Source organism: Synechocystis sp. FACHB-908 (assembly GCF_014698595.1).
GTDB lineage: Bacteria > Cyanobacteriota > Cyanobacteriia > Cyanobacteriales > Microcystaceae > Synechocystis.
Window position 1 is genome coordinate 1 of sequence record NZ_JACJTH010000045.1, and the last position, 41,271, is coordinate 41,271.

The window sequence follows — 41,271 nt, forward strand, 5'->3', positions numbered from 1 at the left end:
CTTTTTTTGCCGAAATATTCTCCTGATTTAAATGATATTGAGCATGACTTTAGTGCCTTGAAACGAGCTAGAATGTACGCTCCTATTGACACGTCTCTTGATGAAATTATCCGTTCTTACTGTGGCGTTTAGCGTCTCAGCTTTATTTGAAACTACTATAATCGTCGTCGATCAGGCTCGCCAGCCCCTCATAGATGGCTACGGTGCCTTGGAGTTTGTCTTCGGTGGTTTTGCCGTTGCCGATGTCACTCATTATTGTGGTTGCAATGCTGTCAGGCGCTTTATTCATAAACAACGCTTCTAGCGCTAACCTTGCTTGATTTCTGTCTGTAATGGTGTTATCTCTGTCCCGGGTCCTTAAGCTTGAGTCTCGACTAGACTAAAAATAAATTTTTCCGGTTAAGCGTGTTTTTTTTGAGAGCGTAACTATACTTGCTTTGGATGAGATTTTCCAATGTTTGCCATGGTTAGTTTTGCCCTGATAGCCAGATATAAATTGCAGGTATGCAAAGGCTCATCAATCATACTGACAATGCAAGCTAAATACTACAGATTCTACTTAAAGAGTTACCCCCCCCTACCCTTTTGTTCAACTTTATGGGGAGCTTCTTTAACTCTTTACTGCTGCCTTCTAACTCTATAAACATTGCCATGGAAATACTTACACGGTACAACTCCACTCCCCACACCGAACCACAACATATCAATAGTGACGAAACAAAGAATAAACGAAGTCTTCCTCCAGTGTTCAAAGCACAGAAATCAAAGAAGAAACAACTTCGTCATTGCAAACATGGCTCCATCAGTGCTTTGTCAAAAGTTATTAATCACGCAACGGTGTTTACCAAGATTAACTTTTTCACATGGAAGCAGACCAAGGACGGCTACTTATACTTAGAGCGTGACGATGCTCGAAGTCTATTCAATCTTCTAGATGAGACTGGAATATTCGACTTTCATGTGACCAATATTCAAAAAAAGATTATCTATCAACATCAAGTTAGTAAATTTTTGTCCAACGGGTGGAGGCTATATGCTAACGGTTACTTTGCTCGTAAAGGAGAAGTAGAGATTCATCATCTTGATGCAAATAAGCAAAATAATGATCCTCGTAACTTAAGGTATGTAAGTCCGGGCTTAAATTATCTTTGTGCTAGGGCGATCAAGCATGAATATACGGGAGAGGATATACCGGATAGCGTGATAGAAAGCTATGAAGAAGCGGAGTATCTGGTAAAACTGACTTTCAAACGCTACCTAAAACGCCTGGGTTATTCTATGAGTAAGTCAGAAAGAGATTTTCTACTGAGCTTGAAGTGGAATATAGCAAGGGAAATTTTGCAAAGTTGGCAACCACCAGCTCAAGTTACTGAACTAATTGAAAAGTTGGTCCAGAAGTGAGGCTACGGCGGACTTGCTGGGTAACCCAAAGCGGATAACTTTGGTCTTCATTAGTATCTGATGAACATAGTAGAGCTTCTTCAAAGCTACATTAGGTGGATTATTTACAAATGTTGCGGCATTCAACCATCTTTGCTGCTTCTACTTTGAAGACCCTATGGAAGGTTTACAAGAAGAATCTATGAGTTTCCCGTTGGTAACTGTAGGTAGCAGTGGGTACGAGTCCAGTTTAAGTAGCTTGATTAATGGTACCGCTGCAGCCCAACAGCCTCGACTAATTAATTGTCCAGCACTGTTAGAAGTCCAAGAAGCCATTAGATATGCCTCAGAGTGCATCCTGCTCTTTTATCCTCGGCTATACCCCCGATACCCAAAAGCCCGTTGTGATGGTCTATGCAGTAGTGCCGGTGGAAGAAACTTCGGCGATCGCCAGTCTTAGTCAGCTACCTAGTAGTTGGAGAGCTGAGGTAGAAGGGTTGGAAGCGTTACCTCCCTTTGCACTACCTTTCCGAGATGGTAGCCATCCGATAGCACCGGTTACGTTAGCTCCCCGACAACATCGTCTCCGAACCTGGGTCTACTCGCTTTCACTACCTTCTGGTTTCTGGTCATGGTCATAGCTTAGTCGAGATACTAGGGGTCACGCCACTGGCATAGTGAGCAACCACCCCTTCAAGGGTGGCAATCCTGCCATCGTGCATGTACCCCTTTCTGTTGTCACCCCTTTTAAAGCTCCAAAAGCGGATTTTTCAAGCATCCAGATGTTCCTATGATAAGGGTCAAATTATTGAGGAGCCGGATGAAGCTAACGTTTCATGTCTGGTTTTGAAGACAAGCGGCTCCTGTGAAGGCGTCGCTTAGTCTAACTTTTCTGTTGTGACCACAGGTTAGAGCTTTCTCCCCTGTTCAGTTTTTCGGAGCCACCTCACAAGGTCACCTGGAGGTTGACTCCCTTCCGTAGCTCCCAGTGCTCTCAATGCTGCTTTCCGAACTTCGGTCAACCCTCGGACTTCGGAAATATTCATTCCTTCATAGGGGCGATCAAGGCGATCGCTGGCGAGGCAGGTACCCGTTTGCCAGTCCCAGGTTTTCCAGGTTTCGTCTTGACTGCTGCTGTAGAGTCGCTTGCCATCGGGGGAAAATTTAAGGGTCAGAATTTCTCCTTGATGACCGCTGATGCGAGTGACACACTGCCCGGTTTGCCAGTGCCAAAGTCGAATATTGCCGTCGTGGCAGGAGGTGGCCAGCAACTCACCATCGGGATGCCAGGCGATCGCACTCAGGATAGTGGGATGCTCCAGGGTGCGAAGGCTAGTAACCTCCTTCTCGACCTTCCAGATAAAGACAGTGTTGTCATAGCCTCCGCTGGCGAGGTATTGCCCATTGGGGCTCCAGGCAAGACACCAGATCCAGTGGGTGTGGCCTGTCAGCAGATGGGTACATTCCCAGGTTTTGGAATTCCATAGCCCGATGGTGAAGTCGCCAGCGGCACTGGCAAGCCAGCGTCCAGTAGGGTGCCAGCGCACCGACAGAATCCAGCTAGTTTGGGCCATCAGGGTTTTTACAGGGGTGGACTGGGTCGGATACCAGAGACGAATGGTGCTATCAACACTGCCGCTGGCTAGGAGATCCTGAGTGGGATGCCAATCCACGGACCATACCCAGTTGGTATGCCCTTTGAGAACCTGGGTACAGCGCAGGGGTGATCGTTGCCAGACCCGAAGGTTGCAATCATGGGAGGCACTGGCCAGGTTCTCGCCGGTGGGGTTCCAGCACAGATCACTGATCAGATGGCTGTGTCCAAAGGCATGGATAAAACTTGGCGGTGAGTCAGCTCCACAGAGCCGTACAATTGTGTCGTCGCAGCCGAGGGCCAGGGTTTGACCATCGGGGGCGGGGGCAATGGCGCGAATGTTGGCCATGTGCCCGGTAAGGCTTTTTAGGCACTGGCCGGTGCCGGTGTCCCACAGTTTGAGAGTACCATCGTGGCCACCACTGATGATCCGTGGTTGGTGTGGGTGCCAGCGAGCATACCAGACCCAGTTCTGGTGACTGCGTAGAATTCGCCGACAGCGTCCCGTCACCACATCCCACAATCGCACCGTGGCATCATGGGAACTGCTAGCCAGCCAGGCACCATCGGGGTTCCAGTCTAAACTCCAAACAGTTTCCGGATGACCGTTGAGGTAACGCGGGGCTTGATCGCTGTGGGGATTCCAGAGGACAATGCCGCCATCTTCTCGGCTGATGGCCAGAGTATGCCCGTCAGGACTCCAGGTAGCCCACCGAACGGGCACCGCCTCGCGCCAGATTCGATGACAGATGCCCGTCTCTACATCCCAGAGTTTGACGGTGCTGTCGCTACTGGAGCTAGCCAGGAGGTTCGAGTTGGCATCCCAACTGAGGCTATTGACAATATCGGTGTGGGCCGTTACGAGGACTGGTGCCTGCTCGGTGAAGGGATACCACAACCGAATGTGGCCATCAATGCCGCCGATCGCCAGGCAGTCTGGCCCTATCCAGACAATGGCGCGGGCAATAGTGGGAGCCACTACTAGGGTAGCCTGAAGTTGTCCCGTTGCTAGGTTCGTAATTTTGACGGTTTGATCTTCGCTACAGGTCGCTAGCCAGCGGCCATCGGCGCTAGGGCGCAAGTCCCACACGTAGCTACGATGCAGGGGATAGCTCTGCATCGGTTGCATTTCAGCACTTTTCCACAGGCGCACGACCCCAACATCGTCGCCCGTGATCAAGTAATCCCCCGCCGGACTGTAGCTGAGGGAGAAAATACTACCGAAGGTTTGCTTAAAGGCCGAGTCCCGAAAATTGGCCTGGGCAAAGTTTAGGTGTTGAAACAATCGATGGCGCAGATCCGCCTGCCGAATGGTTAACTGTGAGAAGTCAAAGCCCGCCAGATCGAGGTCTAGGGCGTTGCTCAAGTTGATCAGGTTACCTACCCCGTAACCCGCGATCACCGATTCCCGAATTGCCGTCAAAACTGTTTGCAACTGCTGCCGCTGGAGCTCCGGGGAGGGGAAGCAATCACCAAATTGGGCTGCAGTGGAGTGCACAATCAGCCGCCGCTGGGTTTCGGTAATGTGGTCTCGCACTGTGAGTTTGAGCAGTGCAAACTGCTGCCAGTACTGAGGCTGCCCCATCTCCAGTTCCTGGTTGATTTGCTCAATAAACCGTTCGGTGACATATTCCATGACCACGGGCTGGAGGGTGTAGCGCTTGTCCTGGGTTTCGATCAGTCCTCGCCAGCGCAGCGACTCCAAGGCTTCCAGCAATTTCACCTTGGGCACGGGGGGTACCAGATCAGCGGCTAATTCCGCGATCGCCGTCCAGTCGCGGTTGATGGCCAGCCAGATTATGATGGCTTGCTCCAGCTCCGTCAGGCGCTGAAACTGCGCGTCGAGCAGGCGGCGAATGCTGTTGAAGATGACCGCATCTTCGGTCAGAAATGCGCTAATGTCACCATCAAATAAATCTTGAATGGTGGTGGAGACGATTTTCAGCGCTAGGGGATTATAGCTATAGCGATCGCACAACACCTGTTGTTGCTCCTCTGTCCCCTGCAAGCCCTTTTGCTGAATGATAGCGATCGCTGTCGCCACGGAACCACTCAGTTGCAGCGTGCGGGTATTACCGTCCAGTCCTTCCAGGACAGCAATTTCGGCAGGCTTTTCTCGACTGGTGAGTAGCACGCAACTTTGATGAGGCGTCTCCCCCAATAGCTGGATCAGTTCGCCATAATCCCCATAACCATCGCGGTAGTAACCTGCGTGATCTCCCGCTTGCAGAATGGTTTCCAGGTTGTCCAGCACAATCAAGCACCGGGTTTTTCGCAGCCAGTGCAGCAGTCGGGCGCGATCACCCACTGTTTCTTGATGCTCCGAGAGCAGATCGATCAGTTCCGCCAGCAGCGCTTCCAAAGGTGGGGCATTGCGGAGCGATCGCCAGATGATGTGGGTGAAGGGTGTGGCTGGGGAGCTGGGTAGATGTTGAATTTTAAATTTTGTAGGGCTTTGCCCTTCCTGCAGGGGATTTTGAATTTTTTTAATGTTAATGTTGTCGCCCTCCCACTCTTCTACCCCGTCACCCTGAACGAAGCCTTGCACCACCTTTGTTGTCAAGGTACTCTTGTCAATGCCGCCCATGCCCAGTACGGCAATCAGCCGACAGCGTTCGGCCTCAATCCAGCGTTGTAGTAGAGCTTGTTCCTCTTCCCGTCCGTAAAACTGGCTGACATCCGGTGCTTCGCCCCAGGAGAGGATAGATGGGTAGCTGGGTAACTGGGTCTGAAAACCCTCACTCTCCCACTCGCCCCCCGATTGGACTACACAATACCTTCGAATTGCGGCCTTGAAGTTTTTCTTGTTGACAGGTTCTCCCAAAGCTTGGCTGAGGACTTTCCAGAATTTGGGGCCGACGTCGGTGGTCAGGTAGTTGATGGAGTAGCCGGCCCCATCGGCGATTTGAGGATAGGTTTTGCTCTGCCAGGAACCTTCAAAAATGAGAGTTTCGATGTCGCTGAGTTGCCGCCCCAGTAATGTCTGCATGGCGGCATTAACGATCGCAAGGGCATCTTCAAACGGCATGGTTAGTACTACCCAAAAACAGCCTGAACTATATGACTTTAACGGAAGGTGTCGATTATTTCGGTAGCTTACAGAGTCATATTTGATGTGAAGCCTAGGCTAGTAACAATACAAACCGATGGTTGTTGCGGTATTCGGGGTCATATCCGGCAGGTGGTGCAGCAGGGCATCCCAAGTAGCGTGAGTTTGCAATGCTGTCACCACGATCGCCAACGGTTCTGCCAAAATCGCGGAAAAGTCCGCTTCTTCATCAAGCTTAGGCTGATAGGCCAAGTGCTCGATAGGGGGGCTAAATTTGGTATCAATACCAGGTTTATTGCCCCGTGGGTCAACCCGATGCCAACCTGTTATGGGTAAATAGACGGCATTGAAGCCATGCAGGCTGTAGGGTGTGCCCCGATCATCAATGCTCAGCCGCTGGTAACAAAACCCTGCTGGAATCTGATTAGCCCGCAGCAAGGCCGCCAGCAGGTGACTTTTTGCAAAGCAGTAGCCGGTTTTATGCTGAAGGACGTCAGAGGCTCGCCAGGTAACTGGATTCATCTGGTAGTCAACGCTGTGGCGAATCGCGTCGCGCACCCATTCAAAGCAGGCTTGAGCGATCACAACTGGTGTTTCATGGCCAGCGGCAAGTTGCTGGGCTAATGCTTGAATGTCTGGATGCTGCCAATTAATTACCTCCGTCTTGCATAGGTAGGCATTCAGCGAGTTTAAGGGATCATAGGATTCAAATTCAGCCCGTCGTGTCAATAGAATCAGACAACGGCGATAAACGTGGGCAATGTGATGCCGTTGCCCAAAGGAACGCGAGGGCGTTTGGCGAATTTCCTCAAAGCCCATACGCTGCCAGAAGGCACGACCAGAAGTGTTAGAGGCGATCGCGCATAGCTCAATCCCTGTTACTCCCTGCGCCGCCAACCATCGCTCAAACGCTTGATAAAAGGCTGATCCGACTCCCTGGCTGCGATATACCGGATCGATTAGCATCGTGCCTATCCACCAAGTCGCAGCTTCCGGATAATCTTGCACGGCAATGATCGTACCGATGAGTCCTTTCTGGGGATGGTGGAGCCCAAAAACGTGGAGATCCTCAGGAGTTTTACCTGCTGGAACATCAACAAATTCGGCTTCAGCAGCGGTGGATGCAGGCGGTTGCCCTGTGGTTAAGTTGAAAAAATCGGTGCAGCGTTCAAACAAGGCTTGCAGGCAATTACTGTCCTGCTTTGTCAGTTGAACAACAGTGTAATCAAGATGTTGCCAAGGGAATGGCGCAAAGTTAGAGGTCAATAGGTGCATGACAGGGACGGGTAGATAAACATCCTCAATCGCAGCGATAAACCATCGAAACACGCAAATCAGTCCGCAGCCCCAGCCGTTGCTCGGCTTTTTCTAGCTCCCCATGCTGCGGTGACAACTGGGCTGAGTCCACAATGCGAAAGCCGCAACGCTGATAGAAAGGCGCGTTCCAGGGCACTTCACGAAAGGTTCTCAAGGTAACGCCAGGATGGCCTGCCCCTTGCGCCCAATCGTATACTGCCGCCACTAAAGCGCGGCCGATGCCTCGCTTGCCGTGATCGGGCAACACATCCAGTTCTTCCAGATGGGCATAGCCGTCAAGCATCCGCACAAACGCAAAGCCCACCAGTTGCCTGGTCGGACTCACCGCGACCCATAAATGTTCGCTCCGACAGGCCTGCTCAAAATCGGCGATCGCCTTTGTCTGCTCTAAGATCGCGGCAGTCAAGCCGGTCTGGTCTAAACAAGTGAGAAACCGTTGAGCGGCCTGCCGCTCAATGGGAAGTAACCAGGGCAGATCAGCGGCAGTCGCGAGTCGAATTGTATCCCCCGTTGGCAGTATGGGCATTATCCTGACATGGTCTGACCAGCGGTGAAAAGCCAGCTTAAACGGCGACCTGATCACCACAATGTTAGGGCATAACACTTGTATTGAGAATGGTGCGGGCAAATGCCATAGCTTCCCATAGACGGATATTCCATAGATTTGCCCTAGAGACAGCACCCTAGAAAACCCCTACCGTTGAAGTCGAGCACCCAAGAAAGCAATCAGGTTTTCCTTACCCGCAATGGTTCTGTTTTAGAGGTATTTCTGATGTTTGCCAACGTGATCGCCACCCTATTTCGCATGGATGATCAGACTTGGCGGGGCCACGCTAATCCCTGGTGTGTCTGGACTCGTTTAACTGTTGCTCCCTTACTACTTCTATCAGTCTGGAGCAGAGTCTGGTTGGGCTGGTGGTCACTGATTCCCATTGCAATAGCCCTACTCTGGAACTGGTACAACGCCCGTCTATTTTCGCCTCCCCAATCTACCGACAACTGGGCATCTAAAGGCGTCCTGGGTGAGCGGGTATGGATCAACCGCCATCAAGTTTCTATTCCAACCCATCACTATACCTTTCCCCATTTCCTGGCAGGACTTGCCGCCGTCGGCTCCGTCATAGCCATTTGCGGACTTTGGGCATTGAACCTGCCTTTGACGCTACTGGGGCTGTTGCTACTCTACATGGGCAAACTTTGGTTTTTTGATCGCATGGTATGGCTTTACGAAGACATGAAAACTGCCACTCCTGAATACACAAGCTGGCTCTACTAAACCCTATTTGCTCTTTTACCCCGTCTATTCATCCTTTCCTGTCATGCTAACCACCCAAATCACCCAAACCTACCATCTCACAACGCCGATCATCTCTGCTGGTATGGCCTTTGTCGCTACTCCTAAACTCGCCGCTGCTGTCAGCAATGCCGGTGGCATGGGCACCTTTAGTGCCTTTATGTCTCCCCCGGAGGAACTGCGCGCATTGATTCGGCAAACGCGGAGCCTCAGCGATCGCCCCTTTGGCATCGACTTCATTACCGCAGCCGCCAACGACGACCACATCGCCATCTGCATGGCCGAACGGGTGCCGGTGGTTATCTTCTTCTGGTCATTTCCGCCACTGGACTGGGTGACCCAGCTCCAGAATGCTGGTGTCAAGGTCTGGATGCAGGTGGGGTCTCTGGCAGAAGCGACCCAGGCCAAAGCCCAGGGCTTTGATGCGATCATCGCCCAAGGGCAGGAAGGGGGCGGCCACAACCGCTCGGAAGCCAGCATCTTTAGCCTGCTGCCCGCCATCTGTCGCGAAGTAGCCCCAATTCCCGTAATTGCCGCCGGGGGCATTATCGACGGCCGGGGGCTGGTGGCGGCCCTAGCCCTGGGAGCTGAGGCGGTGTGGTGCGGCACCCGATTTCTCGCCAGTGAAGAAGCTTACGCCCACCCGGAGTACAAGGCGCGGGTGGTGACGGCAACCGTCGGCGATACCACTCGAACCACCCTGTTTGGTCCGGAAATGCCGGGGCAGTTAATGCGGGTACTACGCAACCTTGCCGTCAACCAGTGGGGCGATCGCGTGGCAGACGCAACTAAGCATGGCCCCACTCAACCGGCGATCGGCTCCACCATCCTGGGCGGTCAGGCCCTGCCCATGCCTAAGTTCTCAGCCATTCTGCCCACCCCCGACACCTCCGGTGATTTTGAGGAAATGTGCCTGACGGCAGGGGAAAGCAGCGGCAATATCACCGCTATCAAATCCGCCAGAGACATCCTGTGGGAAATGGAGAATGAAGCGCTCGATTTACTCACCTACCGCTTGCAGGCGATCACGAAGGAACAAAATCTCATGGCTGCTGGCTAAATTCTCACTTCTGGATCTGTTCCTGATGGCGCTGTAGGTTGCCCTTTGCCAGCGCTGAGTCTGATAGCAATGACGTCAATACATGCATGCGAGCCTTACCTTCTTTCCCCACCACGACCTCGATAGCGTTGGCGATAAGACCGCTTCAACCACCCCGACTTTTGAATTTTCAGGAGAATTCTATGAACAACTTTACCCACAATGCCCAAACCCTGCTGGAACAACAGCGTCCGAACCTAGAAATAACACTACAAGAAAATACCCGTCCAACTGTTGATCAGCCTGCGCGACTGCGTCATTTCTTTGGGCGGCTCGGTAATACCTTGGTGCAATGGCTCACCCAGAAAAGTACGCTCCGTATCCATCGATCTACCCAGGGTGAGACCGAAGTTTGGGAAGTATATGACCCCAGAGACCACCGCACCCACTTTTTTACCCACGAAAATGAAGTGCGCATTTGGTTAGAGGAGTGCTATTACCGATAGCTCACAAAGGAACTGATCTCAGCTATCTCCCAAAATAGTTCATCACTGACGAGAAAATTATGAGTAACCTTATTCTGCAAATCAATGTGACCTATGATTGCTCCCAAGCGGAGCTAGAAAACGTATTTTCTCACGCAGTAGGGGCGATCGCAGCCTTCCCCGGCCTCACCTGGAAAATCTGGATTATTAATGATGGGACAAAAGAAGCCGGCGGCCTTTACTGTTTTGACAGTGAAACAGCGCTGACAGCTTACGTCAACAGTCCTATCATTACCGCTCTGAAAGCGAATCCCCTGTTGCCGACGGTGCAGATCAAGGCATTTGAAGCGATCACCGCCCTCACCACCCAAACTCGTGGGCCGGTTCCTGCCCTTGCCCTGCAGTCTTCTGTAGGAGCTTGAGCCATGGTCATACCCGTGATCGCTACGGCATTCCTGCTTTAACAGGGCCGTCAATCGCGACGGTCTAACTTACTCATAGACCATAGACCGCTTTAAGAGGTTTAACCATGTCCACCAGCACCCATGCCCTCACCCTTCAAAATCCCATCCAGGCACCCCAGGTGACAAAAGAATTGTCTGAGAACGTTATTCTCACCTGCCTCGACGACATCTACAATTGGGCCCGGCTCTCGACCCTGTACCCAATGATGTTTGGCACCGCCTGCTGCTTTATGGAGTTCATGGCGGCTTTTGGTCCCCGCTTTGACCTAGAGCGGTTTGGTTCCATCCCCAGGGCAACCCCCCGCCAGGCCGATCTGATGATTACCGCTGGCACCATCACCATGAAATACGCTCCGGCTTTGGTGCAACTCTACGAACAAATTCCGGAGCCGAAATATGTCATCGCTATGGGGGCTTGTACGATTACAGCTGGTATGTTTAGTGCCGATTCCCCCACCGCAGTTCGGGGGGTCGATAAGCTGATTCCGGTAGATGTCTACATTCCGGGCTGCCCGCCGCGACCGGAAGCAGTCATCGACGGCATCATCAAACTCCGCAAGAAAGTTGCAGGCGAAAGCCGGCAAGACTACACCGAAGATCTGCAAACTCACAGATTCCATGCCGTGCGGCACCGGATGAAGCCGGTATCCCCGATTTTGACGGGCCAATATCTTCGGCATCATGAAGATCTCACTCCGCACCATGACCCTTTACTCATCAAATAATCATGATCTAAGACGAATGAAACGGCTGACGAGTCCGCCGCTGAATGGTTACTACTGCTGGACGGGATAGCATATCTCCACTATTCGGCCAATGGGACTGTAACGGGACAGTACGAGTTTGCAGAAACGGTTCGCCATTCGTGGTGGTTAAAGGCATAGTGACTATCTCTGTTTGCCGCAGACCATTGAGTTCCCCTGGATGTTGAACCGCCAAAAAGAGGGTTTTTTGATCCTGACTGAAGACCGGCCCTGTCAACTCGCTATCCATCGGGCCAATGGCAAAGGGAAATATCTGGCCGGCATTAGGACCGTGTAAAGGCAAATACCAGAGGGAATTATTACCAAACACTCCCACGGAATCTAAGCTCGTTGTATCGGCTTCCCGCTCAAACTTACGATTGTGTTTACTGGTGGACATATCGGTAACCATCCAAAGATTGCCCCGACCATCGATCGCCAAATTATCGGGATTGGCAAAGCCTAAACCACCCTGACTGGGCTCACCGCCGGCGGCAATCATTGCCCAACCAAAAGTTAGTGCATCACATCGATCGCCGGTTTCTTGTAGGCGCATTATCCAACCAGAGTTGCAGGGAACTTCCCCCTGTGGCCCCTGAAAAATATGGCGATCGCAACCGCCATCCCCCTGACTGGGCCAACCGGAAGTAAATGCGATTAATACAGACCCATCGGGCAAAATTTCCGTATCTTCCGGGCGAGCAGTGGGGGTAACGCCGGCAGCATTGGCGGCTAAATGAGCATCCACCAAAATTGCCCCTTGTTGGCGGTCTGACTCAATGGGATAAAGATCCGCTAAGGTGGCGAATTGAGTCTGATACTCGGCAACGGCATGATCCGTATCTATGGCGATCGCCCCGGCCTGGTTCCGGTCTGGATGGGGCAAATAGACAATTCCGGTAGTAGAACTATCAACAGCAATATCGCTAGGACGAACAGGATTTACTACGGTATCAGGGGTTAAGGCAATCCATTCCCCGGTACCATCGGCGTTAAATTTCGCCCCATAGAGCGTTCCGGCAGTAAATAAACGGGAATTGCCTTTATCGGTGGGGGATTTGACAGTATCTGCTGACACAAATTTGTAGAGATGCCCACTAGTGCGATCACAGCCCGAATACACCGCCAAGGGTTGATTCGCTGTTGCCCGCACCGCCACAGCTTCATGGCGAAAGCGTCCAAGGGCCGTATGTTTGACGCCGTAATCGTTGGCATTGGCCGGGTCAATTTCTACCATCCAGCCATATTTATTGCCCGCCAAGCCAAACACATTGCCTTGGCCACTCAACCCGTTGGTACTTATTTTAAGCGGACATTGGGCCGGATCTACGGCGGAGCCATCGGCATAGACTGCTTCTGGAACCTGGCTTTGGAAATTTTCCTCTGCGCTTAACACTGTCCCCCAGGGGGTTGTTCCCCCAGCACAGTTGCCAAACGTGCCAATGATTTTTTCGCCCAGTCCGTCGTCATAGCCTTGTTTGGTCGGGTTGGTAAATATGGCGATCGCCGGCCCGGTTGCTGTTAAATAATGGGAATCAGTTAACCCAGAAAGTCCGGTAATGCGCCGATCCGTCGCATTTGGCGATCGTTGCCAGTCCCCTTGACCGTTGCGTTCTAAGCGAATTACTCCCATACCTTGATCTACCAAAGCCGCTTCACAGAGAGCTTCTATGTCAATTTTCACCGGATTATCTGCCGCCAGGGCAAACGCATTGATTTTTCCTCCTTGCGCCTCCGCAGCGGTTAGCACCGTTTCTATCGGTAGAGATTTGCCAATTGCCATTTCATAGCCCTGTCGCCAGGGGATAAAGCTAATATATTCAAAATTGATTAACAAATAAGCCGTATTTTCGTCGGTTTCCACCAGCCCTAAATAATCATTATTAAACCCAAACCAGTGATCTCCCACCGGATCTCCCCATTGCCCCAGGACGGTGTAAAAAAAGTCCGACGGTAAAACCAACTCATCTTGAACCGCAAAGGTGGCAAAGGCGGTTTTTTGTTGAGCAGGGGTTAATCCATCCGTTGCCAGAGGAATAGGATAGTCAATCGGTTGAAAACTCAAATCCCCGTGGCGATCGCCGATTTTGGGAATAGCGGCTGTTAAAGGATACTGCCGGGGGTTGAACAGGGCCGCTCCCGCTCCTAAGCCCATCACTGCAAGAAAATTTCGACGTGACCAGACCATAATGCAGGTAGGGTGAATTAGGTTAACATTCTTTTTTTAGAGTGAAGTAGATCCCAAAAGCTGGGCCAGGAAGGCAGTCTAAAATCTTGGACTCTCACAACCTTTTTTACCAGATTTTTAGCTAAAGAGGGGATCAGGACAAAGAAGTTAAACTAGACAATCCCATCACAGAAGCGACTCGTCTTCAGACTCGGACAAGAAACTTTAGCCTCATCCGTCTCTTCGATAACTTGACCATAGTACAGAAAGCATTTTCGGTTAGATAATATTTTTGAAAGCGACATTTTAATGTGCTAATTCTACGACTTTTGTACCATTCAGATAACGATATATGCTAGCTTTCGACAGCTTGTAATCCTTCATAAGGATTTTGATCAAAGTCCCCTGCTCTCGTCTCTGCCGTAATTCCAAGACCTGTTGCTCGGTTAACTGTTTTTCTCGACCTAAGCGAACCCCACGGGCTTTAGCGTTTTGAATACCATCCATTTGGCGCTCGGCACGGATTTCCGTTTCAAACTGGGCGATCGCCCCCAGCATATTGAACAAGAGCCGCCCCGTGGCATCACCAGTGTGAATATTTTGGTCAAGCACCTGGAGGACAACCTGTTTTCCCTCTAACTCCGCCGCAATCTGACAGAGATGAAGAGTAGAACGTGCCAACCGATCCAACCGTGTCACCACCAGAGTATCCCCTTCCCGGAGGTAGCGAAGGCACTCCTGTAGGACAGGACGTTGATGAGAAGAACCACTTTGCTTCTCCTTGAAAACCTTGTCGCAATGACTTAACTTCTCAAGTTGCACATCAAGATTTTGACCCACGGAACTGACCCGTGCATAACCGACGATCGCCATGATTGCTGCCCATAAAGTCTCATTATATCTAAGACTTTGTGAGAATAAGCTTCTGAGACATAAAAAGAGACATATTTTTGGGTTGTCTCGGAAAGTGTACTTTTTGAGGCTATGTAGCCTCGTGTTCTTACCTAAAGTGGCAACTTCTGGTGATGGGGGTAGTTATACTAAGTAAGGAATCCTTGTTTTCTTTTTTTCGTCTTGGAGTTGCAATGTCATGCTGGCTAAGTTGACATCTAAGAATCAGCTCACTTTGCCTAAGTCCGTTACCCAACAGATTGGCTCGGCAGAGTACTTTGAAGTCACGGTGCAGGGTGGACAAATTATTCTTACCCCTGTCCGAATCCAACGAGCTGATGCTGTCAGAGCTAAGTTAGCGGCTCTGAACATAACAGAAGAAGATATTACCAATGCCGTGGACTGGGCACGTCAGTCATGAAGGCTTCTCCACGGGTTGTTATCGACACTAATCTGTTGGTGTCAGCCTTAATCTTTGGTGGTGTGACGGGTAAGCTACGTGGAATATGGCAGTCTGGGGGCTGTATCCCTTTGGTGTCGAAGGTAACAGTTACAGAGTTAATGCGGGTGCTTGCTTACCCCAAATTTAGGCTAAGTCCAACAGAAAGAGAGGACTTATTGGCTGATTACTTACCGTTTTGTGAAACAGTTAGGATACCTAATCCTCCGCCGGCAACTCCCCCATGCCGAGATCCCTTTGATGTACCTTTTTTGGTGCTGGCGCTGGTAGGACAGGCTGATTATCTAATCACAGGCGACAAAGACTTATTGGAGTTAGAAGTGGAAGATTCCTTCCCGTGTTCGATTGTTTTGTTAGAGCAGTTTTTGTTGGACGTAGCTTAGTATTAGCAACGGAAAAATTTTGGTCGTTAAGGCTGAAAGCTTTATCTACCAATGCTTCCAGGCATCAAATTTTATAACTTATCTGAATTCTCAATGTCCCATTTATGACTATAAATGAGACAATTTCACCGCCTAATTACCCGAAAACCTTGATTTCTCGTTAGGCAGACTCGTAAAGTCAAACATCGCAAATGGGACAGTTTAGATAAGCGAGCAAAATTTTTCCACTTCTAAAACCAAGCCCAGGAAGACTTGCGACGACTGGTGTTTATCGAAGCGCCCGCTATCCTAGCGGCAGACACCTTGGTGGAAATTGATCAGGGTGGGTTTGGCTTGCTGCACGAGTCGATTTAGATTGCGGTAGCGGCGGGAGAGCTCAAGGTGATTGACGCCCAAGGCTTTGCCCGTTTAGTGAATGGAGCGCTGAATCAACGAACTCTTGCTGTTCTTAACTTGTTAGGTTGTTGTGATCCCAACTTGGATCTGACAACGCTGGGATACCCGATCTCAACTTATCAAGTAATTTAATGAATGTCTTCTTTTCTGTAGACGTGAGGTTTGTCATTAATCCCTTAGTACGGCAAAAATGCTCGGGCAGAACTCTCTCAACCAACTTTTTTCCCTGCTCCGTGAGGGTGATAGTTAGCATTCGTCGGTCATTGGAGTGGGCTTTACGCTCAACCAACCCTTCTCGTTCCAATCTATCCAGCAAGCCTGTAATTGTGGCACGAGTTACATTGGCACGATTGGCAAACTCAGAGGGTGACAAGCCTCGCTTTGCAGTGTAGAGCTGCATCAAGATCGTAAACTTTCCCGCTGACAGCCCAAAACGCTCGAAGTGCTTATCAAAAGCAGCATAAACCTCACCTGTGGTATCCAGAAACGCAAGACAAGTTCCGACCGCTTCTAGGTCAAAGCTAGAAAAATCACACTCGAGCTCGTGGAATGCCTCTCGCCTTGGAAAAATTTGCATGGTGAGGTAATTTAGTTAGCCCGCTTATTGTAAGCCAACAAATGAATCTTGACAATCGTCTTGACAAAGTCCTGGGCTTAAAATTATAGTTAGCTCGCTAACTAACTATAAGGCTATCGCTTTTGATGAAGCTCCATGAGATTAAAGATTAGTAAGAGAAGCTGGCTGTTAAGTCTGCACATTGCTACGGGGGGGGTATGGTTTGGCACAGCTCTGTGCTCCGTTGCTCTAGCCTTGAGTATTCTTCTACTCAAACCTGGGGAAGCAATTCACGGCATCAACCTAGCGCGAAATGTCTTGGGACAGTACATTATCATTCCTGCTGCTGTGTTTTCGGTTATCACTGGTGTTTTACTTTGTGGTTTTACTAATTGGGGCTTCTTCAAACATTACTGGGTGATGGTAAAACAACTCGTCACCTTGGTTTTGATCATGCTTGGTTCTGTTTGGTTGGGTCCGATGACGAAGGAGATGACAGCTCTCTCTGAGGCAGGGCGATCCCAAGTCTTGCAGAATCCTGACTATCTCACGCTACAAACCACCGCTACTCTCGTTGGTGCATTACAAACTCTGGCACTTTTGACAGTCATTATCGTGTCTACCCTCAAACCCTGGGGCAAGCGAAGGGCAGTGCAATCCTCGACAAAATAGATGTTTCAGTAACCAGCTCAGAGCATTTCAAGAAGTTCAGTCTCCTATTGTGCAATATACTTGAATTACAGACAAAGATAACCGTACTTTTCATGGCGATCGCCAATCCCCTCTCCCGAAAAACGGCATGTTACTAATATATATTTTATATATTTCCAATACTCTTTTCTTGATAAGCTGATCACCTTAGCAACACTGGCACTGTGGGAACTTCTATCAGCCTCCTTAATTTAGTGACTGCTTCACCAATATCCTTATCTTGCCCCGTCCTCGCAAATCTTCAAAAAGTTGACGCAGGTGCAACATCATATTTGCTATTGTTCCTTTCCCGGCAGTTGGAACTCCAGTATCCTGACCAGAAGTGCTGCAACTCCGGAACCCACAGCTAATCCCCAGCAGAACCAAAGTCTTACAACACCCATCACTAGCTCAACCACCATGGGCGGTGCACACTGGGAGCAAGGTGGATCTTGGTCGTTTCAAATGTGATTGCAGATCTCAGAACTGAGCCAGTAAAAGCAGCAGAGATGCTCACCCTTCACCCAAATTGAGAATATTTTCGTCATCTTTGTTGTATCGAAGCCACGTCATTGCCCCGACTGGATCCGGACAAGCACTGCTCGCAAAAGTCGTCCAGTAACGTATCATCCGCTCCGATAAAGCAAAATCCTCCTCTTCATAGCCGAGACGGGCATCGAGATTTCCAAATACGTAGGGCACTTCGATCCCGTGATAAGCACCGAAGCGCGAAGCCAGCTCTGTATTAGGAACCCGTGAAAAACGATAGCAATAGCTCGGAGCCGTCATCAATGCAGCCATTCGACGGGTTGGCTCAACGGCGATACGTAAGGAAAGCTCTTCTGCCTCAGGACTGCCAGGGGCAGTGTGGGTAAAGCGGGTACCTTCATCCGCATTGAAACCTAGGATGGTCGGCACAGGCGTCGCCTTGGCTGTGGCAAAAATCAACTCAGGATCTTCCGGTAGAAACCAACCGTCCACCACAGGACAAAACAACATCCTGCGCTCCGTCGCAGCCAGAAGTTCCCCGTCTGTTCGCTTACGCAATTCCTCAATCACTTTCCCCTGTGTACTACAACGCAGTGAGGCGGCAAACTTGGAAGCATTGGCCGCGGCCTGCTCAGGGTCTGTACTTGCCTGAGGTAAACCATGGGGAATGGTAAACCAAGTCCCACTCTGCATAATCGCTCGGGAAAAAAGTCCCCGGGATAGCGGACTGGCAAGGTGGCAGGAGATACTTATGCCTCCGGCCGATTCGCCGAATAAGGTTACACACCCAGGGTCTCCCCCAAAGGCGGCAATATTTTCTGCGACCCATTGCAGCGCACAGAGCTGGTCGAGTAGACCATAGTTTCCCGAAGCTCCATGGGAGGATTCATCAGCCAGCTCCGGGTGGGAGAGAAAACCAAAAGGCCCCAGGCGATAATTCACTGTCACAACCACTACGCCATGCCGGGCCAAATTCGCACCATCAAACTCTGTGGCTGAACCACTTCCAATCACAAAAGCCCCCCCATGGAACCACACCATGACTGGTAGTTTCGCAGAATCCCCGGGTGCGGGGGTCCAAACATTGAGGTAAAGACAATCTTCGGATGGTGTGCGTTGCCGTTCTGTGATGACAGGGATTGTGTCTAGGTACTGGGTGCAGGGATTGCCAAAGGAAGTTGCAGATCGCGCACCATCCCAGCCGATATCAGCCACAGGAGGCTTCCATCGCAATGCTCCCACCGGCGGGGCAGCGTAGGGAATTCCTAAAAATGAGCCAAGTCCCTCAGAAACTGAGCCAATCAAGCGTCCTCCGGATACCTGAACTTCAAAGGAGTTTCTCTCAGTGCCAAAGCTTGCTTTCATTTTGAGAAGTAACCTACATGGATTTTTGACATGCTAGCTTTAATATCCCGACTATCCTGATTGGAAGAAAAAAGGGATTTGAATATCTAGCGTAACGTCTTGATCCCACCATAGAAGTCGGTCTGAGCGAGAGGGGTTACAACGGAAGAACTCGGAATCCAGGTCGCCGCCATAGCCGCTGGTCCCCAGCCCAAGCGGGATGTATTGAACCAGTAAAACAACTCCAAAAATCCTGGGACTGGATGCCTAATTAGGTTGTGACAAAGTAAGCAAAAAGGACAGATTAGAGATAGCTTTTAGGGCGTGGGGAGCATGGGCCGGCATAACAATAAACACCCCTGGGTCTAGGGAAATATCCTTACCTTCTAGGGTCAAAATGCCAGTGCCTTCTATTCCTTGCACCACGGCATTGCGGGTGGAAGTATGCTCTGAAATTTCGGTGTTCGCCGCCAAACAAAAGAGGGTGTATTGGCAGGTCTTGTCCTGCAATAAAGTTTTGCTCAACACTCCTGCTTGAGGGTATTCGATGTGCTCCTGTAGACGGGTAAAAGTTGCTTGAAACGAAAGGATTGGGGTTTTCATAGTGGCCTTCAAGTAAAGATGGAAAGTGATTAGGTAACTTAGAGCTAGCTAGGCTTCTGGGCACGGAGAATGATGTAGCCTAGATCGTCGCCGTACTTGGTAAATACCCGCCTCATGGCTAAAATCCGTTGCCGCATAGGCGGATGCACCAGTAAATTCCAACCCAAGCTCAGCAGGGTACCCAAGCCTTCTTCTTGGGCGATGGTCAGAGGGTTAAGTAAAGCCATGGGACCAGTGCGGTGCTGTTGCACAGTTAGGTTTGCCTGTTCATAGGTTCCTTGCCAGTCCAGTTCATTGAGCGGGGCTGTGTTGACCCGAATAGTGGTTGCCAGTTCTCGGTAAATATCTTCGATGTGGGCACCTTGGGCTAGCATTTCATGGCTGAGGTATTGCCCACCAGGTTTAAGACGAGCTCCTACCCCCTGTAGAATTTTGGCTTTAGCGGGGGCTGACTGCATGGATAAAATGGCTTCTCCCAGAACATAGTCAAATTGCCCTGGGATGCGCTCCAGGTGAAAAAAGTCGCCTTCACGGATATCCACCTGAGCACTCAGGCCAGCAGCTTCCACGTTGGCCCGGGCGCGGGCCACACTGTCAGGATTTTTTTCGATGCCCACCACCTTGACACCATAACGCTGGGCTAGGGCAATGGCACTGTAACCAAAACTGGCGGCTAGCTCTAGCACCGTCTCACCGGGTTGAAAATTGACCCAGGTAAAGAGGATTTCTGTGGCTTTCCGCCCGCCGGGACGCAGGATCTTTTTACCGGCCGCGGCTAGCACTTGATGTCCAGAAGCAGTCTTAAGATTGAGTGGAGTGACCGTCATGACATTTACCAGGGAAGTATACTTTTATTCTCACAGAGGGGCTTAGTCCTGTTTATGAGGTAGCTCATGGAGAGAACGCTGACCTGTTCCTGATGTCCCCTATGGTCTAATGGAGGTTCATGAGCCTCCCCGACAATGTCACCATGCAGATCGATGTCCAGCAGCTTCAGTACATCAGCCTGTTTAAAGAATTAGAGCCATTACTGCTAGGTCAACTTGCCGAGCACAGTAGTCTGAAGACCTACGAGAGCGATGAAGTTGTATTTTATGAAGGCGATGCCCTGCCCGCTTGCCTCTATCTGTTAGTGACGGGTTCCTTGCGGCTCACCAAAATCTCTGAATCAGGCAAGGAAACCATCTTGAGGTTGCTGAGGGCCGATGAAGTATTTGCTGCCCCAGCTTTGTTCGGCAATGGTGTAGCCCCTGCTACTGCCACAGCCCTAGAGCCGATTAAAGTATTGACCATTGAGAGGGAAGCTCTATTGAATGGGTTTCGGGAAGCTCCAGAAATGGCACTGCACATGCTGGGCATCTTTAACCAACGGCTCCAGCATTTGCACAGCCGTGTGCACTGTTTAGTCTCAGAGAGAGCAATCGTGCGGTTAATCCACTACCTAAAGTATTTTGCTGACAGTGGGGGTACAGAAACAGTACCAGAAGGACAAAGATTGCGAGCTCGTCTCACCTACTACCAAATTGCCCGTAGCATTGGCATCACCTACGAAGAGTGTGCCCGTGTGTTTAAGCAGCTTAAGGGGTCTGTAACTTACCAGCGGGGGGGCAAAATCACCATTCTTGACACCAACCAACTCACGGCGATCGTTCAACAGAATTCCAACTAGTGGATTAATCCCTACAGGGTAAAAAAGTTAAGCACAGCAACGGAATTTTTACTGTGGTCTGCCAGGGGTATTAAAACCGGAATATATGGGGTGTAGGGCAATGACCGGAGAAATATGGGGGTGTCGTTCAGGAAATAGGCTATGATACAGTGGCCAATTTTCTAAGCAATTAAGAGAGGTAATTAACCTAACTTAACAAGAACATCGAGTTCTTAACGTACACCCCAGAAAAAGTTAAAGCCACCTGGCAAAGCGTGTTTCTCAGGCACGCCACAGGTAGCTACACAGACTAAAATCTTATGTTGTTAGTGTAGCATGCCAATTTGCCGGATAGCTCCTCCTGGGAAAAATTAGGAGAGTATCTAAGCAGTGCTAACGACCAAGCATCTGCCCCAAAGCTATACAGGGCAAAGGTTTTGTAGATTTTTCAAGCATCGATTTAACTTTATAAAAAGTTCTTATAGCTCTACCCCAGAGTGGATAACTATAAGTGATTACCCGATAGAGCACCGCAATTTATGGAGTGTTTACCAAGATCCGGAAAGGTTGATAGGGCTATCATTCGGGACAACAACGCACTACGCAGTGCTAGACATTGACTGTAGTAGTCCCTACCATCCGGGGAATAGTGAGTCGCAATACCGAGAGCTGTTAGGAGCCTACGAAGAAGTGGGTATAAACAGTGTAGTGACACTCCAATCCTCCAACAGCGGTGGGTTGCACGTTTACTTCGTCTTTCCGAAAGCTCTGCCCACATTTAAGCTAGCCCATATGTTGCGGCTGACAGCAATAAAAGCAGGGTATGAAGTGAAGGATGGCAAGTTAGAAATCTTCCCCAACACCAAGACCTATAGTAAACACAGCAAAACAAGCTACAAAGCTGTGCGGCTGCCTCTGCAGAGGGGTTCTTGGTTGCTAGACAAGGACTTCGTCCCTTACAGCAACGATATAGAAGTTTTCTTAGAGCAAGGGGAAGGGGCAGCAGAAGAACAGGACATAGAGCTGATTGAAACAGCAATAGAGAGTGCCAGTCACATAAAACAATTCCGACGGGTCAAAGGAGAAGGTGATGCGTGTAGCTTTGCCCAAGACCTAAGGGAGCAGATAGGCGAAGGCTGGACAAGTTTCGGACAGACCAACGACCTGCTGCGGATAATCGGTACCTATGGGCGTGTCTTTAAGGGGCTAGAAGGGCAAGCCCTAGCAGACTACATAGTGAGAACAGCAGAGACGAGTCCTGGCTATCAACAATATTGTCAGCACAAGCATAATATCCAGCGTCGTAGTAAGGACTGGGGACGCTGTATCGAAAAATATTACTATCCTTACGGGAGTGAGCCGACACGCTCCGGCACCTTCAAGGATATGCAAAGAACAGGTAACCGTCAGGCAAGGCAAGTCAAAGAGAATGTAGTCAACAGAACTCGACAGGAAGAAGCTGTGGCTCGTATCAAGCAGGGGATGGACTATGTAAGGCAAACCATGGCAGTGTTGCCGGTTAAAGTTGGAGCCATGAAAGACCTATTGTTGGAAGCGATTTATCATCTCTTTGGCAAACGCACCTCAGACAGCACTCTATCTCGATATAGAGAATATTGGCATCCAGATTATGTGTCAGTAACTTCTCCTCCAGTAGGCGAGTCTTCCTCAACCATCATTGATAACGACGATAACGACTCTGCAAGCATTGACGCTATAGAGTCAGAAATTGATCTTGACGTTGAAAATATAGAGTCATCATCTAAAAACTCATGCCACACCCCCTATGAATCATTATCGTCGACACAGGATAAGAAAGATATCTCGAAACCTTTATCAGAAGAGACTTTTAGTCTTTCTGCCACACCCCCTTCCTATATGAAGGTTTATGTTCTTAATTCTTTTGCTTCGGGACTGGTCTCGAGGATGGTTTTTGGAAAGGAGTCATCTTCAAAGCTTTACTCTATTCAGCCTGCTTCCTTGGTTACCCTTTGTTCTGGCGCTATACATTCTCTTCATCCTTACTTAGTTTACGTTAAGCCCCTTGAAGGCGCTGAGGATTGGATTTCTGGGATTGCAGTTTTGTTTTCCTCTTTGACTTTAGTCAATGATTCCTAGCTCTGACTTTTTGTTATTTAACCTTCGCTTTTTTTTTTTCTCTCTCCTTATACTTGTTTGTAGTCCCTTTTCTTAAGGAGTGGATCGAGCAATGATAAGGTTTCCCATTGGAAGCCCGCAAGCTGCGAAAAGTTTGGCGACTAGAACAGCAAGCGGGCTCGAAGTTAAAAAAACTCTCCTGGAGGGAGGTCTTTCGTTATGCCATTTTTAGCAAGTTTGGGCAATGAAGCGCAAGCCAGATCCTGTGATCGCTATCCTTCAAGCTTCTTAAGAACTACCTATGACCCAGCAAAGACTAGGAGGTGGTCATGGGGATAATCAAGAATCACCTGAGCCCCCGTGCTCACTCAAAGAGAAAGACTAAAACTGCTTCTGACCATGAGTTACTCGGAGTTAGGATTAACGGCTTCCCAGTAGCCGTTGGTATTAGGAAAGGGGCTGGTCCCAAGGCTCAGCTTCACTCTATCCAGGGTGACCATCGAATATTGACCTACAAAAAGGCTACTTATTTTGCTGTCCCCATCAAAGGGAAAGTTAAGTCAGAGTCCGTAGAGGTACCTCAAAGCGAACCGAATCCAGCAATCAAAGAATTTTATCCTCGACAGGTTAAAGAAGATTTCCAGCGCCTGTTTAGCCATCCTTTTAAAGCCATTCTGAAAAATGATCAGGGGCAATGGTTCACGTGTAAGTATTCTCTGAATAAGAATCGAATCTGGAACTATTGGAAATCTCCGTCCACAACTATCGGCCTAGGCTTTGGAAAGTCGACATCGTGGGCAGCCCTTGACTTAGATGCTGATGGACGGTACCACAATAGTGAGTCCCTAGCGGGCATCAGAGAAGCACTAGAGGAATTAGCTATAGTATCTAGCCAGTTAGTGCAGTCAAGCGACTCTGGGGGCTGGCACCTGTTCATGTTCTTTGATCGTCCGGTTAAGACTTTTCCCCTAGCTTGTCTGCTCACCGAGACTTTAACTAGTGCTGGATTTTCTATTGAACCTGGTCATCTAGAAGTCTTTCCTAATCGTAAGCAGTGGAAGGCCGAGGGAAGCATTTATAACCGCATCAGACTACCCCTACAATCTGGGACAGGTTCTTTGATGCTGACCAATGATGGTGAGCTGGACTCAACTGGTTGGCCGGATAGTCTAGAGTTGTTTTTAAAGCGGGCAAAGGCCATCGCCAGAAAGAATGACACAGAGCGGATAGAGGAGCTGGGAGAAGAAGCTAAGAAGCGATTTGCTACAGCTCGCAAAGCCCAAGATCATGGCCCATTCCTTCCCACCAGATCATCCAAATGGCTCAAAGAAATTAATACCGTTCTCGAGGTTGGTTTCACAGCCCACCATCAAAGCAACGAAATCTTGAGGGCAGTTGCTGCTAAGGGGAGAGTCTTCCTTGGGTTAGGTGGAGAGGCCCTTGCTAGCTACATTGAGCAGACTGTAACGGAGCTTCCGGGTTATGGACAATGGTGTCGACACCAACCAGAAATTGCAGCTTGGTGCATACGTTGGGCACGGAGCGCAGAGAAAAAACTCTATCCGTTCAGAGGCAAGCCGAAGGTCGATAAAGCACTAACATCAGCAGGACCCAACAATCAGACAAGGGCCCGAGAAGCCCAGGAAAGGATAGCTAGGACGGTAGCCCAACTAACAGCCGAGAACTGTTGGCCAGAAGGAGCTAAAGCACGACTTAAACACATCATTAAGGGCGCTAAATGCTCCGCCAAAACTGCCTACAAATACAGCCAATTATGGCACCCCGTCTGTGCCCCCACAGCCCTACTACCTACCTGCCCAGGCCCTCGTTTGCCTGCGCCCCTCCACCTTTGCGATCGCCTCACCCCAGCTGCCCCCGCCTCTCCCATGTGCTCACTACCTCACGGCTCCTCCTAACTCTAAGTTGAACCTGTCCGCACCACCGAGCCCTTACCCGGATAGCCCTTGGATTCTTCAGAAGCGTAAGTCTCGAGTCCTTTGGAGGTCTGAGTCCATCGGACCCCCTGGTTGGCTCCGTAGTTGCTCTTACACCAATCACTCTAGGTATGGCCCGTATGTCCCTGCTTACTTTTCGTTGGAGCCGGAGCTTGACCCCCTCGGATTTTTATGTCCGCGATGGAAGGGTTATTCTTCTTTTCCTTACCTTGCTGGGGTTAGTGCTGTCCCACAGTGGGGGAACTATGCCCCGACAAACCCACTCTTGTCCCTGCCATGCTTAAGGCTGCGCCCAGAGCCTCATTATCCTTGGTTTGTCAGTAATCCACTACAGATGTGACGTTTGTGGTCTCTATCGGGACTTAGGTTGCTCTCTTGTTTGTGTGATTTTGCTGTTGCTTGGTCTTCGTCGTCGTTCCTTAACTTTCCTTCTTCTCTGGGTATGCTTCCTGGTAGTGCCCCCCCTTTGCTCCTATGTCCTCTACCCCTTCTTTATTTGTTTCTGTGACAGAATTGGCCCAGGAAGCCGGTGTGAGCGTTCGCACTGTCCAGACCTGGGCTAAGGCTGGTTACTTCTCTAAGCAAGGCTCCAACGCCTATGACATCCTTGGTTACTACCGTTGGTACACTCGCAGCCTGCGGCAGGATCTGGATGAACATAAGGCTAAAGTTGCTCGTTCTGACTGGGATACCAAGTGGCGTGAAGGTCGTGCGAGGAAGTCTCTCGCCGAAGCTTCTCTTGTTGAGTTACAAATGCAGAGTAAGGTTAAGCAGGTAGTTCCCATCGATCTTGTTATCTCAGAAATTGACAAGGTTTTGTCCTCTTCCATTCGTTTGTTCCGGGATCTACCTTCTTACTTTTCCGCCCCCCACTGCTATCAGTCTTCCTCTGAAGTTGCCGCTGCCCTAGAGCAAGCTGTGAGTCTGGCTTTAAAAGATTTTCAGTCCCAGCTTGTGAGTCTTTCTTTAGGTGCTGAATTAGTGGAGAAGTCAAAGGTCTTCCATGACTCATTCTCCTCCTCTGATACCTCGTCTTGACCTTCTGTTGTTTCTGTCAACGCTGTGATAGATGGATTGCTCAGTCTCTACCCAGCTTGTTGTGATGTTCACATCTGCATCTCTATGTCAGAGACCATTTCTCTAACTTTTTCTATCGTTAGGGTCGGGTCTTTCATGTTGACGTGCACATACTGGGAAGCATATTCTTCGATGCGCTTAAAGTTTTGCCGTGGTAGTTTAGCTTGATGCTCTTCCACGTTGAAACCTGCTAAGTAGTTACATACGGCTGACAGCGGCAAAAAATGTTTGAGTATAAGGCCATAGTTGATGCTTGTTGGAATTCGCTGCTTTGTCGCGTCACTGTTTAGTTCCTTCCAGTTCTCAAACTTGTCTTCATCTTTGATGACTAACCATGAGTAGGGTGCCCCGTAGAATAGGAGAGCTCGATGGTCTTGCCAGAAGATTTACTCTAGTTCTACCCTGGACCTGTCTGTGTAACTGTACTTTTCCATCTCTGAGTGCATGATGAAGAACGAGCAGTAGAGATGCCATGCTTTGATGTATAGCGGTCTAACGGATAGCTCGTAGTAGCCAAAGTCTAAACCCCTTGCCCTATCTCGAAGGATCTTCTGCTTGAGGGTAGACCTAGTGGTCTCTAAGTTGATGAATTTTCTGTCGAGAATGTCGCTCATAGTTTGAAGAATTGGCATAACCAATTCGTGAAACTATTAAGGGCTGAGTTCTTCCCAACCCTGTTCTGTTCTTTGTCTCTCTGGACCTGGGTTATGTTTAAACTTCCAATTTTTCCTCTTGTGTTGAGTGGTTCTCCCCAGCTATGGATGGGCTTGTCGCCTTAGTCTGTAACTGCTCAACGATGTGGAGCCCTTCCAACAGTGCTTGGGTTTCCTTAAGCTTCTCTATTAGGCTTAGTCTGATTACGTTTAATTCTGGATTTATAGCATCTTTGGGCGAATTTTTACTGATGTAATCTTTAAAAGCTTCCGTTTGCTCGTGATATCGCTTAATTTTAGAAAAAAGTGCGCACATGTGCGCACTTTTCTGCTTCTGCTGTTCATCTTCTGGGTCATTGAGGATTTTGGTGATATATCTACGACTTGCCCCAAATACAGACATTAACTCTCGGTTGATAGACTTTTGTCCTTTGCTGGGGCGACCTTTAAGCTTTTCATAGCCAGCCTCCTTTAGCTTACGGGCCGCTTCTCGAATTTCACTAGGGGTGTAGTTTTTGCGTTGGGTATTTTCTTCAACTTCAACTTGTAATGCCGTGAGGGTTGCTGTTTCTGCATCAATGTCCATAATGTTCACCGGCACTCCTTCGCCAAAGAATGCCGTAAATGTTTCTGGGGATTCTGCCGCTAATTTCTCTAGGGCTGCTTTACGATGTCCTCCGGCTAATAGCCTGTAGTGTCTGTCCACTGTTAACGGGGTAATCAGTCCCAGGACTTGAATACTTTCCACTAACTCTTTGACATGCTTAGCGTTAATTTGACGGGTATCTCCCTCTGGCCGATCGCCGATTTTGTCCAGGGGCACCAGTCCTTCCTTCATCTGTTGTCGTTGCAAGGTTTCTTCGGCTGCTTCCGAAGTAGCGGAGCGTGCTTGAGCTTTGCTTATGTCTAGAGATTGACGTTTTGCCATAATTTATACCTGCTGTTGTAACCAATGCCACAGAGCTCTAATCTCGTAGCTGGCTTTACTGCTTTGCTCCAACTCTGTTACTCCTCTACCCTGTGCTGCTGCCTGTTGAAAATCTGCCCTTGAACAAACAGCATGGGGGCTAATTGGGTAGCCCAATTGTGCGTCTTCTAGGTTGGTAATCAAGTCTTGAGACTTGGTGTTAGGGTGCAGTAGGTTAAGGACGATCGCCGCTGGTTTTTGGCTTAGTCTTACTGCTGAGAGGGTAGTGGACACCGAGTCTAAATCGAACTGTCCATAACGCAGTACCACCAATACAAAGTCTGATGCTTGCATTACCTCGATAATGCCGGCATCCAGGGTGCCGGGGGTATCAATGAAGTTCCAGTCTGTTGTTGCTTTTTCTAGAGTGGAGATTGCCCGCTTAGGGGGGACCGCAATAACCAGGGGACTATTATTGCCACGGCGATCGCCCCAGTCTGCTAGAGAAGCTTGGTCATCGCAGTCGAGAATAGTTGCATCTCTTGCTACCACGGCGAGGTTGGCACAGAGGGTGCTCTTGCCCACACCTCCTTTACGACTGACTATGGCTATGGTTTTTGACATGGGCTATTTATGATGGGCCTACTAATCAAGCTTATTGGTCTTAACCCGATATAAACATTCCGCAGGGGAGTAAATAGGCAAAGGACTCTCAACAAAGTCTTTGGTGTCACGGGTAATGATTGCAGTAAGTTGGTTAACTGTGGCACATGCCAATTGGACACTATCTTCAAAGTCTCTTAGATTGATGTCGAGGGCAACTTCGATAACTTGTAGATTCACGGGGCATAGTTGTAGTCCAATCAGTAGTCGCTTAACAGCTATAAGCGCCACCTCGCGGCTTTTGTTCTTACGAATGATGTAAAAAATATTGGTAACTGTTGTAGCCGCAATGTAAGCTTCGATGTTTCCCTGCTCGATTTCTTCAAAGATGGCTATGGTTTCTTCGATAAACGGTTCTCTCTCTAAAAGTAAGTCGAGAACAATATTGGTGTCGAGAAGTACTTTCACAGGATATTTACAGATACTTCTCTTTTAGGTAGTCAGTGTATTGCCTTTGTAACTCAGCGTCGCTAGGTACGGGGCCCGTTGGTTTGGCAATGCCCCGCAGTCCGGTAAGGGTGCCGGCGGGAATTTTGGGGCTAGAGACTTTTGGCCAAAGCGACTCGGCAAAATTGAGTATTTCGCTAACTTCCTTCTCTGGCAGAGTTTGAATTAGTTGGTAGAGTTTTTCTTGCGCTGTCATGGTGCTCAACCTTTGTTGATGGGCCTGATAATAAATACTCGTCTCTTCGTTACACTGTAATCAATATAAATCCCATTGTTGTCTTTCCCCTATGTCCATAGTAGTCAGTACCCGTCTGCCGGACTTAACCCACGAACGACTTCAACGTTTTGCTCGCTGTTTAGGTAAGACACCTAGTGAAACCACCGCCCTGCTAGTGGAAGAATCCTTGCGGCAGCAGGACTTTCCCTACATTGAATTTCGACAAACGCCCCTGGGTCGTCATGCCCATCTTAAAAACTCTACCCTGGCGGTCTGGGAAGTTGTCCGCATTGCCCAAGGGTATGCTTTAGACCCAGAAAAAACAGCACAACACTTCCAGCGTCCTCTGCCTTGGGTAAAATCGGCCTTACTTTATGCAGAGGCTTACCCCGAAGAGATCAACATCGCCATTACCGATGCTGGGGCCGTTAACGAAACCACATTGACCCGTCTGTTACCGCAGCTCGAAGTCCAAGGGCAGTCATAGCAGAACCCCATGTTAGGTTTTCTATTGGATGAACACATATCTCCGGTGGTGGCTCAGCAGGTTATTAGTAAGGCACCAGACATTGAAATATATCCCTTACTAACTTGGCAGGGAGGGCTGTATCTAGGATTTCCAGATGAGGTAATTTTGGAGGCTGCCACCACGGCACAATTGGTGTTGGTAACCTATGACCAAAAAACGATACCGCCCATTCTTTGGACTTGGGGAGAGCAGGGTCAGTCCCATAGCGGTATTATCTTCGTTGACTATCAGAGTATGCCGCCCCAAGATTTTGGGAGTCTAGTCCAGGCTTTGCTTAAATTATGGAAGGATGAACGGGAAAGGGGTTGGACCGATCGCCTGCTGTATCTCAAGTGTTCCTGATCCAGTTTGCTGTCCCATTAGCATTCTGCGCCCAGCTTTCTGGGAGTTACAGGCTAGTCCTCAGCTAACAACGTTTTTTAGTTAGGTTACTCCGTTCTCTCGCAAGGGTAGGATAGGACGGGATACGCTCTTGCCTGAAACATAGGACAGTGAATGTAGCAATAGCAGCATCCTATCAGTTCACTACAAAAACCCGAATTTATGAACCCAGTTAGCCACAACAACATTGTCAATTTCATCTGGGGCATTGCTGACGATGTGTTGCGTGATGTGTATGTGCGGGGCAAGTACCGTGATGTTATCCTGCCGATGACAGTGATCCGTCGTCTAGATGCAGTTCTGGAGCCGAGTAAGGAAAAGGTACTGACCATGAAGGGTTAACTGGATAGTGCGGCGATCGCCAATCAACATGCCGCCCTCTGTCAGGCTTCCGGGGAGGCTTTTTACAATGTCTCCCCCTTTACCCTGCGGGACTTGAAGAACCGTGCCAAGCAACAGCAACTAAAGGCTGATTTTGAGACCTATCTGGATGGGTTCTCCCAGAACGTTCAGGAGATCCTCGATAAGTTCAAGTTCCGTAACCAAATTCCAACATTAATTGAGGCGGACATCCTTGGGCACCTGTTGGAAAAGTTTCTCGACTCCCGTGTCAACCTCAGCCCTAAGCCGGTGCAAGACATAGATGGTAACGAGGTGCTTTCAGCCCTGGACAACCATTCCATGGGCACTATCTTTGAGGAACTAATCCGCCGCTTCAACGAAGAGAACAACGATGAGGCAGGGGAGCACTTCACCCCCCGGGATGTGGTCAAGCTCATGGCTGACCTAATCTTTCTGTCCATTGGTGACTTAATTGAATCCGGTACCTATCTCGTCTATGACGGTGCCTGTGGCACTGGGGGGATGTTAACGGTAGCGGAGGAGAGGCTAGCTGAACTGGCTCAAAATCAAGGTAAGGAGGTCTCTATTCACCTCTTTGGACAGGAGGTACAGCCAGAAACCTACGCCATTTCCAAGGCGGATTTACTGCTGAAGGGGGAAGGGGCGGAAGCGGAGAATATGAAGTACGGTTCCACCCTTTCCAGTGATGCGTTTCCGTCCCAGGAATTTGACTTCATGCTCTCTAATCCTCCTTACGGTAAAAGCTGGAAGACTGACTTGGAGCGCCTGGGGGGCAAGGGAGACATTAAAGACCCACGGTTTGTGACCCGGCATGGGGATGAAGCTGACTACAAGATGATTACCCGTTCCTCAGACGGACAGTTAATGTTCTTGGTCAATAAGCTGGCTAAGATGAAGCACAACACCCGCTTGGGTAGCCGTATTGCTGAGGTACACAACGGGTCGTCCCTCTTTACTGGGGATGCGGGCCAGGGAGAAAGTAATATCCGCCGCTGGATCATTGAAAACGACTGGTTGGAGACTATCATTGCCCTGCCGGAGAATATCTTCTACAACACCGGTATTGCCACCTATATCTGGCTGTTAAGCAACCGTAAGAACGAGGAGCGTCGGGGTAAGGTTCAGCTCATTGATGGGACGGAGTGGTATGTACCCTTACGCCGTAACCTCGGTAAGAAGAATTGTGAGCTTTCCGAGGAACAGATCCAAACTATTGTGGACCTGGTGGTCAATCCGAGGGAGACAGAGAAATCGAAGATCTTTCCCAATCAAGCTTTCGGCTACTGGAAGGTGACTGTCGATCGCCCTTTGCGGGTGGAGGGGGCAGATCCCCAGCGGGTTTACAAAGCCGCCGAAATTAAGGCGTTCAAAAGTGAAGGTAGGGTTACCGAAGAAGGGGTACCGATTATCAAGAAGATTCACAAGAAGGGAACCCGGCCTGATCCTATACACGGTTTGTTCGAGGTGGAGATTGGCGGCAAGCCCTGTGTGGTGGAGTATGAACCCGATAGTAATTTACGGGACAGCGAGCAGATTCCGTTGTTGGAGGATGGGGGCATCGAGGCGTTCTTTCGACGGGAGGTGTTACCCTACACCCCGGATGCCTGGATCGAGGCTAGCAAGACCCAGATAGGCTATGAAGTTTCCTTTACCCGTCATTTTTATAAGCCTGTGCCCATGCGGACTTTGGATGAGATCAAAGCGGATATCTATGCCCTAGAGCAGGAAACTGAGGGTTTGTTGGAACAAATTGTTGGGAATGCTTAGGATTATCACAGCTAAGATTAAGAAGGAAAGGTTGAAGGAGGACATTGGTTATGGTGACCACAGCCAGAGTAATGCACAGTGACCCTGATATTCTGGGGGGAGTCCCGGTCTTCGTCGGAACCAGAGTGCCCATTAAAACATTGCTTGATTACCTGGAAGCAGGGGATCCTCTGGATGAGTTTCTAGATCATTTTCCTAGCGTTCAGCGTCAACAGGCGATCGCCATTCTCGAACTAGCTAAGCAAATGCTAACTGCCTATGCGAATCCTGCTTGATGAATGCGCCCCCCGCCCTCTTAAACGGGAATTAGCCGATTATGAGATCCGCACTGTGACAGAAATGGGCTGGTCGGGTAAAAAGAATGGTGCATTGTTGCGGCTGATGAATCAGGAGGGATTTACAGTTCTCCTAACCACAGACCAGAATCTAAGGTATCAGCAGAATTTAGAGCAAATGGATGTAGCTGTTATTGTTTTGATAGCCCCTAGCAATCGATTGGCAGATTTAGTACCTTTAATTCCTGGTGTCCGGGATGTGCTGAGAACAATCACTTCTGGCCAAGTTGTTGAAGTTGGAGCAGAACAAAATGTTGGAGAGGTGGAGCGATGAAACTGAAGCCCTATCCCGAATATAAGGATTCTGGCGTGTCTTGGCTGGGACAGATTCCAGCACATTGGGACATAAAACCAGGTTTTGCCTTTCTGTCAGAACGGAAGGAAAAGAATACTGGCATGAAAGAATCGACCGTTCTGTCGCTGAGTTATGGACAAATAGTTGTCAAACCACCCGAGAAACTTCATGGCTTAGTACCTGAATCTTTTGAAACTTATCAGATTGCAGAGCCTGGCAATATCATTATTAGAGGCACAGATCTTCAAAATGACAAAGTGAGTCTTCGTGTAGGAAAGGTAAGAAATAGGGGGATTATTACCTCAGCCTATCTTTGTCTGGAAACTAAAGAAAAGTTCAATCCAGACTATGCCCATTTGCTGTTGCATGGGTATGACTTGATGAAAATTTATTACGGCATGGGGTCGGGACTTCGCCAAAACCTATCTTTTAGCGACTTTAAACGATTACCTCTTCTAGCTCCACCAGAAAGTGAACAAAGTAAAATCAACAAATATCTACAATCAATTCAAGTTCAGATCAACAAATTCATACGCAACAAGCGGCGGCTGATAGAACTACTCAAGGAGCAGAAGCAAAACATCATCAACCAGGCTGTGACTCGTGGGTTAGATCCTAATGTTAAGCTCAAACCTAGTGGCGTAAAGTGGATAGGGGATATTCCAGAGTATTGGAGTTTTTTAAAACTGAAACGAATTGCTTGTGTCAAAACTGGATATGCTTTCAAGAGTGATCATTACAAGTCTGTAGGAATTCCTTTGATAAGGATCGGAGACTTAAAACATTCTGGTTTAGTTGATATAAAACAAGCCGTCAAACTCCAGGAGTCCGACCTTACCCATTTTAGTTGTTTTAAGATTCAATACGGAGATCTTTTAATGGCTATGACCGGCGCAACTATTGGGAAAGTTGCAAAGTATCAACATCAAACAGAGGCACTGTTAAATCAGCGTGTTTGCTCGTTTCGCTCCTTTGAATCTAAATGCTTTCAGGATTATTTACTATTTATACTTAGTTCTGAGGTTTACTTAAAGCAAGTAACAATATTCTGTTATGGCGGAGCACAACCAAATATCTCTGATTCGACTTTGATGTCTTTTAAGATTCCAGTACCACCAATAAGCGAACAGCAAGCAATACTATCTTACGTTCAAGAACAGACAAAAACAACAGATTCTGCCGTCAGCCGTGCCGAGCGTGAAATCGAACTCATACAGGAATATTATACCCGGCTAATGTCCGATGTGGTCACCGGCCAGGTGGATGTACGGGACATTGAAGTACCAGAAATTACCGAAGAAGACCTCCTAACCCTAGAGGACAAAAGCGAGGTGGTGGATGATGACCTAGTGCAGGAGGAGGACGAATGAAACGCCAATCTGTCCTGCAATTACTGAGCCAAAGTAAAGCGGACTTACAAGCCAGGTTTGGTGTTACTCGGTTAGCACTGTTTGGCTCCACTGCAAGGGATGAAGCTGGCCCCCATAGTGATGTAGATATTCTTGTTGGCTTCGATGGCCCTGCCACATCCCATAGATACTTCGGGGTGCAGTTTTATCTGGAAGATTTGTTAGGTTGTGCGGTGGACTTAGTAACAGAAAAAGCCCTCAGACCAGAGCTACATCCCTATGTGGAACGGGAGAGAATATATGTCTGAGCCAGCATCACCAGAAAAAAAAGTCATCATCATCGCTGGCCCCAATGGAGCAGGAAAAACCACCTTTGCTGAAGAATTCTTACCCCAGGAAGCCCAGTGTTTAACCTTTATCAACGCCGATCTCATCGCCGCTGGATTAGCACCCTTTGAACCAGAACAGGCCGCATTTCGAGCTGGGAGACTAATGCTAGAGGAGATCTACAACCATGCCCAGCGGGGGCAGAACTTTGCCTTTGAGACAACTTTAAGTGGACGTAGTTACGCCCGTCTTATTCCTACCTGGCAGGCCCAGAGTTACATCGTCAAGCTCTTCTTTCTTCAACTACTATCTCCTGAGCTAGCCATTGCCCGGGTGGCGCAACGTGTTCGAGCTGGGGGGCATCATGTTCCTGAAGCCATTATCCGCCGACGCTTTGCCGCCGGGTTACATAACCTGGAGACTCTCTACAAACTAATAGTTGATGAATGGGTCTGCTATGACAACTCAGGCAATGAACCTGTGCTTATTAACAAAGGAGGTAAGTTATGACCAATCAACAGGGTAATGTTAATGCTCGCAACAGAGAAGAAGATCCCGACATCCTAGGCTCAGAGAAAGCTCTAAGACGGGCCGCTCAGAGGGCACGGGAGAGGGCTAAACAGGCTGGAATCGGAGTGATAATCCTCAAAGACGGTGAAATCGTCGAAGAACTGCCAGATTCTTAACTTTACAGCGGCTAAAAACTAGCAACAGAGGACGAAGAATGACCGTTCCCGCTCAGCCTAAGATTTACCACATTGTCCATGTGGATCGGTTGCCCTCAATTATTGCTGATGGGTGTCTGTGGTGCGATGCGGCGATCTCTCAACGGAATCCGGCAGGGACAACCATCGGGATGAACAAAATCAAGCAACGGCGGTTGAAGGAATTAACCTTGACTAGCCATCCAAGTTTGTACGTAGGCCAATGTGTGCCTTTCTACTTTTGTCCACGTTCCATCATGTTGTTTTTGATCCACAAAAAGAATACAGAGTTGACCTATCAGGGAGGACAGGAACCGATTATTCACCTGGAGGGAGATTTAATCCAAGCTGTGAACTGGGCAGATCAAAACAACCTCCGCTGGGCCTTCACCCTCTCCAATGCTGGGTCATCTTACTTTGAAGACCGCAATAGCTTAGCGCAGTTACACGAAATTGACTGGGCCGCCGTGCAAGCGACTAATTGGCAGACCTGTAAAGAGGGCAAGCAGGCAGAGTTTTTGGTGGAAAGCACTTTTCCATGGCATCTTGTCGAGCGTATCGGGGTAAAATCACGAGTAATTTATGATCAAGTTATCAAAGCTCTGCCCACAGGAGGACACCATCCACAGGTAGAGGTTCGACCGGACTGGTATTACTAATCTGGAGGAGGCGCTAATGTTTGAATGTAAAAGTGGCAACATCCTAACAGAAGATACCGAAGCCCTGGTCAACACCGTCAACTGTGTGGGCGTGATGGGCCGTGGGATCGCGCTACAGTTCAAGAAAGCCTTCCCAGAGAACTTCAAAGCCTATGCCCAGGCTTGTAAAGAGGAAAAAGTTAAGCCCGGCGAAATGTTTGTCTTTCAAACCGGACAACTGGTAAACCCTCGCTTTATCATCAACTTTCCAACCAAACGTCACTGGCGTACCCATAGCCGTATAGATGATATTGAAAACGGACTAAAAGCCCTTAAATGTACTATACAGAAATACAAGATTCGCTCTATCGCCATTCCCCCCTTAGGTTGTGGGTTGGGGGGCCTTGATTGGGCTGAAGTTAAAACCCGCATTGAAGTAATCCTCAAGCCTCTTGATAACGTACAGATTATCCTCTATGAACCCCATGGTGAACTATCCCAAGCAAAAACGGTACAGAGTCTTCGTGCGCCAAAGATGACCCCTGGTAGAGCTGTGTTAGTTGAGTTGGTCAGCCGATATCTCCAAGGTTTGTTAGATCCCTTTATCACTCTGCTAGAAATACACAAGCTAATGTATTTTATGCAAGAGTCAGGGGAATTCCTGCAACTCAGGTATGCAAAAGCGCCCTACGGCCCTTACGCCGAAAACCTGCGCCATGTCCTGAATGTTATTGAAGGACATCTCATCACCGGATATGCAGATGGGGGTGATCAACCCAATAAACCCATAGCCCTACTGCCCAATGCAATTGAGAAAGCAACTACATTCCTACAGGATTATCCAGAAACCCATACTAGGTTTGAGAAAGTGACCGATTTAGTGGAAGGATTTGAGTCTCCTTTCGGTTTAGAACTACTGTCAACCGTGCACTGGATAGTCAAGAATGAACCAGTCAATTCTTTGTCTGATGTTATTGATCGCACCTACGCATGGAACCAGCGTAAGCAACAATTCACCCAAAGACAAATCGAGCTAGCAGTCAATGTTTTGAACAAAAAGGGCTGGATTAATCGTCCTTATTAACTTCAATGAAAACCACTGACACCAGCGAGAAGGGCCTAGAAACCATAATTGTTAACTCCTTGGTCAATGAGGCAGGCTATGTTCTGGGCGACCCTAAAGACTACGACAGGGAACATGCCGTTGACCTGGTGAAGCTGTTGGAATTTCTAGAGACAACCCAGCCCGATACCTATGGGGTACTTGGCATCAACAGAGAAGGCCCCAAGCGTACCCAGTTCTTGCACCGGCTACAGGGGGAGATTGCCAAACGGGGTGTAGTGGACGCATTGCAGACTGGTATCAGGCATGGCCCTGCCCACGTAGAGCTTTTCTATGGCACCCCTACCCCTGGTAACGTTAAAGCAGTGGAACGGTTCAGTAACAACATTTTCAGTGTCACCCGCCAACTCCGCTACAGCTCAGTGGAGACGGCTCTGTCATTGGACATGGCCGTGTTCATCAACGGATTACCCATTGCCACCTTCGAGCTAAAGAATCGGCTCACCAAGCAGACTGTACTGGACGCAGTAGAGCAATATCAAAGGGATCGAGACCCCAAGGAACTGCTATTGCAGTTTGGTCGCTGTGCAGTGCATTTTGCAGTGGATGACCATGAGGTACGCTTCTGTACCCACCTGACTGGTAAGGGTTCTTGGTTTCTACCCTTCAACAAAGGTCACAACGACGGGGCAGGTAATCCTCCCAATCCTAACGGCATTGCCACTGACTACCTGTGGAAAGAAGTCCTTACCAAAGAGGGGCTGACCGACATCCTAGAAAACTACGCTCAGATAGTGGAGGAGAAGGACGAAAAGACCTGCAGGAAGAAGCTTAAGCAGGTCTTCCCTCGCTATCACCAATTGACAGTGGTGCGTCAGCTTCTGGCTACGGCTAAGCAAGATGGAGTGGGGAAACGTTACCTGATCCAACATTCAGCCGGTAGCGGTAAGAGTAACTCTATTGCCTGGCTTGCTCATCAACTAGTGGGACTAGAGCAGGATGGCAAAGCCCTATTCGACTCCATCATCGTTGTGACCGATCGCCAGGTACTGGACCGGCAGATTCGCAACACCATCAAACAGTTTGCCCAAGTCTCCGCCACGGTGGGCCATGCAGAACGCTCCGGCGACCTACGCCAATTTATCAAAGACGGCAAGAAAGTCATCATCACCACGGTGCAGAAGTTTCCCTTCATCCTCAACGAAATCGGGGACGAACATCGCCAGAGTAAATTCGCCATTGTCATTGACGAAGCCCACTCCAGCCAAGGAGGCAAAACCACTGCCGCCATGAACCGGGTGCTGGAAGGAACAGCCTCCTACAACGTTGCCAACGAAGAGGAAGAAGAAACTACCGAGGACAAGATCAACCGGATCTTGGAGGGACGGAAAATGGTTACCAACGCCAGCTACTTCGCCTTCACTGCCACTCCTAAAAATAAGACCCTGGAGATATTCGGTCAGCCCGCCCCCCAGCCCGATGGCACTGTCAAACATTACCCCTTCCATAGCTACACCATGAAGCAGGCTATCCAGGAGGGCTTTATCCTCGATGTGCTGAAAAGTTACACCCCCGTGGAGAGCTATTACCGCCTAGCCAAGACGGTGGAGGATGACCCCCTCTTCGATGCTAAGAAAGCCCAAAAGAAACTGCGCCGCTATGTGGAATCCCACCAACATGCCATCCGGGAGAAGACCGAGATCATGGTGGACCACTTCCACACCCAAGTAATCAACCACGGCAAGATTGGTGGGCAGGCTCGGGCGATGGTCATCACCAACGGTATTGGGCAAGCTATCCAGTACTTCTACGCCTTCAAAGACTACCTGCGGGAACGGAAAAGCCCCTACCAGGCGATCGTCGCCTTTTCTGGAGAGTATGACTACGGAGGGCAGAAGGTCACAGAAGCCACCCTCAACGGCTTCCCTAGTAGTCAGATCACCGACAAGATAGAGGAAGACCCTTACCGCTTTCTCATCGTCGCCGACAAGTACCAGACCGGTTACGACCAGCCCCTACTACACACCATGTATGTGGATAAGGCCCTCTCCGGTATCAAAGCGGTGCAGACACTCTCTCGACTTAACCGTGCCCATCCCCAGAAGTACGACACCTTCGTGCTGGATTTCTACAACGATTCAGGCACTATCCAATCGTCCTTTGACCCCTATTACCGCACTACCATCCTCAGTAATGAGACCGACCCCAACAAGCTCCATGACTTGAAGGCAGATCTGGACAGCCACCAGGTCTATACACAGGAGCAAATCCAGTATCTAGTGGAGTTGTACCTGAACGGTGCAGATCGGGATAGGCTTGACCCAGTTTTGGATGCCTGCGTAGCCGCCTACAACGCAGATCTCGATGAAGATGGACAAGTGGACTTCAAGGGTAAGGCGAAGGCCTTTGTCCGCACCTACGGCTTCCTTGCCTCAATCCTGCCCTACTCCAATGCCGATTGGGAAAAACTATCCATCTTCCTCAACTTCCTCATTCCCAAGCTCCCTGCCCCCAAAGAAGAGGATCTATCCCGGGGCATCCTAGAGGCGATCGACATGGATAGCTACCGTGTTGAACTAAAAACTAGTCTGAAGATCGACCTAGCAGATGAGGATGCCGAGATTAAACCTGTGCCAACCGCCGGCGGGGGCAGTAAACCGGAGGCAGACCTAGACCAGTTAAGTAACATCATCAAGGCTTTCAATGATCAGTTCGGAAACATTAATTGGAAAGACAATGACAAGATTCGTCGGGTCATCGCTGAGGAGATTCCAGCCAAGGTAGCGGCGGACGTAGCCTATCAGAATGCCATGAGGAACAACGACAAGAGGACTGCCAGAATCGAACATGATGCTGCCCTACAGCGGGTGATGATTGAATTGTTGGCTGACCACACAGAGTTGTTCAAGCAGTTTAGTGATAATCAGTCCTTCAAGAAATGGCTGGGCGACACCATCTTTGGTGCAACCTACCGGGAAAACTGGGAAGCAGGTTGATGTAAAAAGCTTCAGGTACTAAATTGGCCCCTGAGCTTCCATCCTCTTGGATGAGATTATTCGTCAGCGTAAACAGAACGCCCTCAACTATGAAGCCTATCTACAAGAGCTTGCCACTCTGGTCAGAAAAGTAGCAACAGGGCAGTCCGACGATACTCCCAAGGCGATCGACACTCCCGCCAAGCGTGCCCTTTACAATAACCTAGGACAGGACGAAATCTTGACCCTCAAAGTACACCAGGCAGTAATGAGTAGTAAAAGCGATGGCTTTCGGGGCAATCAAGCCAAGGAAAACCTGATCAAACAAGCTCTATACCAAGTTCTGAATGATGTGGACAGAGTGGAGCAGATTTTTAACATTGTTAAACAGCAGGATGAATACTAGCATCACCACCACTCTGCACTTGGGAGAACTGACCGTTGCCATTACCTACAAAGGGATTAAAAATGTGCATCTAACAGTTCATCCTCCCCAAGGAGAAGTGCGAGTATCGGCACCCTTGACCATGAACCCTGATACAGTGCGAGTCTTTATCATTTCTAAGCTTGCTTGGATCAGACAACAACGCCGTAGGATCCTAGCCCAGGAAAGGGAAGCCCCTAGGGAGTATGTAAACCGGGAAAGTCATCTTGTCTGGGGTCAACGTTACCTGTTGAAAGTGGTGGAGCACCAAGCACCACCAAAAGTAAACCTTGCTCCCAAGACTTTGGATCTTTATGTTCGTCCCCACACCCCCCAGGAGAAGCGCCACCAAGTGATCAGTGAATGGTACCGTCAACAAATCAAAGATGTAGTCCCTGGTCTCATTGCTAAGTATGAGACCGTTATGGGAGTCGAAGTGCGTGAATTTGGAGTTAAACGAATGAAGACCCGCTGGGGCACCTGTAACCCCAGGGCTCAGCGTATTTGGCTCAACCTAGAGTTAGCAAAAAAGCCCCCAGCCTGCCTAGAGTACGTCGTAGTTCACGAGATGACCCATCTACTAGAACCTAAGCATAATGACCGCTTCTGGGGATTCATAGATAGCTTTTACCCGCAGTGGCAACACTATAGAGATGAGCTTAACCGCTTACCCCTAGGGTGAGCAGGGCTTTAGGAGTCAATATCAATGTCGCCAAACTCTTCTTCGTATAGAAGACCCCGATTAAACATTATGACTTTGAGATAAATACTAATAATATTTTCAAATTCTTTGAGTGTTATCTCCTCTGGGTCTGAATCTAGAATATCTTTGCTTTTAGCATTGATACTTTTCACTGTTGATAGTAGGTTTAATTGTCTATCCAATGACATTACTGGATGACTTAGTTCAATTAATGATTGAACCGATAGTTTGTTTAGTTCATCACTAAAATTATAGTAGTTTCAAATAAAGCTGAGACGCTAAACGCCACAGTAAGAACGGATAATTTCATCAAGAGACGTGTCAATAGGAGCGTACATTCTAGCTCGTTTCAAGGCACTAAAGTCATGCTCAATATCATTTAAATCAGGAGAATATTTCGGCAAAAAAAG

44 protein-coding genes and 1 pseudogene are annotated in these 41,271 nt (G+C 49.1%); 30 read left to right on the forward strand and 15 right to left on the reverse strand.

What is annotated here, in order from left to right:
• On the forward strand, nt 1-132 hold a 132-nt coding region (locus H6G46_RS17420; RefSeq protein WP_190759818.1), incomplete at its 5' end, for a transposase.
• A 10-nt stretch (nt 133-142) separates the two neighbouring features.
• Here H6G46_RS17420 and H6G46_RS18320 read toward each other — a convergent pair.
• On the reverse strand, nt 143-289 hold the full coding sequence (locus H6G46_RS18320; RefSeq protein ID WP_158299062.1) for a hypothetical protein: 147 nt from the start codon (nt 287-289) through the stop codon (nt 143-145).
• A gap of 362 nt (nt 290-651) precedes the next feature.
• On the opposite strand from H6G46_RS18320, the gene H6G46_RS17430 reads away from it, so the two are divergent.
• Together H6G46_RS17430 and H6G46_RS17435 are read left to right on the forward strand one after the other, a co-directional pair.
• Nucleotides 652-1,401, forward strand: a complete 750-nt coding sequence (locus H6G46_RS17430) for an HNH endonuclease (RefSeq protein WP_011153811.1) — start codon at nt 652-654, stop codon at nt 1,399-1,401.
• Nucleotides 1,402-1,721: 320 nt separating this feature from the next.
• On the forward strand, nt 1,722-2,021 hold the full coding sequence (locus H6G46_RS17435; RefSeq protein ID WP_158299060.1) for a hypothetical protein: 300 nt from the start codon (nt 1,722-1,724) through the stop codon (nt 2,019-2,021).
• 267 nt (nt 2,022-2,288) lie between these two features.
• On the opposite strand, the gene H6G46_RS17440 is transcribed toward H6G46_RS17435, so the two are convergent.
• The 3 genes from H6G46_RS17440 to H6G46_RS18565 form a co-directional block, all read right to left on the reverse strand.
• Entirely contained in the window at nt 2,289-6,002 is a 3,714-nt protein-coding gene (locus tag H6G46_RS17440) for a WD40 repeat domain-containing protein (protein WP_011153809.1), read from the reverse strand.
• Nucleotides 6,003-6,101: 99 nt separating this feature from the next.
• Complete coding sequence (locus H6G46_RS17445; RefSeq protein ID WP_011153808.1) at nt 6,102-7,352, reverse strand: GNAT family N-acetyltransferase; 1,251 nt, start codon at nt 7,350-7,352, stop codon at nt 6,102-6,104.
• Nucleotides 7,324-7,746 (reverse strand): GNAT family N-acetyltransferase, encoded by a 423-nt coding sequence (locus H6G46_RS18565; protein WP_223211247.1) that lies wholly within the window; start codon nt 7,744-7,746, stop codon nt 7,324-7,326. Before H6G46_RS18565 ends, H6G46_RS17445 begins: the two co-directional genes overlap by 29 nt.
• A 294-nt stretch (nt 7,747-8,040) precedes the next feature.
• Here H6G46_RS18565 and H6G46_RS17455 point away from each other — a divergent pair, with 294 nt between their 5' ends.
• The 5 genes from H6G46_RS17455 (at nt 8,041) to nuoB (ending at nt 11,347) form a co-directional block, all read left to right on the forward strand.
• Nucleotides 8,041-8,616: a DUF6653 family protein gene (locus H6G46_RS17455; RefSeq protein WP_242018663.1), complete on the forward strand. Its 576-nt coding sequence runs from the start codon at nt 8,041-8,043 to the stop codon at nt 8,614-8,616.
• Between the two features lie 43 nt (nt 8,617-8,659).
• Nucleotides 8,660-9,694 carry a nitronate monooxygenase gene (locus H6G46_RS17460; protein ID WP_011153805.1) on the forward strand — a complete coding sequence of 345 codons (1,035 nt, stop codon included), beginning with the start codon at nt 8,660-8,662 and terminating at the stop codon, nt 9,692-9,694.
• Between the two features lie 182 nt (nt 9,695-9,876).
• Entirely contained in the window at nt 9,877-10,179 is a 303-nt protein-coding gene (locus tag H6G46_RS17465; RefSeq protein ID WP_223211246.1) for a hypothetical protein, read from the forward strand.
• A 59-nt stretch (nt 10,180-10,238) separates the two neighbouring features.
• Nucleotides 10,239-10,580 (forward strand): YdhR family protein, encoded by a 342-nt coding sequence (locus tag H6G46_RS17470; RefSeq protein ID WP_011153803.1) that lies wholly within the window; start codon nt 10,239-10,241, stop codon nt 10,578-10,580.
• Between the two features lie 107 nt (nt 10,581-10,687).
• Nucleotides 10,688-11,347, forward strand: coding sequence for an NADH-quinone oxidoreductase subunit NuoB (gene nuoB, locus H6G46_RS17475; RefSeq protein ID WP_011153802.1), 660 nt, complete (start codon nt 10,688-10,690; stop codon nt 11,345-11,347).
• Between the two features lie 7 nt (nt 11,348-11,354).
• Here the strand turns inward: nuoB and H6G46_RS17480 are convergent, their stop codons facing one another.
• Both H6G46_RS17480 and H6G46_RS17485 read right to left on the reverse strand, forming a co-directional pair.
• Nucleotides 11,355-13,553: an alkaline phosphatase PhoX gene (locus H6G46_RS17480; protein WP_011153801.1), complete on the reverse strand. Its 2,199-nt coding sequence runs from the start codon at nt 13,551-13,553 to the stop codon at nt 11,355-11,357.
• A gap of 285 nt (nt 13,554-13,838) precedes the next feature.
• On the reverse strand, nt 13,839-14,405 hold the full coding sequence (locus tag H6G46_RS17485; protein WP_011153800.1) for a recombinase family protein: 567 nt from the start codon (nt 14,403-14,405) through the stop codon (nt 13,839-13,841).
• Between the two features lie 253 nt (nt 14,406-14,658).
• On the opposite strand from H6G46_RS17485, the gene H6G46_RS17490 reads away from it, so the two are divergent.
• Together H6G46_RS17490 and H6G46_RS17495 are read left to right on the forward strand one after the other, a co-directional pair.
• Complete coding sequence (locus H6G46_RS17490; RefSeq protein ID WP_242018662.1) at nt 14,659-14,844, forward strand: AbrB/MazE/SpoVT family DNA-binding domain-containing protein; 186 nt, start codon at nt 14,659-14,661, stop codon at nt 14,842-14,844.
• Entirely contained in the window at nt 14,841-15,266 is a 426-nt protein-coding gene (locus H6G46_RS17495; RefSeq protein WP_011153798.1) for a putative toxin-antitoxin system toxin component, PIN family, read from the forward strand. Before H6G46_RS17490 ends, H6G46_RS17495 begins: the two co-directional genes overlap by 4 nt.
• 448 nt (nt 15,267-15,714) lie before the next feature.
• Here H6G46_RS17495 and H6G46_RS17500 read toward each other — a convergent pair whose 3' ends face one another.
• Nucleotides 15,715-16,239 carry a MarR family transcriptional regulator gene (locus tag H6G46_RS17500; protein WP_011153797.1) on the reverse strand — a complete coding sequence of 175 codons (525 nt, stop codon included), beginning with the start codon at nt 16,237-16,239 and terminating at the stop codon, nt 15,715-15,717.
• 135 nt (nt 16,240-16,374) lie between these two features.
• On the opposite strand from H6G46_RS17500, the gene H6G46_RS17505 reads away from it, so the two are divergent.
• Nucleotides 16,375-16,890, forward strand: coding sequence for a hypothetical protein (locus H6G46_RS17505; protein ID WP_011153796.1), 516 nt, complete (start codon nt 16,375-16,377; stop codon nt 16,888-16,890).
• Nucleotides 16,891-17,421: 531 nt separating this feature from the next.
• Here the strand turns inward: H6G46_RS17505 and H6G46_RS17510 are convergent.
• From H6G46_RS17510 to H6G46_RS17520, 3 genes are all read right to left on the reverse strand, one after another.
• The gene (locus tag H6G46_RS17510) at nt 17,422-18,762 is read right to left on the reverse strand and encodes a carboxylesterase family protein (protein ID WP_011153794.1); all 1,341 of its coding nucleotides are present in this window, start codon (nt 18,760-18,762) and stop codon (nt 17,422-17,424) included.
• Between the two features lie 246 nt (nt 18,763-19,008).
• Nucleotides 19,009-19,344, reverse strand: coding sequence for a cupin domain-containing protein (locus H6G46_RS17515; RefSeq protein ID WP_011153793.1), 336 nt, complete (start codon nt 19,342-19,344; stop codon nt 19,009-19,011).
• 44 nt (nt 19,345-19,388) lie between these two features.
• Nucleotides 19,389-20,171, reverse strand: coding sequence for a class I SAM-dependent methyltransferase (locus H6G46_RS17520; RefSeq protein WP_011153792.1), 783 nt, complete (start codon nt 20,169-20,171; stop codon nt 19,389-19,391).
• Between the two features lie 143 nt (nt 20,172-20,314).
• Between H6G46_RS17520 and H6G46_RS17525 the strand changes: the two genes are divergently transcribed.
• From H6G46_RS17525 to H6G46_RS17540, 4 genes are all read left to right on the forward strand, one after another.
• Nucleotides 20,315-21,013 (forward strand): Crp/Fnr family transcriptional regulator, encoded by a 699-nt coding sequence (locus H6G46_RS17525; protein WP_041428295.1) that lies wholly within the window; start codon nt 20,315-20,317, stop codon nt 21,011-21,013.
• A gap of 771 nt (nt 21,014-21,784) precedes the next feature.
• Nucleotides 21,785-23,110: a hypothetical protein gene (locus H6G46_RS17530; protein WP_223211250.1), complete on the forward strand. Its 1,326-nt coding sequence runs from the start codon at nt 21,785-21,787 to the stop codon at nt 23,108-23,110.
• A 485-nt stretch (nt 23,111-23,595) separates the two neighbouring features.
• Nucleotides 23,596-25,005: a hypothetical protein gene (locus tag H6G46_RS17535; protein ID WP_223211249.1), complete on the forward strand. Its 1,410-nt coding sequence runs from the start codon at nt 23,596-23,598 to the stop codon at nt 25,003-25,005.
• Between the two features lie 513 nt (nt 25,006-25,518).
• On the forward strand, nt 25,519-26,082 hold the full coding sequence (locus H6G46_RS17540; RefSeq protein ID WP_199303651.1) for a hypothetical protein: 564 nt from the start codon (nt 25,519-25,521) through the stop codon (nt 26,080-26,082).
• Nucleotides 26,083-26,832: 750 nt separating this feature from the next.
• Here the strand turns inward: H6G46_RS17540 and H6G46_RS17545 are convergent.
• The 4 genes from H6G46_RS17545 to H6G46_RS17560 are packed head-to-tail and all read right to left on the reverse strand — an operon-like array spanning nt 26,833 to nt 28,987.
• The gene (locus H6G46_RS17545; protein WP_011153787.1) at nt 26,833-27,702 is read right to left on the reverse strand and encodes a ParB/RepB/Spo0J family partition protein; all 870 of its coding nucleotides are present in this window, start codon (nt 27,700-27,702) and stop codon (nt 26,833-26,835) included.
• A gap of 3 nt (nt 27,703-27,705) precedes the next feature.
• On the reverse strand, nt 27,706-28,305 hold the full coding sequence (locus tag H6G46_RS17550; RefSeq protein ID WP_011153786.1) for a ParA family protein: 600 nt from the start codon (nt 28,303-28,305) through the stop codon (nt 27,706-27,708).
• A gap of 21 nt (nt 28,306-28,326) precedes the next feature.
• The gene (locus H6G46_RS17555) at nt 28,327-28,752 is read right to left on the reverse strand and encodes a PIN domain-containing protein (protein WP_011153785.1); all 426 of its coding nucleotides are present in this window, start codon (nt 28,750-28,752) and stop codon (nt 28,327-28,329) included.
• 7 nt (nt 28,753-28,759) lie between these two features.
• Nucleotides 28,760-28,987, reverse strand: a complete 228-nt coding sequence (locus H6G46_RS17560; protein WP_011153784.1) for a DUF2281 domain-containing protein — start codon at nt 28,985-28,987, stop codon at nt 28,760-28,762.
• Between the two features lie 91 nt (nt 28,988-29,078).
• Here H6G46_RS17560 and H6G46_RS17565 point away from each other — a divergent pair, with 91 nt between their 5' ends.
• The 15 genes and pseudogenes from H6G46_RS17565 to H6G46_RS17635 all read left to right on the forward strand — a co-directional run bounded on the left by H6G46_RS17565 (nt 29,079) and on the right by H6G46_RS17635 (nt 40,840).
• Nucleotides 29,079-29,495, forward strand: coding sequence for a hypothetical protein (locus tag H6G46_RS17565; RefSeq protein WP_011153783.1), 417 nt, complete (start codon nt 29,079-29,081; stop codon nt 29,493-29,495).
• A gap of 9 nt (nt 29,496-29,504) precedes the next feature.
• Nucleotides 29,505-29,879 carry a DUF5615 family PIN-like protein gene (locus H6G46_RS17570; RefSeq protein WP_011153782.1) on the forward strand — a complete coding sequence of 125 codons (375 nt, stop codon included), beginning with the start codon at nt 29,505-29,507 and terminating at the stop codon, nt 29,877-29,879.
• Nucleotides 29,880-30,080: 201 nt separating this feature from the next.
• Nucleotides 30,081-30,503 (forward strand): annotated as a pseudogene (locus H6G46_RS18570) (type I restriction-modification system subunit M N-terminal domain-containing protein); the annotation flags it as partial.
• A 96-nt stretch (nt 30,504-30,599) separates the two neighbouring features.
• Nucleotides 30,600-32,048 carry a class I SAM-dependent DNA methyltransferase gene (locus tag H6G46_RS17580; protein WP_199303653.1) on the forward strand — a complete coding sequence of 483 codons (1,449 nt, stop codon included), beginning with the start codon at nt 30,600-30,602 and terminating at the stop codon, nt 32,046-32,048.
• Nucleotides 32,049-32,098: 50 nt separating this feature from the next.
• Entirely contained in the window at nt 32,099-32,323 is a 225-nt protein-coding gene (locus tag H6G46_RS17585; protein ID WP_011153779.1) for a DUF433 domain-containing protein, read from the forward strand.
• Nucleotides 32,307-32,657 carry a DUF5615 family PIN-like protein gene (locus H6G46_RS17590; protein ID WP_011153778.1) on the forward strand — a complete coding sequence of 117 codons (351 nt, stop codon included), beginning with the start codon at nt 32,307-32,309 and terminating at the stop codon, nt 32,655-32,657. The genes H6G46_RS17585 and H6G46_RS17590 overlap by 17 nt, the downstream gene beginning before the upstream one ends.
• Nucleotides 32,654-34,048 carry a restriction endonuclease subunit S gene (locus tag H6G46_RS17595; protein WP_011153777.1) on the forward strand — a complete coding sequence of 465 codons (1,395 nt, stop codon included), beginning with the start codon at nt 32,654-32,656 and terminating at the stop codon, nt 34,046-34,048. The genes H6G46_RS17590 and H6G46_RS17595 overlap by 4 nt, the downstream gene beginning before the upstream one ends.
• Entirely contained in the window at nt 34,045-34,335 is a 291-nt protein-coding gene (locus H6G46_RS17600; RefSeq protein ID WP_011153776.1) for a nucleotidyltransferase family protein, read from the forward strand. The genes H6G46_RS17595 and H6G46_RS17600 overlap by 4 nt, the downstream gene beginning before the upstream one ends.
• Nucleotides 34,328-34,864: a zeta toxin family protein gene (locus tag H6G46_RS17605; RefSeq protein WP_041428288.1), complete on the forward strand. Its 537-nt coding sequence runs from the start codon at nt 34,328-34,330 to the stop codon at nt 34,862-34,864. The genes H6G46_RS17600 and H6G46_RS17605 overlap by 8 nt, the downstream gene beginning before the upstream one ends.
• Nucleotides 34,861-35,040 (forward strand): hypothetical protein, encoded by a 180-nt coding sequence (locus tag H6G46_RS17610; RefSeq protein WP_011153774.1) that lies wholly within the window; start codon nt 34,861-34,863, stop codon nt 35,038-35,040. The genes H6G46_RS17605 and H6G46_RS17610 overlap by 4 nt, the downstream gene beginning before the upstream one ends.
• A gap of 38 nt (nt 35,041-35,078) precedes the next feature.
• Nucleotides 35,079-35,717: a DUF4433 domain-containing protein gene (locus tag H6G46_RS17615; RefSeq protein ID WP_011153773.1), complete on the forward strand. Its 639-nt coding sequence runs from the start codon at nt 35,079-35,081 to the stop codon at nt 35,715-35,717.
• A gap of 16 nt (nt 35,718-35,733) precedes the next feature.
• Nucleotides 35,734-36,780: a macro domain-containing protein gene (locus tag H6G46_RS17620; protein WP_011153772.1), complete on the forward strand. Its 1,047-nt coding sequence runs from the start codon at nt 35,734-35,736 to the stop codon at nt 36,778-36,780.
• Nucleotides 36,781-36,785: 5 nt separating this feature from the next.
• Nucleotides 36,786-39,755 (forward strand): type I restriction endonuclease subunit R, encoded by a 2,970-nt coding sequence (locus H6G46_RS17625; RefSeq protein WP_011153818.1) that lies wholly within the window; start codon nt 36,786-36,788, stop codon nt 39,753-39,755.
• 46 nt (nt 39,756-39,801) lie between these two features.
• Nucleotides 39,802-40,140 carry a hypothetical protein gene (locus H6G46_RS17630; protein ID WP_041428293.1) on the forward strand — a complete coding sequence of 113 codons (339 nt, stop codon included), beginning with the start codon at nt 39,802-39,804 and terminating at the stop codon, nt 40,138-40,140.
• A complete protein-coding gene (locus H6G46_RS17635) occupies nt 40,130-40,840 on the forward strand; it encodes a SprT family zinc-dependent metalloprotease (RefSeq protein WP_011153817.1) in 711 nt (236 codons plus the stop codon). Before H6G46_RS17630 ends, H6G46_RS17635 begins: the two co-directional genes overlap by 11 nt.
• 299 nt (nt 40,841-41,139) lie before the next feature.
• Here the strand turns inward: H6G46_RS17635 and H6G46_RS17640 are convergent.
• On the reverse strand, nt 41,140-41,271 hold a 132-nt coding region (locus H6G46_RS17640), incomplete at its 5' end, for a transposase (RefSeq protein WP_190759818.1).

Excerpts from the sequence above, each read along its gene's own strand:
- H6G46_RS17505 (WP_011153796.1), top strand. The coding sequence starts at position 16,375 with ATGAGATTAAAGATTAGTAAGAGAAGCTGGCTGTTAAGTCTGCACATT.
- H6G46_RS17460 (WP_011153805.1), top strand. The coding sequence starts at position 8,660 with ATGCTAACCACCCAAATCACCCAAACCTACCATCTCACAACGCCGATC.
- H6G46_RS17580 (WP_199303653.1), top strand. The coding sequence starts at position 30,600 with ATGGGCACTATCTTTGAGGAACTAATCCGCCGCTTCAACGAAGAGAAC.
- H6G46_RS17550 (WP_011153786.1), bottom strand. The coding sequence starts at position 28,305 with ATGTCAAAAACCATAGCCATAGTCAGTCGTAAAGGAGGTGTGGGCAAG.
- H6G46_RS17500 (WP_011153797.1), bottom strand. The coding sequence starts at position 16,239 with ATGCAAATTTTTCCAAGGCGAGAGGCATTCCACGAGCTCGAGTGTGAT.
- H6G46_RS17470 (WP_011153803.1), top strand. The coding sequence starts at position 10,239 with ATGAGTAACCTTATTCTGCAAATCAATGTGACCTATGATTGCTCCCAA.
- H6G46_RS17605 (WP_041428288.1), top strand. The coding sequence starts at position 34,328 with ATGTCTGAGCCAGCATCACCAGAAAAAAAAGTCATCATCATCGCTGGC.
- H6G46_RS17480 (WP_011153801.1), bottom strand. The coding sequence starts at position 13,553 with ATGGTCTGGTCACGTCGAAATTTTCTTGCAGTGATGGGCTTAGGAGCG.
- H6G46_RS17545 (WP_011153787.1), bottom strand. The coding sequence starts at position 27,702 with ATGGCAAAACGTCAATCTCTAGACATAAGCAAAGCTCAAGCACGCTCC.
- nuoB (WP_011153802.1), top strand. The coding sequence starts at position 10,688 with ATGTCCACCAGCACCCATGCCCTCACCCTTCAAAATCCCATCCAGGCA.
- H6G46_RS17590 (WP_011153778.1), top strand. The coding sequence starts at position 32,307 with ATGCGAATCCTGCTTGATGAATGCGCCCCCCGCCCTCTTAAACGGGAA.
- H6G46_RS17540 (WP_199303651.1), top strand. The coding sequence starts at position 25,519 with ATGTCCTCTACCCCTTCTTTATTTGTTTCTGTGACAGAATTGGCCCAG.
- H6G46_RS17485 (WP_011153800.1), bottom strand. The coding sequence starts at position 14,405 with ATGGCGATCGTCGGTTATGCACGGGTCAGTTCCGTGGGTCAAAATCTT.
- H6G46_RS18320 (WP_158299062.1), bottom strand. The coding sequence starts at position 289 with ATGAATAAAGCGCCTGACAGCATTGCAACCACAATAATGAGTGACATC.
- H6G46_RS17620 (WP_011153772.1), top strand. The coding sequence starts at position 35,734 with ATGTTTGAATGTAAAAGTGGCAACATCCTAACAGAAGATACCGAAGCC.
- H6G46_RS17610 (WP_011153774.1), top strand. The coding sequence starts at position 34,861 with ATGACCAATCAACAGGGTAATGTTAATGCTCGCAACAGAGAAGAAGAT.
- H6G46_RS17510 (WP_011153794.1), bottom strand. The coding sequence starts at position 18,762 with ATGAAAGCAAGCTTTGGCACTGAGAGAAACTCCTTTGAAGTTCAGGTA.
- H6G46_RS17615 (WP_011153773.1), top strand. The coding sequence starts at position 35,079 with ATGACCGTTCCCGCTCAGCCTAAGATTTACCACATTGTCCATGTGGAT.
- H6G46_RS17520 (WP_011153792.1), bottom strand. The coding sequence starts at position 20,171 with ATGACGGTCACTCCACTCAATCTTAAGACTGCTTCTGGACATCAAGTG.
- H6G46_RS17465 (WP_223211246.1), top strand. The coding sequence starts at position 9,877 with ATGAACAACTTTACCCACAATGCCCAAACCCTGCTGGAACAACAGCGT.
- H6G46_RS17625 (WP_011153818.1), top strand. The coding sequence starts at position 36,786 with ATGAAAACCACTGACACCAGCGAGAAGGGCCTAGAAACCATAATTGTT.
- H6G46_RS17600 (WP_011153776.1), top strand. The coding sequence starts at position 34,045 with ATGAAACGCCAATCTGTCCTGCAATTACTGAGCCAAAGTAAAGCGGAC.
- H6G46_RS17635 (WP_011153817.1), top strand. The coding sequence starts at position 40,130 with ATGAATACTAGCATCACCACCACTCTGCACTTGGGAGAACTGACCGTT.
- H6G46_RS17495 (WP_011153798.1), top strand. The coding sequence starts at position 14,841 with ATGAAGGCTTCTCCACGGGTTGTTATCGACACTAATCTGTTGGTGTCA.
- H6G46_RS17430 (WP_011153811.1), top strand. The coding sequence starts at position 652 with ATGGAAATACTTACACGGTACAACTCCACTCCCCACACCGAACCACAA.
- H6G46_RS17525 (WP_041428295.1), top strand. The coding sequence starts at position 20,315 with ATGCAGATCGATGTCCAGCAGCTTCAGTACATCAGCCTGTTTAAAGAA.
- H6G46_RS17570 (WP_011153782.1), top strand. The coding sequence starts at position 29,505 with ATGTTAGGTTTTCTATTGGATGAACACATATCTCCGGTGGTGGCTCAG.
- H6G46_RS17560 (WP_011153784.1), bottom strand. The coding sequence starts at position 28,987 with ATGACAGCGCAAGAAAAACTCTACCAACTAATTCAAACTCTGCCAGAG.
- H6G46_RS17435 (WP_158299060.1), top strand. The coding sequence starts at position 1,722 with ATGCCTCAGAGTGCATCCTGCTCTTTTATCCTCGGCTATACCCCCGAT.
- H6G46_RS17595 (WP_011153777.1), top strand. The coding sequence starts at position 32,654 with ATGAAACTGAAGCCCTATCCCGAATATAAGGATTCTGGCGTGTCTTGG.
- H6G46_RS17440 (WP_011153809.1), bottom strand. The coding sequence starts at position 6,002 with ATGCCGTTTGAAGATGCCCTTGCGATCGTTAATGCCGCCATGCAGACA.
- H6G46_RS17585 (WP_011153779.1), top strand. The coding sequence starts at position 32,099 with ATGGTGACCACAGCCAGAGTAATGCACAGTGACCCTGATATTCTGGGG.
- H6G46_RS17530 (WP_223211250.1), top strand. The coding sequence starts at position 21,785 with ATGTTGCGGCTGACAGCAATAAAAGCAGGGTATGAAGTGAAGGATGGC.
- H6G46_RS17565 (WP_011153783.1), top strand. The coding sequence starts at position 29,079 with ATGTCCATAGTAGTCAGTACCCGTCTGCCGGACTTAACCCACGAACGA.
- H6G46_RS17515 (WP_011153793.1), bottom strand. The coding sequence starts at position 19,344 with ATGAAAACCCCAATCCTTTCGTTTCAAGCAACTTTTACCCGTCTACAG.